Here is a 57,034-nt window from a genome sequence, read left to right on the forward strand (position 1 = left end):
TTCGGAGTCGAGAAGCGCGCCGTGCTTGGTGCGGTGCGAGTTGTCGATGCCGTAGCGGCGGCAGAGCGCGTCGAGCGAGTTCGGCCCCATCGGATGCTTTCGCCGTGCAAGCGACAATGTATCGACGACACGCTCCGGCAGGATCGGCGGCATGCTGAGGCGGGCGAGCTCGGCATTGATGAAGCCCATGTCGAAGGTCGCGTTATGGGCGATCCACTTGGCGTCACCGAAAAACTCGATGATCTCCTCCACAACGTCGGCGAAGGGTTTCTTGTCCTTCAGGAACTCGTCGGTGATGCCGTGCACGGCGAGTGCATCGGGATGAACCTTCTGGTCGCCGGGATTGATATAGATATGGAGCGTCCGGCCGGTCGGGAAATGATTGTTGAGCTCGATGCCACCGATTTCGATGATGCGGTCCAGACGGTTGTCGAGGCCGGTGGTTTCCGTATCGAAAATGATCTCACGCATTCCGCAAGTCTCCCTTGCCGATCCTGTCTTTGATTTCGGCAATGATCTCGTTCACTCTCGCCTTTGCCGCTTCGATGCCGTGACCGGTATCGATGATGTAATCGGCGCGCGCGCGCTTTTCGGCGTCGGGCATCTGTCGCGAGAGAATCATATTGAATTTTTCGTCCGTCATGCCGGGGCGCGCAAGCACCCTCGCCTTCTGAATCTGTGGATCGCAGCTGACGACGACGGTTAAATCGACGCGCGTGTTGCCACCGGTCTCGAAGAGTAGGGGGATATCGAGGAGCACCATGCTGACGCCGGCCGCCCGATGTTTTTCCAGGAACATCGTTTCCCGCTGGCGCACGAGCGGATGGACGATGGCCTCGAGCGCCTTGAAGCCATCCGGCCGCACTGACAGAAGCCGAGCAAGTTCTGCCCGATCGACCGCGCCGTTCTTGGTGCTTCCCGGAAACTCCGCTTCGACAGCAGGCACGGCTTCGCCTGCATAGAGATCATGCACGACGGCATCCGCATCGTTGACCGGAATGCCGGCTTCAGCAAAGAGCTTTGCCGTCGTCGACTTTCCCATGCCGATGGAACCCGTCAGCCCGATCTTCAGCATCAATGCTTTTCCATGTCAGCGATAATCAGGGCGCGGAGCGCTTCATCGACAACCGGCGTCTTGCCGAACCACTTGGCAAAACCGGGCACAGCCTGATGCAAAAGCATGCCCAGACCATCCACCGTCGCAAAGCCCTGCTCTTCTGCCTGGATCAGCATCGGGGTGCGCAGCGGCACATAGACGATGTCGGTGACGACGGCGCTTGATGCCAGCGGCGAGAAATCCATCTGCGGTGCCGCCTCGCCGTCCATGCCAAGCGACGTCGTATTGATGAAGAGGCCGGCGCCCTTCATGACTTCGCCGAGTGCATCGGTCGGGTGCGCATGGACCGCCGGGCCGAAGCGGTCGGCCAGTTCCTGCGCCCGACTGACGGTGCGGTTGACGACATGGATGTTTTTCAGACCGCGGTCGCGGATCGCCTGGATGACCGCGCGGCTGGCGCCGCCGGCGCCGAAGATCACCGCCGTGTCCGTCTGATCCCAACCGGGATGACGCTCGTCGAGATTGGCTGTGAAGCCGCGGCCATCAGTATTGGAGGCGTGCAGCTTGCCCTCCTCCATCCAGAGCGTGTTCGAAGCGCCAAGTTCTTCCGACAGCGCATCCGGCCGGTCCGCCAGCTGAAAGGCAAGTTCCTTGTGCGGGATCGTGACATTGCCGCCGATGAAACCGGAGCTGCCATCCTTGATGCCGGCGATGAAGGCGCCGAACTGTTCCGGCGCGACCTCATGGGCGCGGTAGCTACCAGCCAACCCGAGGCTTTTCAGCCAGTGGCCATGGATCAGCGGCGAGCGCGAATGCTTGACCGGAAAGCCGGTGACGAACGCGTTTTGACCGAATGTTTCACGTGAATCATCCATTAATGGCACCCAATTCCCTCAATTTGGCGAGCAGCGGCAACAGCGGAAGGCCGATGATCGTGAAGTAATCGCCGTCGATCTTCTCGAAAAGCTGGATGCCCTCGCCTTCCAGCTGATAGGCGCCGACGCTTGACATCGCCTTGTTTCCGACCCGCTGAAGATGTTGATCAATAAATTCCGCGCTCAACGACCGCATCGTCAGCGACGCATGGGCGACATGATCCCACAGCAACTCGCCATCGCGGCATAGAGCTATCGCGCTATTCAGCCGATGCGTTTTGCCGTTGAGTTCCGTCAGGTGATTGGCGGCATCCACCATATCCTTCGGCTTGTGAAACACTTTCTCGCCCAGCGACATGGTCTGGTCAGACCCGATGACCAGGGCGCCGGGAAAGCGGCCACTGACCTCCTTCGCCTTGGCGCGGGCGAGAACGAGCGCCACTTCATCCGGCGAAGCACCGTCTTTCTCCAGCGGCGCTTCGATCGCCCGTTCGTCGATCTCGGCGGCATGAGCCTCGAATGTCAGGCCGGCATTCTGCATCAGCATGCGGCGAAAGGGGCTGGATGAAGCGAGGATCAGCATCGGTGTCATCGGGTTCCCTGAGAATTCACAGATCGGATGCGCTTAGCGCAGCTTCGGACGAAGGGCAACGATCGCCGCCGCTGTCTCTTCGATCGAACGGCGCGTTACATCGATGATCGGCCAGTTGTGCTTGGCGCAAAGCGAGCGGGCATATTTCAGCTCCTCGGAAATGGCGGCCCTGTCGATATACTCGCCCCGATCGAAACCGGGTGTGGCACCGAGCACTCTATTCTCGCGAACCTGGGAGATGCGATCGGTCGTCGCGATCAAACAGACGATCAGCGGCTTGGTCGCCGAGAAGACGGCTTCCGGCAATGGCACGCCATAGACGATCGGAATGTTTGCGGTCTTGATGCCACGATTGGCGAGATAGATGCTGGTCGGGGTTTTCGACGTGCGGCTGATGCCGACGATAACGACATCGGCGTCATTATAATCGTCCGGCATCTGCCCGTCATCATGATCCATGGTGAAATTCAGCGCTTCGATACGCGCGAAATATCCGGCATTCATCACATGCTGCGCGCCGACACGGCGGCGCGACGGCGCGCCAAGATAGATCTGGAACGCGGCCATCACGGGCTCGAGAACATTGACCGATGCAACACCCATTTCGGCACAACGCTCGTCGATCAGCGTCGCGAGCTCGCGATCAACAATCGTGTAGAGGACGATGCCCGGTTCATGGTCGATGGCATCGAGAACTGGCAGCAGCTGCTTGCGATTTCGGATGAGCGGATAGACGTGCTCGATCGGTTGGGCTGATTTGAACTGCGCAGAAGCCGCGCGCCCGGCCGAGATGAGAGTCTCTCCTGTTGAGTCAGATATGAGATGCAGATGGAAGAAGTTCGTCCGGTTCTCCACGTTATTTTCCGCCACCTGTTGATAAGACTGGATGACCAAGAGCTAAGGGAGCCGCGGGGTTCGAGGCAAGGGAAAACGTGCCTGCTTATCCACATTCGGAATTTTCCGGACAGCGAAAAGGCCGGCTTGTGGAGGATGTGGATGATGAAGAGAAGCCAGACACTCGTCCACTGGTTGTCCACAGAAGGGCGATAAAGCGGAAGCATTAAAGCGATTGGATTCGTTTCGAGATTCCGTTTGGTCCACAGGTTATAGCCCAAATGGCTGATTTCTTTCCGCGCCGTCCGAGCAAACGCGACAAATCGCATCGTTCGTGGATGGATTTTAATCCTTGATAGACACCGACTCTAAGAAATAGAAACCTTTTAAAATATCTTTGATTTTAGATAGGGAAGAAGCGCTTGAGCGAAACGCGCCGGAAAATCATGAGAGTTCTCGACGGTGAAACTCTCTCCCCTCCTCCGATCTGGCTTATGAGACAGGCAGGACGATATCTGCCGGAGTACAGGCAAACGCGCCAGAAGGCCGGAAGTTTCCTCGACCTCTGTTATTCTCCTGACCATGCCGTGGAAGTGACGCTGCAGCCGATCCGCCGGTATGGCTTCGACGCAGCAATCCTGTTCTCCGATATCCTGGTCATTCCCGACGCGATGAAGCGCAATGTGCGTTTCACAGAAGGCCATGGTCCTGAGATGGATCCCATCGATGAAGCCGGGATTGCCAATCTCAATGACGAGGAGATTGTGTCCTATCTCAAGCCGGTGCTGGAGACGGTTTCGAGGCTGCGGGCTGAGCTACCCTCGGAAACGACGCTGCTCGGCTTCTGTGGCGCTCCCTGGACCGTTGCGACCTATATGATCGCTGGGAAGGGTACGCCCGATCAGGCACCCGCCCGCCTGTTCGCCTACAAGCATCCGAAAGCCTTCGAGCGGCTGTTGATGCTGCTTGCTGATGTTTCGGCTGATTACCTCGTGGCGCAGATCGATGCCGGCGCCGATGCAGTGCAGATTTTTGATTCCTGGGCGGGTGTTCTCGGCGAGAGGGAATTTGCTGCTTATGCCGTGAAGCCCGTCGCGCGCATGATCGCTTCGATCCGTGCACAGCGTCCGCGGGCCAAGATCATCGCTTTCGCCAAGGGCGCCGGCTATCTCCTCAAGGATTATCGTCGGAAGACCGGGGCGGACGCGATCGGTCTCGATTGGTCGGTGCCGCTGGAATTTGCGCGTGATCTGCAGAAGGATGGCGCGGTTCAGGGCAATCTCGATCCGATGCGGGTCGTTGCCGGTGGCCGGGCGCTGGAGGAAGGCATCGACGAAATCCTGGAAAAGCTCGGCAATGGGCCGCTGATCTTCAATCTCGGTCACGGCATCACACCGCAGGCGGATCCCGAGAATGTGCGGCTGCTGGTCGAGCGGGTGCGCGGATCGCGAGGTTGAGCATGGAAAAGCAGACTGGAGCCCGGCCCGGAGCCTATGCACGTCGGCGCGCGCATTTCGCCCTCGCCTTCTTTGCCGTTCTGGCTGTCGGGCTCTTTGCCTGGAACCCGGAGAACCTCTATCTCTGGATCAAGGCGCTGCACATCATTGCGGTTATCTCCTGGATGGCCGGCCTGTTCTACATGCCGCGGCTTTTCATCTATCACACGGATGCAGAGCCGGGTTCCGAGCAGTCGGAAACCTTCAAGGTTATGGAGAGCAGGCTTCTGAAGATCATCATGAACCCGGCGATGATGCTGACCTGGATCTTCGGGCTTTATCTCGCCTGGTCGGTCTATGGCTTCCAGGGCGGCTGGCTGCATGCCAAGATAGGGCTTGTGGTGCTGCTGACGGCTGTTCACATGTTCTTCAGCCGGGCCGTTAGCGACTTTGCGGCGGATCGCAACCGGCGCTCGGCGCGCTACTGGCGGTTCATGAATGAAGCCCCGACGCTGCTGATGATCCTGATCGTCATTCTGGTTGTCGTGAAGCCTTTTTGAGGTCTGGCGGAAGCCGAGGTTAAATTTGCTTCATTTTAAGCAGCCCCCTTGCGGCGCCTTATCTTAGTCGCTATTTTCCGCGCATCTCATCTTCGTGGCATGTGTTTTGAGTTCAGTCGTCTGCGAGCCCTTTCGCAACACCGAATACGACCCGACATAGCCTTCCCCCTTTTGAAATACAGAGTAATGGTCACTTCATGGCTGAAATGAAGCTTCAGGAACTTAAGAGTAAATCCCCGACCGATCTTCTGGCGTTTGCCGAATCGCTCGAGGTCGAAAATGCAAGCACAATGCGCAAACAGGAATTGATGTTTGCGATCCTGAAGGTCCTCGCCAGCCAGGACGTCGAGATCATCGGCGAAGGCGTCGTCGAAGTGCTGCAGGACGGTTTTGGCTTCCTGCGCTCCGCCAACGCAAACTACCTGCCGGGTCCTGACGATATCTATATCTCCCCGTCGCAGATTCGTCGCTTCTCGCTGAAGACGGGCGATACCGTCGAAGGTCCGATCCGCGGACCGAAGGAAGGCGAGCGCTACTTCGCGCTGCTCAAAGTCAACACGATCAATTTCGACGATCCGGAGAAGATCCGTCACAAGGTTCACTTCGATAACCTGACGCCGCTTTATCCGAACGAGCGCTTCCGTATGGAGCTCGATATCCCGACCTCGAAGGATCTGTCTTCGCGCGTCATCGATCTCGTCGCCCCGCTCGGCAAGGGCCAGCGCGGTCTGATCGTTGCTCCGCCGCGTACCGGTAAAACGGTTCTCTTGCAGAACATCGCGCATTCGATCACTGCAAACCATCCGGAATGCTACCTGATTGTTCTCCTGATCGATGAGCGTCCGGAAGAAGTGACGGACATGCAGCGCTCGGTGCGCGGCGAAGTCATCTCGTCCACCTTCGATGAGCCGGCCGTTCGTCACGTCCAGGTCGCTGAAATGGTCATCGAGAAGGCCAAGCGCCTCGTTGAACATGGCCGCGACGTCGTCATTCTGCTCGACTCCATCACCCGCCTCGGCCGCGCGTACAACACGGTTGTTCCGTCTTCCGGTAAGGTTCTGACCGGTGGTGTAGACGCTAACGCGCTGCAGCGCCCGAAGCGCTTCTTCGGTGCCGCCCGTAACATCGAAGAAGGCGGCTCGCTGACGATTATCGCAACGGCGCTGATCGATACCGGCAGCCGTATGGACGAAGTCATTTTCGAAGAGTTCAAGGGTACCGGCAACTCGGAAATCGTCCTCGACCGCAAGGTTGCTGACAAGCGTATCTTCCCGGCGATGGATATCCTCAAGTCCGGTACGCGTAAGGAAGACCTGCTGGTGCCGCGCCAGGATCTCCAGAAGATCTTCGTGCTCCGCCGTATCCTGGCGCCGATGGGCACGACCGATGCAATCGAATTCCTCATCGACAAGCTGAAGCAGACGAAGAACAACCCTGACTTCTTCGACTCGATGAACACCTGATCCGTTAGCCGGATTCATCCATACAGGCCGGTCGCATCTAGCGGCCGGCTTTGTTATTTTGGGAGCCGGAGAGAGCAAGCGATGACGCGACAAACGATCTATGCCCTGTCGAGCGGCGGCCTTCCCTCGGGCGTCGCTGTCGTTCGCATCAGCGGTCCGGCGACGGCGGCAGCGCTTCAGCATCTGATCGGCACCCTCCCATCTCCGAGGCAGGCAAGTCTGCGAACGATTCGAAACCGGAACGGTGACCCGATCGATTCGGGTCTGATCCTATTCTTCCCGAGCCCCGCATCGTTCACCGGTGAAGACTGCGCCGAACTGCAGATTCATGGCGGCCGCGCCGTTGTTCAAAGCCTGCTTCAGTGCCTGAGCGAAATTCCCGGGCTGCGTCTCGCTGTTGAAGGTGAGTTCTCGCGCCGGGCATTCGAGAACGGCAAGCTTGATCTCGTTGAGATCGAAGGCTTGGCGGATCTGATTGCTGCCGAGACCGAGATGCAGCGGCGCCTGGCCGTGGAGCACAGCTCAGGACACCTTTCCAAGCTATACGATTCGTGGGCGGAACGATTGACGCGTTGCCGCGCGCTGATTGAGGCGGAACTGGACTTTGCTGACGAGGACGATGTTCCCGGCTCGGTTTCGGATCAGGTATGGGTAGAGGTCAACCGCCTGCACTCCGAGATATCTGCGCATCTTGCAAATGCAGATGCCGGCGAGATCATCCGGGATGGCTTCAAGGTCGTCATCGCCGGCGCGCCGAATGCCGGCAAGTCCTCGCTGATGAATGCCCTCGCCCAGCGCGACGTGGCGATCGTTACCGACATAGCCGGCACCACCCGTGATGTGCTCCAGGTCGATCTCGATATCGGCGGCTTTCTGGTGAAGCTTTACGATACGGCTGGACTTCGCGAGACAGCGGAACGCGTCGAGCGTGAGGGTATCCGCCGCGCCGAAAACCTTGTTGCCCAGGCGGACTTGGTGCTGTATTTGCATGACCAATCGTCTGGCCTGGGTGCGGAGCATGCTGTTAGCGGCGATGCGCGTGTCAATATCGGGACAAAGGCGGATCTTGCTGTTGCGTCGGATGCGTTTGATCTGTCCATATCGGTGCAGACGGGCGAAGGTCTGGACGAGCTCAGGGTGCTGATCGGCGATCGCATCGCCCGCACGGTGCGGCCCGAGAGCTTGGCTTTGCCGAGCCGGCTGAGACATAAAGATTCGCTTGCGGAATGTTTGCGAGCCGTCGGGATTGCGTTGTCCGCTGGCGAGCTTGACCTCAGAGCCGAAGAGCTGCGGGTCGCGGCGAATGCACTTGGCAGGATTACCGGCCGGGTCGATGTAGAAAATCTCCTTGACGTGATCTTCTCCGAGTTCTGCATCGGCAAATGATTCACGTGAAACACTGGATGGCCGCAAGTGCGTGAGTTTCACGTGAAACGCGGCGAGTATCGGATGCTGAGAGCATGAAGTACGATGTCATCATCATTGGCGGTGGCCATGCAGGCACGGAAGCGGCAAGTGCTGCTGCCCGTCTCGGCGCCAAGACCGCGCTCATAACCCATCGCCGGGATACGATCGGCGTGATGTCTTGCAATCCCGCGATCGGCGGGCTTGGGAAGGGACATCTGGTTCGCGAGGTTGATGCGCTCGATGGCCTTATGGGCCGCGTTGCAGACGCGGGCGGCATTCAGTTCCGCATGCTCAATCGCAAGAAAGGGCCGGCCGTCCGCGGCCCGCGGACGCAGGCGGACCGCAAACTCTATCGCGAGGCTATGCTGCGCGAGATCGAAGCGATCGAGAACCTCGATATCATTGAAGGCGATGCCTTTGATCTCAGGGTTGAGGATGGCGTCGTTACCGGCGTCATCATGAAAGATAGCCGGATTCTGGAATGCCGCGCTGTTGTCCTGACCACGGGCACATTTCTTCGCGGCCTTATCCATATCGGCGATAAGAAGATCCCAGCCGGACGCGTCGGCGAGGAACCTTCTGTCGGCCTGTCTGGTACGCTGCTGCGGCTCGGCATTAAGCTTGGCCGTCTGAAGACCGGTACGCCGGCACGGCTTGATGGCCGCACGATTGACTGGGCTTCCGTCGGCCGCCAGGCCGCCGATGATGAGCTGATCCCCTTCTCTTTCATGACAGATTGCATTACCAATGCGCAGGTCGAATGCGGCGTGACGCGGACCACCTCTGCGACGCACAAGATCATCGCCGATAATCTTAACCGCTCCGCAATATATTCCGGCCAGATCGAAGGCGTGGGGCCGCGCTATTGCCCGTCGATCGAGGATAAGATCGTCAAGTTCGGTGAGCGCGACGGCCACCAGATCTTCCTCGAGCCTGAAGGCCTGGATGATCATACGATCTATCCGAACGGCATTTCCACCTCCCTCCCCGCCGAGGTGCAGGAAGAGTTCATCCGGACAATCCCCGGTCTTGAAGCGGTGTCGATCCTGCAGCCGGGCTATGCGATTGAATACGATCACGTCGATCCGCGCGAACTCACACCATCGTTGGAGCTCAAGCGTCTATCGGGGCTGTTTCTTGCCGGTCAGATCAATGGCACGACCGGTTATGAGGAAGCGGCGGCACAGGGTCTGGTCGCCGGCCTCAATGCGGCGCGTCTTGCAGGAGGTTCGGATCCCTTTGTCCTGAGCCGGACGAATTCCTACATCGGCGTGATGATCGATGATCTTACATCGCGTGGCGTCGCCGAGCCCTATCGGATGTTCACCTCCCGAGCGGAGTACCGGCTGTCGCTTCGTGCCGACAATGCCGATGTTCGACTTACGCCGATCGGGTTGGAGATTGGCTGCGTGAGCAGCGGACGCGCACAGCGGTTCGCGGCTTATAATGAGCAACTCCATGCGGCTCGCGCGATGCTGCAATCTCTGGAGACCACGCCGAACGAAGCGCGACGTGCCGGCCTCATGATCAATCTCGATGGGCAGCGCCGAACGGCCTATGAGCTTCTTTCGTACCCAGACTTCAGTCTGGCGGATATCGCGAAGATTTGGCCAGACATCGCCGCGCTTGATGCAAAGATCGGTGAGGCGATGGATATCGAGGCATCATATGCAGTGTATATGAAGCGGCAAGCTGTTGATATTGCTGATATAAAACGCGATGAAGACCGTCTGATTCCCGCGGATTTTGACTATTCGCAGCTCTCGGGTCTTTCGAATGAGTTGAAACAGAAGCTGCAACGTGCGGAGCCATACAGCATTGCGCAAGCCGCGAAGATTGACGGTATGACACCGGCGGCTATATCGCTATTGCTCGTCCATCTGCGGCGCGCTGATATGGCACGCGCCATCTAGTACACGCGAAAAGAGTCCTTGAATGAAGCTGAACGGTCAAAGTGTTTCACGTGAAACACAGGCGCGACTCGAGCATTTTCTGCAACTTTTCCAGAAGTGGGCCAAGACCATCAATCTGGTGGCGCCCTCCACACTCAGCGATGCATGGGACCGCCACATCGTCGATAGCGCTCAAATCTATCAGCTGAGCCCCGGTGCGAAGACCTGGGTGGATTTGGGTAGCGGCGGTGGCTTTCCGGGCGTGATTACCGCTATCCTGATGGCTGAGCAGACCAATGGGTGGGTGCATCTTGTCGAGAGCAACAACAAGAAGGCCTCGTTTCTACGGCTTGCGCTGCGCGAGACCAATGCGCGCGGCTCTGTCCATGCAGTCAGAATCGAGGATGTCTACAAGGAAGTGCCTGACAGTGACGCCATTTCGGGCCGTGCGCTAGCCGATCTGGATAAACTGTTAGAATTCTCAAAGCCATGGATGGATCGGAATGAAAAATGCCAGGCTTTCTTCCATAAAGGCCGGGATTACCGATCCGAGATTAAGAAAGCGCATGGCCGCTGGCAATTCGATCTGGTAGAACATACCAGTGTCGTCGAGCGAGATTCCGTTATTCTCGAAATCTCCAAACTCCGGCACTTGGTTTAACGATTTTGGATCATCGATGATGGCTGGCGAGCGAAACCGGATTATCACCATAGCAAATCAGAAGGGCGGCGTCGGCAAAACGACGACGGCCATCAATCTGGCGACTGCGCTTGCCGCGATCGGTGAGCGTGTTCTGATCGTCGATCTTGATCCGCAGGGTAACGCCAGCACAGGACTTGGTATCGATCGCAAGGATCGCCGGGTCTCGTCCTACGACCTGCTGGTCGGCGAAGCGGGCGTTCGGGAAACCGCACAGCAGACTGCCGTCCCCAATCTTTTAATCGTGCCGTCGACCATGGATCTGCTCGGGATCGAGATGGAGATCGCGCAACAGTCCGACCGCGTCTTCAAGCTGAAGAAGGCTCTCGCGAGCGAGGAAGCCTTTGAGTTCTCATACATCATCCTGGACTGCCCGCCGTCGTTCAACCTGCTGACGATGAACGCGATGGCCGCTGCTCACTCGGTTCTTGTGCCGCTGCAGTGCGAATTCTTCGCGCTTGAAGGTCTCAGCCAGTTGCTCGAAACCGTCGATCAGGTTCGCCGGACGGTCAATCCGAGGTTGGATATCCAGGGTATCGTGCTGACAATGTTTGATGCCCGAAACAATCTGGCGCAGCAGGTGGTCAACGACGTCAGGACGCATCTCGGCGAGAAGGTCTACCATACGTTGATTCCGAGGAATGTTCGCGTTTCTGAAGCGCCCTCCTACGGCAAGCCGGCCATTCTCTACGATCTGAAGTGCGCCGGCAGTCAAGCCTATCTGCAGCTGGCGTCGGAAGTGATCCAGCGCGAACGCCAGCGCCTCGCAGCTTGAATTGTAAAGTGAGTTGAGACCATGAACGACGATGTTTCGAAGAGGCGCCTTGGGCGCGGACTTGCTGCGCTGATCGGCGAGATGGATCAGCCGGTTCCAGTCGAGGGCGAGAAGCCCAGCGTGAGCGCCGATCGCCAGGTACCGATCGAGTTCGTGAGCCGCAACCCGCGCAACCCGCGCCGCTTCTTCGATGACACCGAGCTGCATGACCTCGCGAGTTCGATCCGCCAGCATGGCATCGTTCAGCCGATCGTCGTTCGCACGATCGGCGAAGGCCGCTTTGAGATCATCGCCGGTGAAAGGCGCTGGCGTGCCGCTCAGCTTGCTGGCCTGATCGAGATCCCGGTTCTGGTTCGCGATGTCGACGATAAGACGGCGCTGGAGATCGCTATTGTCGAGAACGTCCAGCGTTCCGATCTCAATCCGCTTGAAGAGGCGCTGGGCTACGAGCAGCTGATCGCCGAGTATGGCTATACGCAGAACGATCTCGGCGAAATCATTGGTAAGAGCCGCAGCCATGTTGCGAATTCGCTTCGCCTGTTGAAGCTTCCCGATCAGGTTCGCGATCTCCTTGCTGCTGGCAGCCTTTCGGCAGGCCATGCGCGCGCCCTGGTGTCGACTTCGGATCCGGCGATGCTGGCGAAGACGATTGTCGCGAAGGGTATGTCGGTGCGCGATGCAGAGCGCCTGGCGCAGAACGATATCAAGGCGCAGTCGGAGCCCAAAAGTTCCGGCCCACGACTGGATCAGAAAGATTCGGATACGTTGGCGCTGGAACGCACGCTGTCCGACACGCTTGGCCTCGACGTGACGATCAATCACAAAGCCAATGGCGGGCAGATCAAGATCGCCTATAAGTCATTGGAACAATTGGAAGAAATCTGCCGGCTTCTGGAGCGTCGCTGATCAGCCCTTCCGGCCGGATTGCAGCGTCGTCGATAGCAGAGTCTGGAGGGCTATGCTGTCTTCCAGGCTCTGACGTTTGCGCGTCTGCAGGATCGCTGCGTGCAGGCGGTTCGTTTCGCGGGCGATCGCTTCCGCCGACCACGTTCTCAATGCCTGCTCGATGATCGGCTTGCGCCTGAAATGCAGGTGGCGGCCGAGGGTCTGCATCACTTGCCCGGCCTGCAGCCGCTTCTCATCCATTTCCGCCCGCATCGTATCCAGAAGCTGGAACTGTTTCAGACATGCCTGAATGACGAGGAAGATTGCCGTCTTCGATGCGGTGATCTTCTGCATGGCATGCAGAAATGTCGTCGTGTTGCCGCTCAGGATCGCGTCAACGGCATCATCGACCGAGATGGCGCTCGCGTCGCCGATGATCTCATCGACGTGGTGCTCTTCGATCGTATCCATTCCGCGGCAATAAAGGGCGAGCTTGCGCACCTCGTTGCGTGAGGCGATACGGTCGCCGCCGATCAGTTCGACCAGTGCCTGGCGTGCCGCGGGGGTGATGCGCAATCCTTCCGCAGCCAGTTCGTTGTCAATCAGCGCGTTCAGGGCGCGCGCGTCGTCAGCATAGCATGGGATAACCGCGACTGTACGGGCGCCTTCCACCACCTTGCGCAGAAGCGAACCCTTCTTGAGGTCGCCGGCTTCGACGATAACCGATGTTCCCTCTGGGGGCTTGGCTGCGAGCAATTGCAAGGCATCGACCAGATACTTCTCGTTGGCGGCGCCTCTGATCCAGATCAGTTTCTCGCCGCCGAACAGGCCGATCGAGCCTGCCTCGTCCATCAACCGTCCGGGATCTTTCTGGAGGTCGCCGATATCGAGCTTGATCAGCGAAAAGGGATCGTCGAGCGCTACGCCGCTTTTGGCGGCGATCTGCGAGGCGCGCTCGGAAACCAGGCCCCGGTCGGGACCATAGATCACAAAGAGGCTGTAAGCCGCGGCGGAGCGCTGAAGGAAGCCTTCGAACTCATGCGACTTGATCTCCGCCACAGCCCTGCCCTCAGCGGCCGAGGGCGGCGGCGATATCGAGGCCTACGAATTCTGCAGCTTCGCGTGCGGCGCGGTTTTCCGCGTCGCGAACGGCACGCTGCTTGGCGAATTCCTGGCCGGGATAATCTAGCAGGGCCGTTGCATAGCGATTGCCCGCCTTGATGACCTGGCTGTCCTTGGTCGAGCGTAGCGTATAGTCGACGCTGACCGTGACGCGGCCTGCGCGGGCGGTGTCCGACGACTGCACGAGCAGTGTGTCGGTAACGCTCGAGCGGACGTGGATTTCGGCTTCATATTCCGGGTTCTCAGCCTCGCCAGCGCCGCGGCCAGCGATGAAGATCAGCCGGTTGCGGACTTCCTGCTCGACGCGTGAGGTCGCCTCGGAGAAGCCGACCGACGAGAGCTTCGCGGTGACCCCGGAGGATTCCGAATAGAGCGGACGGACCTGGCAGGAGCTCAGTAGTGCCGCGGAAGCGATGATGATGCCGAGAGCGGCGCGGCGGCCGAGCTTCGAAGCGAAATCAGACGACAATGTTCACAATCCTTTGCGGAACCACGATAATCTTCTTCGGCGCCTGGCCGTTCAGGGCGGCGGTGACCGCCTCCAGAGCAAGCACTGCTTCGGTCACGGCATTCTGATCCGCGTTGCGAGAAATTGTCAATTCAGCGCGCTTCTTGCCGTTGATCTGGACCGGCATAACGACATCATTCTCGGTTGTCAGCGCCTCGTCATAGGCCGGCCATGCAGCTTGCGCCAGCAGGCCCGTATTGCCGAGTGCAGCCCAGCATTCTTCAGCCAAGTGCGGGGTCATCGGGGCCACCAGCTGGACGAGGATCTGCGATGCTTCGCGAACGGCAGAACGGTAGGCCGCGTCGCCCTCGCCGGCCGCAACCTTTGTCAGCGGCGACGCGAGCGCATTGACGAGCTCATAGATACGCGCCACGGCCTTGTTGAACCAAAGCTTGTCATAATCGTTCTGGACGGCCTTCAGCGTCTTGTGAGCGGCCTGGGAGATTGCCAGCGCCTCGCCATCCTTAGCCGGATTCGCAGGCACCGTTGCCAGCGCTTCCGATGCTTCGGAAATCAGGCGATACAGACGCTGCGTGAAGCGGTGAGCGCCTTCGACGCCTGCTTCGGACCAGATGACGTCTCGCTCCGGCGGCGAATCCGACAGCACGAAGAAGCGGGCGGTGTCGGCGCCGTAGGATGCGATGATATCGTCGGGATCGACGACGTTCTTCTTCGACTTCGACATCTTTTCGATTGAGCCGATCGATACTTCATCGCCACCGTCCAGCAGGAAGGCACGGCGCTTGCCGTCGACTTCCTCGATCCGGATATCGGCAGGTGCGACCCAATCGCCGTGCGAACCTGTGCCGCGGCGGTAGGTTTCGTGCACCACCATGCCTTGGGTGAAGAGGCCCTTGAAGGGTTCCTTCACGTCGACATGCCCGGTCTCGCGCATGGCGCGGGTGAAGAAGCGCGAGTAGAGCAGGTGCAGGATCGCGTGCTCGATGCCGCCGATATACTGATCGACGGGGAGCCAGCGATTGGCGGCCTTCGGATCGGTCGGCTGCTTTTCCCACGGCGCGGTGAAGCGGGTGAAATACCAGCTCGAATCGACGAAGGTGTCCATCGTGTCCGTCTCGCGGCGCGCGTCCTTGCCGCAGTGCGGGCAGGCAACGTGGCGCCAGGTCGGATGACGGTCGAGCGGATTGCCCGGCTGGTCGAAGGTGACGTCGGATGGCAGCTGAACCGGCAGGTCCTTCTTCGGAACCGGTACGACGCCGCAATCATCGCAATGGATGACCGGGATGGGGCAGCCCCAGTAACGCTGGCGCGAAATGCCCCAGTCGCGCAGGCGGAAGTTCACCTTGCGCTCGCCCTGGGCCGCGCCGCCGATCTCGGTCGAAGACAGCTTGTCGGCAACGATCTCGAATGCCTCGGTCGTCGTCTTGCCGTCGAGGAAACGCGAGTTGATCATGACGCCATCGCCGTCATAGGCGGTATCGCCGACAGCGAACCTTGCTGCGTCGCCATCCTTCGGCATGACGACGGGCACGACAGGAAGATCGTACTTGCGGGCGAAATCGAGGTCGCGCTGGTCGCCGGATGGGCAGCCGAAGATGGCGCCCGTGCCGTAGTCCATCAGCACAAAATTCGCGACGTAGACAGGCAGCTCCCAGGACGGATCGAGCGGATGCTTGACCCGGATGCCGGTATCGATGCCCTTTTTCTCGGCCGTTTCGAGGGCTGCCAGCGAGGTGCCGGCGCGGCGGCATTCTTCACAGAAGGCGTCGATCGCGGCGTTCTTGGCGGCGGCTTCCTTGGCCAGCGGATGGTCGGCGGCGATCGCCAGGAAGGATGCGCCGAACAGCGTGTCGGGACGCGTCGTGTAGACGGTCACCTCGGTCTCGCCGGCAGGCGCAGTCTCAGCGACGATTTCCCAACGGATCGTCAGGCCTTCCGACCGGCCGATCCAGTTCTTCTGCATCAGGCGGACCTTTTCCGGCCACTGATCGAGCGTATCCAGTGCATCCAGCAGATCCTGGCTGAAATCGGTGATCTTGAAGAACCACTGCGTCAGTTCGCGCTGCTCGACCAGAGCGCCCGAACGCCAGCCGCGGCCGTCGATGACCTGTTCATTGGCCAGAACGGTATTGTCGACCGGGTCCCAGTTGACCTTCGACTGCTTGCGGTAGACCAGGCCCTTCTCCAGGAAATCCAGGAACAGGTGCTGCTGGTGCTGGTAATATTCGACGTCACAGGTCGCGAACTCGCGGCTCCAGTCGAGCGACAGGCCCATGGCCTTCAGCTGCGACTTCATCGAGCCGATATTCTGATAGGTCCAGGACGCCGGGTGAACGCCACGTTCCATCGCCGCGTTTTCCGCCGGCATGCCGAATGCGTCCCAGCCCATCGGGTGGAGAACGTTGTAGCCGCGGGCGCGCTTGTAGCGGGCGACGACGTCGCCCATCGCATAGTTGCGGACATGGCCCATGTGAATGCGGCCCGACGGATACGGGAACATTTCAAGGACGTAGTATTTCTCGCGCGGATCGGCATTGTCGGTCTCGAAGACCTTTGCCTCGTTCCATTTCTGCTGCCAGCGGGGCTCGGCGTCGCGCGGATTATAACGTTCGGTAGCCATGGTATTCGAATTTCCGGAAAATCAGGGGAAGTTGGTGGTGACCTTCACCACGAAACCACCGTAGCGTCAAGTTTTGCGGGTGCTGCAAATGCCCGATCGGGCGCAGGAAAGGCCGTTTTCGGGCCGGTGGGTCTTGGCAAGCACGCATGCCGCGTTTAGTGCTCTGCCGTCATCACCTAGCATCATGTCGGGGGTAAGCGATGGAACTTCAAGAGCGGCTGAACGAGGTGCGTTCACGCATTGCCGAGGCAGAGGCCGGGATCAAGCGTCCGGCGGGCTCGGTGCAGCTTGTCGCGGTGTCCAAGACCTTCGATGCCGATGCCATCCGCCCGGCAATTGCGGCCGGTCAGCGGGTCTTCGGCGAAAACCGTGTGCAGGAAAGCCAGGGCAAATGGCCCGAGCTGAAAAGCGAGACGGCGGGCATTGAGCTGCATCTCATTGGCCCCCTGCAGTCGAACAAGGCGGAAGATGCCGTTGCCCTCTTTGATGTCATCGAGACTGTCGACCGGGAGAAGATTGCCCGGGCGCTCGCCGATGAGATTAAGCGCCAGGGCAAAACGGTTCGTCTCTATGTTCAGGTCAATACCGGACTGGAGCCGCAGAAGGCGGGTATCGCGCCAGGCGATACCGCGGCTTTCGTCGATCTCTGCCGCAACGAGCTTGGGCTGGCGATCGAAGGGCTGATGTGCATTCCGCCGGCGGAGGAAAATCCGGGGCCGCATTTCGCCCTGCTTGCCAAGCTTGCAAAGGCTTGCGGGCTGACAAAGCTGTCGATGGGCATGTCGGGAGATTATGAAACGGCGATTGCTTTCGGCGCCACAAGCGTGCGCGTCGGCTCGGCAATTTTCGGCGCTCGCTAAGCTCGTCTTTCGTCGGGCTTCCTGTCCGCACCTCCCTCCCCTAGATTGGCTCTATAGCTTGCATGTCCTGGGGAGGAGCAGATGCAGAGCCACTATCACAGCGTCTATGACGGCTGGAAAGCTGACCCCGAGGGTTTCTGGAAGAAAGCCGCAGAGGCGATCGACTGGTTCAGGGAGCCGGAGCAGATATTTTCTGCCGGTTACGGCGTCTATGGCCGCTGGTTCAAGGGCGGCGAGACCAATACCTGCTTCAATTGCCTCGATCGCCATGTTGCCGCCGGACGGGGTGGCGAGAGCGCCATCATCTTCGACAGCGCCATGAATGGCGCCAAGCGGCGCTTCACCTATGGAGAGGTGCTCGATGAGGTGAAGGCGATTGCGGCGGCGCTGGGCGCACTCGGCATCGGCAAAGGCGACCGGGTGATCCTCTATATGCCGATGGTGCCGGAGGCGATCTTCTCGATGCTGGCCTGCGCCCGGCTTGGGGCCGTGCATTCCGTCGTCTTCGGCGGCTTTGCCGCCAGCGAGCTCGCATCGCGTATCGATGATTCGGGTGCCAAGCTGGTCATCACGGCGAGCTGCGGTCTGGAGCCCGGCCTTGTCGTTGCCTATAAGCCGCTTGTCGATCAGGCCATTGCGACTGCAAAGATCAAACCTGCCCATTGCCTCGTGCTGCAGCGGCAGGAGCTTGCAGCCGATCTGACAGAGGGGCGCGACCTTGATTTCGCCGGGACGGTGGATCGCTATCGCGGTGCGGATATCGGCTGTACGCCGGTGCTTGCGACCGATCCGCTCTACATCCTCTACACATCGGGAACGACCGGCCAGCCGAAAGGCGTGGTGCGCGACAATGGCGGCCATATGGTCGCGTTGCACTGGTCGATGGCGAATATCTATGGGCTGAAGCCCGGCGAGGTCTTCTGGACGGCATCCGATATCGGCTGGGTGGTCGGCCATTCCTATATCGTCTATGCGCCGCTGCTGGCTGGGGTAACGACGTTGATCTATGAGGGCAAGCCGGTGGGCACACCGGATGCCGGGGCATTCTGGCGGGTTGTGTCGGACCATGATGTGCGGGTGCTTTTCACGGCGCCGACGGCATTCCGGGCCATCCGCCGAGAGGACCCCAATGGCGAGCTTGCGGCGCGCTACAAGAAAGCAAAGTTTCGGGCCTTGTTTCTTGCTGGTGAACGCGCCGATCCGGAAACCCTGAAATGGGCGGAGCAGACGCTTGGCGTGCCCGTCATCGATCACTGGTGGCAGACAGAGACCGGCTGGCCGATTGCGGCCAATCCGATCGGGCTCGGCGAGTTGCCGGTCAAGCACGGATCGCCCTCCGTGCCGATGCCCGGCTACGATATCCAGGTGCTCGACGATGCCGGTCATCCGGTTGCCGCGGGCACGCTCGGCAATATCGTTGCTAAGCTGCCGCTGCCGCCCGGATGCCTGCCGACGCTGTGGAATGCCGATGCCCGGTTTCGTTCGGCCTATCTCGAGGAGTTTCCCGGTTACTATAAGACGGCCGACGCCGGCTATATCGATGAGGATGGCTATCTCTTCATCATGTCGCGCACCGACGACATCATCAATTGTGCCGGGCATCGTCTTTCGACGGGTGCGATGGAAGAAATCTGCGCCAGGCACCCCGACGTTGCCGAATGCGCCGTGGTCGGAATTGCCGATTCGCTGAAGGGTCAGGTTCCCTGCGGATTGCTCGTGCTGAAGAAGGGCGTGAGGCGCGAATCACCGGAGATCGAATCAGAAGTCGTTAAAATGATTCGTGAAGAAATTGGTCCGGTTGCCGCCTTCAAAACTGCCATCACCGTCGAAAGGTTACCAAAAACGCGCTCCGGCAAGATCCTGAGGGGCACGATTCAGAAGATTGCGGATGGTCTTCCCTGGAAAATGCCTGCGACAATTGATGACCCGGCAACACTTGAAGAAGTCGCAGAAGCCTTGCGCCACAGGGGTTTTGGCTCTCGACCCATATAGGATATTTGCTATTTGGTAAGAATCGTTGACGAGATGTGACCATCGTTGACGACTTGTTAACCATGTTCTCATTAGCTTTCCCTCAACGGACACCTGAGCTCAGGTGAAGCATGAAGCACCGCCACCGCCGGCCTCTGCCGGTATGCTCCTTCATCCTCACGAGAAGTGGAAAAAGCGATGTCAAGCATCCTGACTAACACGGCTGCGATGTCAGCTCTTCAGACCCTGCGCAGCGTCAACCAGAGCCTGCAGACGACGCAGGCACACGTTTCTTCCGGCCTCCGCGTTGCCAAGGCCGCCGACAATGCCGCCTACTGGTCGATCGCGACGACGATGAAATCCGACAACAAGGCGCTGTCGGCCGTCTCCGACGCGCTGGGTCTTGGCGCCGCTAAGGTCGATACCGCCTATTCGGCCATGGACAACGCCATCGACGTCGTTACCGAAATCAAGGCGAAGATCGTTGCCGCAACTGAAAAGGGCGTCGACAAGTCGAAGATCCAGGAAGAAATCACCCAGCTCCAGGCGCAGCTGAAGAGCATTTCGGAGTCGGCCTCCTTCTCCGGTGAAAACTGGGTTGCGGGCAACGGCACGAAGAGCGTCGTCTCGACCTTCGTTCGCGATGGCTCGAATGGCATCTCGGTCAAGATGACCGACTACATTCTCGACAGCGGCTCGACGGGCAACGTCCTGTTCGGCACGACGACCGGCGGCGTTATCGACACCTCGACGGGCATTCTCGGCACGTCCAACGGCTCGGTCGGTTCGGTCTACTCGATGAACATCAGCAACCTGTCGTCCGACGATATCGCCTCGGCGCTGAACAATGTCGAGAACGCACTGAAGGCGATGACGAGCGCCGGTTCGCAGCTCGGTTCGATCTCGACGCGCATTCAGCTGCAGGAGAATTTCGTCTCTACACTCAGCGACTCGATCGACTCCGGTGTCGGGCGATTGGTGGACGCGGATATGGAAGAGGAATCGTCGAAACTGACGGCACTGCAGACGCAGCAGCAGCTTGCGATCCAGTCGCTGTCGATCGCCAACTCCGCTTCGCAGAACATCCTGTCGCTGTTCCGCAGCTAAGCGCGAGCAAGCGGCCAATAAAAAACCCGCCGGAGCGATCCGGCGGGTTTTTCGTTTGGAGAGAAAGACGATCAGAACTGATCGTCTTCGTCCTCATCCTTGGAAGACGACTTCAGCGACTTCAGCTTTGCGAAGACCGCATCGGCGTCGATTTCGCGCTCTTCTTCACGCTCGTAGCTCGGCGTCAGGCGCTCGGTCTCCTGAGCGGATTCGAGCGTCGCGCCCAGTTCGGCTGCGGTCGGCAGCGGACGGCCCTTGGCTGCCTTTTCGACTTCCATGTCGAGGTCGATCTGGCTGCAGAGGCCGAGCGTTACCGGGTCCATCGGCGTCAGGTTTGCGGAGTTCCAGTGGGTGCGCTCGCGGATCTGCTCGATCGTCGACTTGGTGGTGCCGACGAGACGCGAGATCTGGGCGTCCTTCAGTTCCGGATGGTTGCGAACCAGCCAGAGAATGGCGTTCGGACGATCCTGGCGCTTGGAAACCGGCGTGTAGCGCGGGCCGCGGCGCTTCGATTCCGGAACGCGAACCTTCGGCTCGGAAAGCTTCAGCTTGTGGTTCGGGTTGCCTTCGGCGCGCGCTATTTCGTCGCGGGACAGCTGGCCGGTTGCGATCGGATCCAGGCCCTTGATGCCCTGCGCAGCTTCACCATCGGCGATCGCTTTGACTTCCAGAGGATGCAGCTTGCAGAACTGTGCGATCTGGTCGAAAGACAGCGCCGTGTTGTCGACGAGCCAGATGGCAGTCGCTTTCGGCATGAGCAGTTGTTGAGCCATGGATATAGTCCTTCTGTCGTCCGCGCCGGTGTCGCGGTCCGTGGATTGTCACCACAATGTCCGGGAAATATTGGCGCTATATAACCGGAGTGACGCAGAATTGCAATTGATCCGGAATGAAATGACCTTTGTCTAATTGCCGGGCCGTTTTGACCTGCTATGAATGCCCTGAATTGAGTCCCGGGCGCTGCTTCGTGCGGCGAAACCGGTGCCCGCGTGAGGAGGAGTTTCCATGTCGGAGAAGATCTATCCGGTTACCAAACCGGTGAAGAGCCATGCCCTGATCGACAAGGCGAAATACGAGAAGTGGTACGAGGAGAGCGTCGAGAATCCGGACAAGTTCTGGGGTAAGCACGGCAAGCGCATCGACTGGTTCAAACCCTATACCAAGGTCAAGAACACTTCCTTCACCGGCAAGGTTTCGATCAAGTGGTTCGAAGACGGCCAGACCAACGTCTCCTATAACTGCATCGACCGTCACCTGAAGACGCATGGCAACCAGACGGCCATCATCTTCGAAGGCGACAATCCCTATGTCGACAAGAAGATCACCTATAACGAGCTCTACGAGCATGTCTGCCGGATGGCGAATGTGCTGAAGAAGCACGGCGTCAAGAAGGGCGACCGCGTCACCATCTACATGCCGATGATCCCCGAAGCGGCTTATGCGATGCTCGCCTGTTCGCGCATCGGCGCCGTGCATTCGGTGGTCTTCGGCGGCTTCTCGCCGGAAGCGCTGGCCGGCCGTATCGTCGACTGTGAATCGACCTTCGTCATCACCTGCGACGAGGGCGTGCGCGGCGGCAAGCCGGTACCGCTCAAGGAAAATACCGACACCGCGATCCATATCGCCGCCAAGCAGCATGTTATCGTCGACAAGGTACTGGTCGTGCGCCGCACCGGCGGCAAGACCGGCTGGGCGCCGGGCCGCGATCTCTGGTACCACCAGGAAGTCGCCACCGTGAAGGCCGAATGCCCGCCGGTGAAGATGAAGGCGGAAGATCCGCTGTTCATCCTCTACACCTCCGGCTCGACCGGCAAGCCGAAGGGCGTGCTGCACACCACGGGTGGCTATCTCGTCTACGCGTCGATGACGCATGAATATGTCTTCGATTATCACCCCGGCGATATCTACTGGTGCACGGCCGATGTCGGCTGGGTCACCGGTCACTCCTATATCGTCTACGGACCGCTTTCGAACTGCGCGACGACGCTGATGTTCGAGGGCGTGCCGAACTTTCCGGATCAGGGCCGCTTCTGGGAGATCATCGACAAGCACAAGGTCAACATCTTCTACACCGCGCCGACGGCGATCCGCTCGCTGATGGGCGCCGGCGATCATTTCGTCACCCGCTCGTCGCGCTCTTCGCTGCGGCTGCTCGGAACCGTCGGCGAGCCGATCAATCCGGAAGCCTGGGAATGGTATTACAATGTCGTCGGCGACAAGCGCTGCCCGGTCATCGATACCTGGTGGCAGACGGAAACCGGCGGTCACATGATCACGCCGCTGCCGGGTGCGACCGATCTGAAGCCCGGTTCGGCCACCGTGCCGTTCTTCGGCGTCAAGCCGCAGCTGGTCGACAATGAGGGCAAGGTGCTCGAAGGTGCGGCCGACGGCAATCTCTGCATCACCGACAGCTGGCCGGGCCAGATGCGCACCGTCTATGGCGACCACGAGCGCTTCATCCAGACCTACTTCTCGACCTACAAGGGCAAGTATTTCACCGGCGACGGCTGCCGCCGCGACGAGGATGGCTATTACTGGATCACCGGCCGCGTCGACGACGTGCTGAACGTTTCCGGCCACCGCCTCGGCACGGCCGAAGTGGAATCGGCTCTCGTCTCTCACAATCTCGTCTCGGAGGCCGCCGTCGTCGGCTATCCGCATGCGATCAAGGGTCAGGGCATCTATTGCTACGTGACGCTGATGGCCGGTAACGAGGGTTCGGACGAGCTGCGCCAGCAGCTGATCAAGCATGTCCGTACCGAAATCGGTCCGATCGCGTCGCCCGACAAGATCCAGTTCGCGCCGGGTCTGCCGAAGACCCGTTCCGGCAAGATCATGCGCCGCATCCTGCGCAAGATTGCCGAGGACGATTTCGGATCGCTCGGCGATACCTCGACGCTCGCCGATCCCGCCGTCGTCGACGATCTCATCGCCAATCGCCAGAACAAGGCGAGCGCCTGATCTCAAAAGCCGCTCCCATCCGGAGCGGCTTTTTCAATTGGTGCTGGCGCAGGCTATACGGGGCTTGCGCCCGCCATCATATCCGGCGGCAAGGCCAGCACTCAGCATCTCCTGAGCCGGATTCCTGCCGTCTTGCATGGCGACATCGGCGACGATGCGGCCGAAATATTTGTCGCCGCTGATATTGGTCAGCCTGATGTGCGGCGAACTGGCCGCCATTTCATCCAGCACGGAACGTGCCTGTTCGGCTGCTTGCCTGATAGCGGGGCATTTCGATTTCATTTCCGGTGCGTCGATACCGCGGATGCGGACATAGACTTCAATGCGCTGCTGCGGCCAGGGGGCCGCTTCCACCAGAAGCGTGTCGCCGTCGATGACGCGAATGATCTCCGCAGCGACCGGACCGGCAATCTGCTCGGCGCTCTCCGCCGTAAGCGGAAAGACAGACATGGCGACAAGAATCGAAATCATCGTCCTCATGTAAAGGAATAAATTCCGATAATTTGCTACTGTCAATAGGAATATTTACTTAGAAATCGATGGCGCGGCCGTTGATCTCGTAGTCGCCGAAGCGGGCGGGTTCGGCGCCGCCGCGGCCGCCGATTTCTGCGGGCAGGTTCATCGGTGTCGCGTTGCGCCGGCGCTCTTCAGCTTCGGCAAGCGCACGTTTGGCGGCAGGCGAAAGGGGTTTGCGCGCTGCGGCGCCTTCCACGGCTGGGCCTTCGGTGTTGTCGTTGTCAGCTGATTGCATGGCGCTATCCTGCCGGAAATATTGAAAGTGGCGGGCGAATAACCAAATCATAGTGCCTGGAAGGGCCGATTGAAACCCTTGAGCCGCCACATAGGAGATGGAGACCATCGATGAACCTCGTTCGTACTGCCATGTTGCTTGCCTTCATGACGGCCCTGTTCATGTTCGTCGGATTCCTGATCGGTGGCCGCAGCGGCATGATGATCGCCTTTCTTGTCGCCGCCGGCATGAACTTCTTCTCCTACTGGAATTCGGGAAACATGGTGCTGTCGGCCTATCGCGCCCAGGAGGTCGATGAGCGCAATGCGCCTGAATTCTACGGCATTGTTCGAGATCTGGCGCGAAATGCCGGCCTGCCGATGCCCAGGGTCTATCTCTACGACAATCCGCAGCCGAATGCCTTTGCGACCGGCCGCAATCCCGAGAACGCCGCCGTTGCCGCCTCGACTGGCCTTCTTCAGGTTCTGTCGCCGCAGGAAGTGGCTGGCGTCATGGCGCATGAGCTCGCTCACGTTCAAAACCGCGACACGCTGACAATGACGATCACCGCGACACTCGCCGGTGCGATCTCGATGCTTGGCAATTTCGCCTTCTTCTTTGGCGGTAATCGCGGCAACAACAATAATCCGCTCGGCTTCATCGGCGTTCTCGTCGCGATGATCGTGGCGCCTTTGGCTGCCATGCTGGTGCAGATGGCGATCAGCCGCACACGCGAATATTCGGCCGACCGGCGCGGTGCCGAGATTTGCGGCAATCCGCTGTGGCTTGCCTCGGCGCTTGGCAAGATCGCCCGCGGCACGGCGCAGGTGCCGAATTATGACGCGGAGCGCAATCCGGCGACGGCGCATATGTTCATCATCAATCCGCTCTCCGGCGAGCGCATGGACAACCTGTTTTCGACCCATCCGAACACCGAAAACCGCATCGCCGCGCTGCAGGAAATGGCCCGCGGCGGCATGAATGTCTCGACTGCACCGGTTCGGACTGCTAATCCGTCGCGGAAATCGCGCTCTGTTCCGGATACCGGCCTTGGCCGCGGTGATCCCCAACCGCCTAAAGGTCCGTGGTCTTGAATTCGAACGGCAAGAAGCCAGCCAACAAGAACAGCAACAAGCCGGGTGAACGTCCGCCGGCAAAGCCCGGTCTGCAGGCGCGCTCCGCTGCTGCCAAGATTCTTGCTGCGGTCGTCGACAAGAAGCTGCCGCTCGATGGCGCTCTCGATCACGAGCACGGCAATCCGGCCTATAAGGCGCTCGGCGAAAGCGACCGCGCGCTTGTCCGCGCGATTCTGAACTCTGCGCTCCGGCATCTGCCGCGCATTGATGCAGCGATTGCCTCGCTTCTCGATTCCCCGCTGCCGGATGGCGCACGCGCTCTGCATCACGTTCTCGTCGTCGGTGCGGCGCAGATCCTTTATCTCGACGTGCCCGATCATTCGGCCGTCGACCTTGCCGTCGAGCAGGCGAACAACGATCCCCGCAACCGCCGCTTTGCCAAGCTCGTCAACGCCATCCTGCGCCGTCTCGGCCGCGAGAAGGAAGCGATCCTGGCCTCCGTTGCCGATGTTCCGGCCATGCCGGACTGGTTCCTGGCGCGTCTGACCAAAGCTTACGGCAGGCAAGCGGCGCTCGCCATTTCGGATTCCCAGCTGGAACCCGCGGCAATCGACCTGACCGTGAAAGCCGATGCCGTCGGCTGGGCAGAGCGTCTGAACGGCGCCGTGCTGCCGACGGGCGGTGTGCGGCTGGCCGCCTTCGATGGCAGCATTCCCTCGCTTGAAGGCTTTGAGGACGGCGCCTGGTGGGTACAGGATGCTGCAGCCAGCATCCCCGCGAAACTGCTCGGCGATCTCACCGGCAAGCGCGTTGCCGATCTCTGCGCTGCGCCGGGCGGCAAGACGGCCCAGCTGATCCTCGCCGGCGGCAAGGTCACGGCGATCGATCAGTCTGAAAACCGCCTGAAGCGGTTGCGTTCCAATCTGGCAAGGCTCGGGCTGGAAGCGGAAACGCTGGTCACGGATCTCACCAAGTTCCAGCCTGAAGAGGGTTTCGATGCGATCCTGCTCGACGCTCCCTGCTCCTCGACCGGCACGACCCGGCGCCATCCGGATGTTCTCTGGACCAAGGGGCCGGAGGAGATCGAGAAGCTGGCCGGTGTCCAGGAGCGGCTGCTGCGTCACGCGCTGGCGTTTCTGAAGCCCGATGGCGTCATCGTCTTCTCGAACTGCTCGCTCGATCCCGCCGAAGGCGAGGATGTGATCGCGCGTGTTCTGGCCGATGTGCCCGGCATTGCCCGGGTACCGATCGAGACGGCATCCTGGCCGGGCCTTGAGCAGGCCATCAGCCCGCTTGGCGATTTCCGCACGACCCCCGTCATGCTGCCGATGGCTGATGGGATCGCTTCGGGGCTGGATGGTTTCTATGCCGCGGTGTTGCGACGTGTTGCCTGATTGCAAGGCAGCTTCTTATATTTCATCTTTGTCACGAATTAATGCAGCCCACCCGGTGAAAGCGGCTCTCGTTCACCTATTCTTAATCACGAGGGTCAATAGAAAATAAATTATGCAATCCGGCGGGCGTTTTTGGACTTTGTATGTTCGGGAGGCTTGGCGGCGCGTGTCGCGCCGTGCTGCTCTGCTGCGCCTGCGCGCCTTCCGTCATACCATTCAGGCGCCGGAGCGCCTGATCGTTGCGCCGACCGATCTGCGCGCCATCGATTCTCACGTCGCCGACGAGATCATGAACGGGCGCTTTCCGCTGGCGGGGCGGATGCTCGAGACCAACGGCAAGTCGCCCTTCGCTTTCACTTTGCCCTCGCGCGCCTTCGCCAATCGCCTGCATGGCTTCGGCTGGCTGCGGCATATGCGGGCCTACAAGAGCGATCGTGCGTCGCTGATCGCCCGCTCGATCGTCGATAGCTGGCTGTCCCTGCATTCCGGCCGCATCGAAGGCGTGGCCTGGGAAATCGATGTCACGGCGCAGCGGGTCATCGCCTGGCTGTCACATTCGCCTGTCGTGCTGCACAATGCCGACCGCGGTTTCTATCGCCGCTTCATGCGCTCGCTTGCCTTTCAGGTGCGGTATCTGCGGCGGATGGCGCCTTATGCGCCTGCGGGCGAAGTGCTCTTCCGCCTGCGGATTGCGCTCGCCATGGCGTCGATCTCCATGCCGATGCGCGCTGGTGCGCTGCGCAAGGCCGCCTTGGCGCTCGACAATGAATTCGATCTGCAGATCCTTCCCGATGGGGGACACATCTCGCGCAATCCCCGCGCCGGGCTTGAACTCCTGCTCGATCTGCTGCCGCTTCGCCAAACCTATGTGAATCTCGGCCATGATCTGCCGCAGAAGCTGATCTCCGGCATCGACCGCATGTATCCGGCGCTGCGCTTCTTCCGGCATCAGGATGGTGATCTTGCGCTCTTCAACGGCGCCACCTCGACGCTTGCCAATGAGTTGATGTCGGTGCTGCGCTATGACGAGACCGCGGGCCAGCCATTCAAGGCGATGCCGCATTCGCGCTATCAGCGGCTGGCGGCAGGAAAGACCGTCGTTATTGCCGATACCGGCACGCCCCCGGTGGGTCCGTTGTCCCGCACCGCGCATGCCGGTTGCCTGTCTTTCGAGATGTCGTCCGGGCGCCATCGCTTCATCGTCAACTCCGGTTCACCGAAATTTGCCGGCAAGCGCTATGTACAGATGGCACGCACCACGGCGACGCATTCGACGGTAACGCTGAACGATACGTCCTCCAGCCACTTCTCGCCTTCGGAATTCCTTGGTCACGTGATGACCGATATGGTGGATAGCGTGACGGTAGAGCGTGCCGAGACGGAAGACGGACGTGATGGGCTGAAGATGGTTCACGATGGCTATCTGCGCGATTTCGGCGTGCTGCACGAGCGCGAGTTGTCGATGAACTCGGCGGGCGCTATCATCGCCGGCCGCGACCGGCTGATCCTGCCGGGCGAGAAAGTCAGCGACGAGCCGCTGAAGGCGGCGGTGCGCTTTCACATCCACCCGTCGATCAATCTGAAACAGAACGACCGGGAATCCATCCTGCTGACCGCGCCTGATGGCGAGAGCTGGCTGTTTTCCTCTCCCGGCAACGAAGTGCTGATTTCGGAAGACATCTTCTTTGCCGATGCCTCCGGCATCTGCGGTTCCGATCAGATCGAAATCGACTTCGATTTCGCTGAAAAGCCGGAAATTCGCTGGTTTCTGTCCCGCAAGAGCTAGTCGGCATTTACGCGGCGGCAGCGCTCGTGCTAACGCGGCGCCATAATCCTATACGTCCCTCGCCGGATGTCTCCCGAAGCCCGAACGGAGAAGGTTCATGGCCGTCATTTCCAAGAAGATCCCCGCCCCCGACAAGGTCAAAGCAAAGACCGCGCTGCTGTCCGTCTCCGACAAGACCAGTATCGTCGAGCTTGCCAAGGCGCTGTCGGAAAAGGGCGTTCGCCTGCTCTCGACCGGCGGCACGCACAAGGCGATTGCCGCTGCCGGTCTCGATGTCACCGACGTTTCCGAAGTCACCGGCTTTCCTGAGATCATGGATGGCCGCGTCAAGACGCTGCATCCGACGGTTCATGGCGGCCTGCTCGCTATCCGCGACGATGCCGAGCATCAGGACGCGATGAAGAAGCACGGCATCGAAGGCATCGATATCGCCGTCATCAACCTCTATCCGTTCGAGGAGGTTCGCGCTGCCGGCGGCGATTATCCGACGACCGTCGAGAATATCGACATCGGTGGCCCGGCGATGATCCGCGCTTCGGCGAAGAACCATGCTTACGTCACCATCCTCACGGATCCGGCCGATTATGCCGAGCTGCTGCAGCAGCTTTCCGATGATGCCGGCCAGACGAGCTACAGCTTCCGCCAGCGCATGGCCGCCAAGGCCTATGCCCGCACGGCGGCTTACGACGCGATGATCTCGAACTGGTTTGCCGAAGCGCTGGCAATCGATACGCCGCGCCACCGGGTGATCGGCGGCGTTCTCAAGGAAGAGATGCGCTACGGCGAAAACCCGCACCAGAAGGCTGCCTTCTACGTGACCGGCGAGCAGCGCCCGGGCGTTTCGACTGCCGCTCTCCTGCAGGGCAAGCAGCTCTCCTACAACAATATCAACGATACCGATGCGGCCTACGAGCTCGTTTCCGAGTTCCTGCCGGAGAAGTCTCCTGCCTGCGCCATCATCAAGCATGCCAATCCCTGCGGCGTGGCAACAGGCCCGACGCTGCTCGAAGCCTACAAGCGGGCGCTCGCCTGCGATTCCGTTTCGGCTTTCGGCGGCATTATCGCGCTGAACCAGACGCTGGATGCGCAAACGGCCGAAGAGATCATCAAGCTCTTCACCGAAGTGATCATCGCACCTGATGTGACCGAGGAAGCCAAGGCGATCGTCGCCAAGAAGCCGAACCTGCGCCTGCTGTCGGCCGGTGGTCTTCCCGATCCGCGCGTTGCCGGCATCACTGCCAAGACGGTTTCCGGCGGTCTGCTGGTTCAGACCCGCGATAACGGCATGGTCGAGGATCTCGAGCTGAAGGTCGTCACCAAGCGTGCGCCGACGGCCCAGGAACTCGAAGACATGAAGTTCGCCTTCAAGGTCGGCAAGCATGTGAAGTCGAATGCCGTCGTTTACGCCAAGGACGGCCAGACCGCCGGTATCGGCGCCGGCCAGATGAGTCGCGTCGACTCTGCCCGTATCGCCGCCCTGAAGGCCGAGGAAGCAGCAAAGGCGCTTGGCCTGCCGGTTCCGATGACAAAGGGTGCGGCAGTTGCCTCCGAGGCCTTCCTGCCCTTCGCCGATGGTCTGCTGTCGATGATTGCAGCGGGCGCTACCGCGGTGATCCAGCCGGGCGGCTCGATGCGTGACCAGGAGGTCATTGACGCGGCCAACGAGCACAATATCTCGATGGTCTTTACCGGAATGCGGCACTTCCGCCATTGATCAAGAAAGCCCCGGCCTCGAGCCGGGGTTTTTCGTTCAGGCCTTCTTCCTGTCAGCCGGATAAGGCGTGAAGAACAGCAGCGCCAGGCCGCCGATCAGGAAGATCACCAGCGTTGCCATGCCGAGCCGGGCGGAGCCGCTGGAATAGGTAACGATCGAGAACATCAGCGTCGCCATGAAGCTGGTGGCGCGGCCGGAGAGCGCATAGATGCCGAAATAGCGTCCGGCCTCCTCCAGGCTGACGCTGCGTGCCAGATACGAGCGCGATGAGGCCTGGACAGGCCCGAACGCAAGGCCGATCAGCAATCCGTAGAGAATGTAAGCCTTTTCGGCGGCGGTGCCGAAGAAGCCCCCGGAATCGGCAACGGGCAGTTCGATCAGGCCGAAGAGCGTATAGCCCGGTCCCGTCGAGATGATCCCGACAGTGGCGATGAGCAGCATGATCAGGCTGATGACGATCGTCACCTTCGAGCCGATGCGGTGATCGATGCGGCCGGCAATGATGCAGCCGAAGATCGCGACGACATTGAGGATGATGCCGTAAAGGCCGATCTCGATGGTCGCCCAGCCGAACATGCCGGCGGCGAAGGTGCCGCCGAGGATCAGCAGGCCGTTGACGCCGTCCTGATAGATCATGCGGGCGAGCAGGAACTTCAGGATGCCCTTGCGGTGTTTCAGTTCGCCGATCGTGTTGCGAACCTCTGCGAGCCCCACCTTTACGGCGCGGCCGAACGGTATGCCTTTCGGCGCATCAGGCGTGAAGAGGAACATCGGGATGATAAAGATCAGGTACCAGACCGCGGAAATCGGTCCGGTGACGCGGGCGTCCTCGCCGGTGTGGGGATCGAGCCCGAAGAGCGGATCGAAGCCGAGCAGCGTCTTGCCGGTTTCGAGGCTGCCGGCGAGCAGGGTGACGACGGCGATCAGCACGATCATGCCGCCGAGATAACCGAGGCCCCAAGCGGTGTTGGAGAGTCGTCCGACTTCGTCCTTGCCGACCAGCCGCGGCATCATCGAATCGTTGAAGACGATCGAAAATTCGGCGGCGATCGACGCCAGGATCATGAAGATCATTGGATAGATGACCGGAGAGCCCGGTGCCGCAAACCAGAGGCCGAACAGGCTGGCGATCTTGATGACCGCGAAGAAGCCGATCCAGGGCTTTCTGGCGCCAGATTGGTCGGCGATCGAACCCAGGATCGGTGAAAGCACAGCGATGATCACCGAGGAGATCGTCGCCATGTTGCTCCACATGGCCTGGGCATGGACGGGATCGGTGGTGAGCCGAGAGACGAAATAGGGACCGAAGATGAAGGTGGTGACGACGGTGAAGAACGGCTGCGCCGCCCAATCGAAAAACATCCAGCCCCAGATACCCGCCTCCGGCGCTTTCTGCGGCGCCGGAGTTCCCTCTCCCGTCCAGTCGATTCTGCTCACACGTCCGCTCCCATTGTCGCGGCGGACTGTGTCACCTCGTCCGGTCGCGCGCAAGATCGGTCAGGAGACCTGCGGCGACGGTGATCCGGGCGAGATTCGGCTCGCCGCTGTCGCCGAGGCTGGATAGCTCCTCGGTGATGCGGTTGATGCGGATACGATCGACCGCATGCCAGGCCTGAACCGGCAGCTTTTCCTTGCCGTGCTCCGAGAGCGCCGAGATGACGATGTCGCGGCGCGCACTGGCGATCTGGTCGATACTGCGGGCCAGAGCCAGGTTCTCGTAGTGATCGGAAGTGACGATCCGGTTGCCGGCGGCAAGCAGGCGGCCGATGCGGAAGGTCTGCGATACTGCGAAATAGCTCTCGGCTGCGCGTGCGAGCGCTTCGCCCGTCCGCTCGGCGATCTGCATGATCTCCGGCACCAGTGCAAAGCCCGGAAGGCCGGCGATGTCGGCTGCCAGCTTCTCGGGCAGACCGGCTTCCTGAAACTCCGTCTGTCGCGCTTCGAACTCGGCGGGCGCCTGTGCCGCGAAAGACGGCTTCAGCTTCTTCAGAGCTGCCTGCAGCCGGCTAACGGTTTCGGCGATATCGCCCTTGGCCATACCGGTTTTCAGCATCAGACGGGTCAAGACCGTGAAGCTATGGCCGATCTCTTCGTAGATGCGGTTCTGCATCTGGCCGGAAATCTTGCCATCCAGCGCATCTGTTTCGCTCCAGAGGCGCGTCAGATCGAAGCCATCGCGGGCGATGATTGCGGCACGGACGACTTCGGCTGCGGAGGCTGCCGTCGCATCGACCATGCTGACGGCAAAGGCCGGGCCGCCGCGATTGATCGCTTCGTTGGCCAGAACCGTTGCGACGATTTCGCGCTTCAGGCGGTGGCTGTCGATATCGGCGGCGTTGGTCTTCTGCATCTTCGCCGGGAAATACCCCGACAGCGTCGAGGCGAAATAGGGATCGTCAGGCAGGTCGCTGGCGATCAGCGCGTCGAAGAGCACGATCTTGGCGTAGGAAAGCAGGACGCCGATTTCCGGGCGGGTCAGCGGCTTGCCAGCTGCGTACCGCTCGGCGAGCGTTGCATCGTCAGGGAGCGTCTCGACCTTGCGGTTCAGCTGCTTTGCGCCTTCGAGAACGGTCATGAAGCGGGCAAGTTCCAGGCCGTTGGCGGTGCCCTTGCGCTCGGTCAGCGAGATCGCGAGCGACTGCAGATAGTTGTTGCGCAGCACGAGGCTCGCGACTTCGTTGGTCATGGAGGACAGCAGCTGGTCGCGCTTGGAACGCGTCAGGCGGCTGTCATGCATGGCGTTGGCGAGTGCGATCTTGATGTTGACCTCGACGTCCGAGGTGTTGACGCCGGCGGAGTTGTCGATGGCGTCGGAATTGCTGCGGCCGCCCTTCAGACCGTAGGCGATACGGCCCTTCTGGGTGACGCCGAGATTGGCGCCCTCGCCGATCACCTTGGCGCGGACATCGTCGGCGCTGATGCGGATCGGGTCGTTGGCGCGGTCACCGACTTCGGTGTCGGTTTCGGCCGCGGCCTTTACATAGGTACCGATGCCACCGAACCAGAGCAGGTCGACCGGGCTCTTGAGGATCGCGGTCATGATCTCGAACGGTGTCGCCACGGACTTGTCGATGCCGATCGCAGCGACAGCTTCAGGCGTCAGCGTTACCGACTTTGCGGCACGGGAGATGATCATCGCGCCCTTCGACAGAACCGACTTGTCGAAATCCTGCCAGCTGGAGCGGGCGAGATTGAACAGGCGCTGACGCTCGCCGAGCGTCTTCTCCATATCCGGATCGGGATCGATGAAGATGTCGCGGTGGTCGAAGGCGGCGAGCAGCCGGATCTTCGGGGAGAGCAGCATGCCGTTGCCGAAGACGTCGCCCGACATGTCGCCGACGCCGGCGACGGTGAAGGGCGCCGTCTGGATGTCGATATCCATTTCGCGGAAGTGGCGCTTCACGGTCTCCCAGGCGCCACGCGCGGTGATGCCCATCTTCTTGTGGTCGTAACCGGCCGATCCACCCGATGCGAAGGCGTCGTCCAGCCAGAAGCCGGCTTCCTGCGCCAGCGCGTTGGCCGTGTCGGAGAAAGTCGCGGTGCCCTTGTCGGCGGCGACGACGAAATAGGGGTCGTCGCCATCGATGCGAACCGTGTTGGCGGGCGGCACGATATCGGCGCCGGAGATGTTGTCGGTGATCGACAGCAGCGTGCGGATATAGGTCTTGTAGGCTTCGCGGCCGGCGTTGAAGATCTCGTCGCGGCTGCCGCCGACCGGGAGCTTCTTCGGATAGAAGCCGCCCTTGGCGCCAACGGGAACGATGACGGCGTTCTTGACCTGCTGTGCCTTCACGAGACCCAGCACTTCCGTGCGATAATCCTCGGCGCGGTCGGACCAGCGCAGGCCGCCACGGGCGACCTTGCCGAAGCGCAGGTGAACACCCTCGACCTCAACGCCATAGACGAAGATTTCGCGGAAGGGCAGCGGCTGCGGCAGGCCATCGACCAGATGCGGGTCGAGCTTGAAGGCGAGCATCGCCTTGGTCGAGCCATCCTCGTTGCGCTGGAAATAGTTGGTGCGCAGCGTGGCGTCGACGACGTTGATATAGCGGCGCAGGATGCGGTCGTCGTCGAGGCTCGGAACGTTGGCGAGCGCCGTTTCGATCGACTGGTGCAGATCGGCAAGCTTCTTCAGCCGCGGCTTCTCGGCGACCGCCGGATCCATGGTTTCATGGAAGAGGCGGAAGATCGCTGCTGCGATATCAGGGTATTTGTCGAGCGTAGCGGCGATATAATCCTGCGAATAGGCAATACCTGCCTGGCGCAGATAGCGCGCATAGGCACGCAGCACGTTGGTTTCGCGGGCGGAGAGGGCCGCCGAGAGAATCAGCCGGTTGAAGCTGTCATTGTCGATCGTGCCGTTGAAGGCGGCAACGAAAGCTTCCTCCAGCGGCGCGCCGAAGCGGCCGAGATCGATGTCGGTGCCGCTGCGGGCTTCGAGCTCCATATCGTGGAGCACCACGATGCTGGTGGCGCCATCGGCAGCGGGGACTTCGATATCGAAGGTCCGTTCGCTGAGCACATTGAAGCCGAGATTTTCGAGCAGCGGAACACGGCGCGAGAGCGGCAGCTGTTCGCCGCTGTGGAAGATCTTCAGGGACAGGATGCGCCCGCGCTCGTTGTCGTCGCGGTAATAGAACTCGATGCGGATCGGTTCGCCGGCTGCGCATGCGCTGATATCGGGAAGATCGCCGACGGCTTCATCCGGCGAGAAGGCTTCCTGGAAAGCGTTGCTGACGCTGATCCGGGGCGCCTTCGGGCCTGCCAGCATTTCGAAGCGGCTGTCCCAGCGGGCGGTGATCGCCCGGATCGCTTCCTCGAGCTTGGCCTGGGGAATGCGCGGCGTCTTGCCGCCGGAGCGGCCGATGATGAAGTGGACACGGGCGACGCCGCCTTCCGGGAAGGCCGGGTAATAGGCGGAAACGCGGCCGTCATAGACGGTCTTCAAGTAGGTGCCGATCTTCTCGCGGACGATCGAGTCATATTCTTCGCGCGGCACATAGATGATGACGGAAACGAAGCGGTCGAAATGGTCGATGCGCGGCAGGACGCGCACGCGCGGCCGGTCGGCGAGGTCGTTGATCTGCTCGGCAAAGCTCGACAGCAGCGTCGTGTCGATCTGGAAGAGATCGTCGCGCGGATAGGATTCCAGCGTGTTGTCGAGCATGCGGCCGGAGTGGCTCATCGGGTCGAAGCCGAAATGCTCCTTCACCTTGGCGATCTTCGAGCGGATCAGCGGGATCTCGGACGCCCAGGACGTATAGGCCGTCGATGTGAAGAGGCCGACGATGCGGAGTTCGCCGGTGACGTTGCCATCCTTGTCGAAACGCTTGACGCCGACATAGTCCATATAGGCGCGGCGGTGGACCACCGATTTGACGTTGGCCTTGGTGACGATCAGGAAATCCGGGCCGTCGAGGAAGGCGAGGATCTCGGGCGTCGTCGTCACCGCATCCTTGCCGGTGCGCAGGACGAGAACGTCGGGATTGGAGAGAATACCGAGGCCGGTGCCCTTGTCGCGCTCCACCTTGGCGCCGGCGCCCTTGCCGGAATAGACGTATTCGCGCATGCCGAGGAAGGTGAAGTTCTCATCGCGCAGCCAGGTGAGGAAGGCGAGTGCTTCGTCGCGGTCTGCCTTCTTGCGGCTGGAGCCATATTCACGCAGCTCGTCGATCGCCGTATCGAGCTTGGAGAGCATCGGCTTCCAGTCGGAAACCGCCTGATCGACCTGCTCCAGCACCGTTTTGATGCGCTTCTGCAGGTCGGCGGCCTGGGCCGATGTCAGCGGCGAAATATGGATCTGGATATGGCTGACGCGCTTTGCCGGATCGCTCGGCTCGTCGGCAGAGTAGAGCTCGGGAGCCTTGCCGTCTTCGAGGACCAGAATGGGGTGAACCGCCATGAAGAGATCGCGGTAGGTGCTGGTCACCTCGCCCATCACCGACTCGTAGAGGAAGGGCATGTTGTGGTCGGTGATCGTCAGAACCGATACGGCAATGCCCGCGGGCTCGACATCCGCGATGGTGTCGATGCTGACGCGCGGCGTCTTGCCGTTCCAGGCCTGCAATTCGCGGGCGGAATGGACCGCCGACAGCGCGAGCATCTCCGGGGTGTAGCGGTCGAGATCGTCGCCGCTGGCGCGGCCGAAGAGAATTTCGGGCTCAAGAAATTTGTCGCCGGTCGCGGCCGCGATCTTCTTGGCGCTCTCGATCTGCTTTTCACGTTTCGGATTTTGTCTTACGGCCATTTCAGATGCTCCCCCCGAGTCGGTCGGTTTTGGGCAAAATATCAGAAGAGTTATCGAAAAAATCTCTAAAAGAGGCGGTTTGACGGCAGCTTTCGTTCATTTTCGCCCCTGTTTGGATCACTTTCCGGAAGAATTGACGCTTATCTCGAATGGCTAAAATAAGTCGTCTCCGGTTTTCTCCGTCCGCTTCGCGACCTTTCCACGCAGAGATGAAGAACGGTTGACAGCTGTGGCGCAAAAAGGGGATCAACGGCGCATCGGGTTCAGGACCATCATCATGCCAGAAAATACCGCTGCCGGAACGGTTATCGTCATCTCCAGTCACGTCGTTCGTGGTTCGGTCGGCAATCGCGCCGCCGTCTTCGCGCTTGAAACGCTCGGACATCAGGTCTGGGCTCTTCCGACGGTGGTTTTGCCCTGGCATCCCGGGCATGGCCGCTCGACACGGCTGACCTTTGCCGAAGCCGACTTCGATGCGGCGATCGATGATCTGATCCGCGCGCCCTGGGTAGGCGAGGTGAAGGCGGTGCTGTCAGGCTATTTCGGCAATGCGGCGCAGGCCAAGTCGGTGGCCCGGCTGGTGAGCTCGCTGCGGCAGGGCAATCCGGATCTTCTCTATGTCTGCGACCCCGTCATGGGCGATCTCGGCGGGCTCTATGTGCCGCAGGCGACGGCCGAGGCGATCCGCGATCACCTGATCCCGCTTGCCTCGCTCGCGACACCCAACCGCTACGAGCTCGCCTGGATGGCCGGCGCGCCGCTCGATGACAACAATGCCGTCATGGAGGCGGCCCTGTCGCTTGGCCCGTCGCGCATGCTGGTCACCTCGGCTGTTCCGATGATGAGCGGCGGGATCGGTAATCTCTATCTTTCCGGACGCCACGCGCTGCTTGCCGAGCATAGGGCGATCGACAATCCGCCGAATGGGCTCGGAGATCTCCTGGCTGCGCTCTTCATGTCACGGTTGCTCTCGGGCATGGATGACGAGAAGGCGCTGCAGCTGGCGACGGCCAGCGTCTATGAAGTGCTTGCCCGTGCCGTCAAACGCGGAAGCGACGAATTGACGCTTGCGAGCGATGCTTCCAGTCTCGCCACGCCGATGGCCATGGTGCAGATGCGCCGCCTCATGCATCCGGCGCAGCGGCGCAAGCAATAGCAACGACTCATTTTGCACTGCAGCAGTTGATCTTGCCCGCGCCAAGCGTTAATCGAAATGTCATGCAGCGTTTTCCTGGATCACTTCTCGACGGTTATCGCAACTTCATGAGCGGGCGCTATGCCGATGCGCGCGACCGCTACAAGACGCTTGCGGAAAACGGGCAGAGCCCGACCACGCTCGTCATCGCCTGCTGCGACTCCCGCGCGGCTCCGGAGTTGATCTTCGATGCCGGCCCGGGCGAGCTCTTCGTCATCCGGAACGTCGCCAATCTCGTGCCGCCCTATGAGCCGGACGGGCATTTCCATGCGACTTCGGCTGCTCTCGAATTTGCCGTACAGGCCCTCAAGGTGACCGACATCGTCGTCATGGGCCATGGCCGTTGTGGCGGTATCCGCGCTGCACTCGATCCGAGCTCAGAACCGCTTTCGCCGGGCGATTTCATCGGCCGCTGGATGTCGCTCGTCAAGGATGCCGCCGAGCAGATCGGCAGCAACGACGTCATGACCCAGACCGAGCGCCAGACGGCGCTCGAGCGTGTCTCGATCCGCAACTCGATCAACAATCTCAGGACCTTCCCCGAGGTCAAGGCGCTGGAAAAAGAGGGCAAGATCGCCCTTCACGGCGCCTGGTTCGACATCTCGACCGGCGAATTGTGGGTCATGGATGCCGAAACGCGCGATTTCATCCGCCCCGACGTATAGGCCTTCGCATATAGGTTTATGGGTTCTTTAGGGAATCCCGCTAGAATTTCATCGAAACACGTCTTCAACCTGCGGATTGCGGCGGCTTTCGATGAAGTTCGAAACGACCAACAAGATCATTCTCGCGGCCATCCTGCTGCCTTTCATCTTCATGATCGCCGAAGGCGTTCTGGTCGTACGCACGTCGTTCCGCCAGTATGTTTCGCTGGAAAAAGACTATCGTTTCGCTGATGTTCTGGCGCGCGGTGGCTCGATCGCGGCGAACGAGATCCTCGGCGAGACCGTTGCGACCAGGCAGTATCTCACCCATCCCGGTACCGACAATGCGGTCAGCATGCAGCAGAGCCGCGCGCGGCTCGATGAGGAGCGCCGGAAATTCCAGATGAGCCTGCCCTCGGCTGGCATGCTCGATGGCAATCTCCAGAACGAACTCTCCGATCTCGCACTTGCCTATAGCCGTATCATTTCGATCCGCGCCGCTGTCGACCGCGGATATTATGCCGGGGGCGATCCGGGCTATGTCTATTGGCAGGCGGCGCTGAAGCAGCTTGATGTTGTCGATGCGCTCTCGCCGCTGATCCAGGATCCCGTCCTGCTGGCAAAATCGAACGAGCTGATGGGTATCCTGCTGACCTATTACGGTGAGCGGCTGCTAACATTCATCGGCACGCGTCACCTGAGCGAGCACGGCTATTCGCTGCGCTCCAGCGACCTCTATGTGCAGGGCAAGATGATGCAGGCCGAGGGTATGGACCATATGGTCTTCCACTCGACGTCCCCGCTCGTCACGTCGATTAGCGATTACATGAAACTGCCGCAGCAGGTTCGTGCCGACGCGGTGACCGATGCGATCCTGACCCGCGAAGCGCGGCCTCCGCTGGAGGTCCGCAACGATTGGGCGGCGGCGCAGGCTGATCGCATCGCTTTCCTCAAGGAGAAGATCACCGAGGCGACTGCGGACATCCATCGCACCGGCGAAACGCTGGCGCAGCGCTCGCATCTGCATGTGATGCTGGTTTTCGTGCTCTGCGGCGGCTTGCTGCTGCTTGCTGGCGTTGTCGCGACATTGGCGACCAAGGGTCTCGGGATGATCTCGCGGCTGACACGGGAGCGTGAGGTTTTGGTCGGAGAGCTTCGCAGTGCGGCGCAGACGGATCTTCTGACCGGGCTTTATAACCGCCGTGGCTTCGAGGCGGCTGCAGCCGCCCTCTTCGAGCAGGCCAAAAGTGGGTCACGATGGATCTCGGTGGTGCTCTTCGATCTCGATCATTTCAAGAAGATCAACGATATCCATGGTCATGACGTCGGCGATATCGTGCTGCGCCACGTTGCGGCTGTCGCCAAGCATAATTTCCGCCAGTTCGATCTGCTGGTGCGCCATGGCGGGGAAGAGTTTCTTGCGCTGCTGCCCGATGTGACGCCGGATGAGGCGGCGGCCGTTGCCGAAGCCGTGCGTGAGGCGATAGAGCGTGCAGTCATCATATTGCCGGGCGGAGAAAGCCTGGTGGTCACCGCGAGCTTCGGCTGCGCCGGCCGCACGCAAGCCGGCGGCGGTCATCATTTTGAAGATCTGGTCAAGCGGGCGGATATGGCGCTCTATGCCGCCAAGGCCTCCGGACGCAATTGCGTCGTGGCGGGCTCACTGGTGCCGCAACCGATGGCACGAGCCGAAGCCAAATGAGAAAGGCGCCCATGAGGCGCCTTTCGATTTCGTCTGCAATCAATCTGTCGCCGAGGCTTACTGGCCGTCGATCTGCTGACCGATATAGGCGATTGCCTGCTGGTAGACTGTCGCGGCGTTCCAGCCCTGGATGGCGACGAAGTTCGGCTCGCCCGGCTGGTAGCCTGCGCCGGCGCGCCAGCCGTGACCCTTCAGGAAGTTTGCGGTCGATGCGAGAGCGTCGGCGCGCGAGCCGACCATGTCGACGCGGCCATCGCCATCGCCATCGGCGCCGAAGCGGACGACGTTGCGCGGCAGGAACTGCGTCTGGCCGATTTCGCCGTGCGCGGCGCCACGCGCCTGCGGGCTCAGATAGCCTTCGGAGACGAGCTGAAGGGCAGCGTAGAGCTGGTCGGTGAAATAGTCGGAGCGGCGGCAGTCGTAGGCCAGCGTCGAGACCGCAGACATGGTGTGCTGCGTGCCCATATAGCTGCCGAAGCCGGTTTCCATGCCCCAGATTGCGATCAGTGGGCCAGCGGGGACGCCGTAACGGCGCTCGATCGAGGTGAAGAGCGCCTGGTTGGAGCGCTTCATGCCCTTGCCGCGGGAGATGATCGCGGCGCCGCCGCGCTTCTGCATGAAGGCGTCGAAGGAGAGCTTGAAGCTCTTCTGGCCGCGGTCGGCGGCAATTGTCGGGCGATTGTAGGCGACGTTTGCGAAGGCGCGGTTGAGAACCGACTGGCTGACGCCCTGCGCTGCAGCTTCCTGCTTGAACTGCTGCACCCAGGCATCGAAGCCGGCGCCGTTATTGCCGCATTGCGCAGCATTGGCCGCTGCCGGAACTACATGGAAAGCGCCCACCGCCGCGATGGCCGCCACCAAGAACTTTGTCATGCGCATGAGAAACCCCGATCTCGATCTGCAGTCGCTGGAATGCCGGGCAGAATGCCAGCCGGGGGTGATTTTGTCACGATCACCTTTTAGCGAGATTGGCGGTCTGCCGCGCGATTGCCGTCTGCCTGTTTAAGGAAAAGCCCCGCAAGTCTGACGACATGCGGGGCTGATAGCAAGCTATGGTTAATATTCGGTATCAGGCGGCCTGCTTGCGCGGCTTGACGAGGCCGCGGTTGACCAGGAGTTCGGCGATCTGAATGGCGTTCAGAGCGGCGCCCTTGCGCAGGTTGTCGGAAACGACCCACATGTTGAGACCGTTCTCGACAGTCGCATCTTCGCGGATGCGCGAGATATAGGTCGCGTCTTCGCCGGCGGATTCGTAAGGCGTGATGTAGCCGCCGTTCTCATGCTTGTCGATGACCTGGCAGCCCGGGGCGTCGCGCAGGATATCGCGGGCCTGGTCGGCAGTAATCTCGTTTTCGAACTCGATGTTGACCGATTCCGAATGACCGATGAAGACGGGGACGCGAACCGCGGTGCAAGTCACCTTGATCTTCGGGTCGAGCATCTTCTTGGTCTCGGCCAGAACCTTCCACTCTTCCTTCGTGTAGCCGTCTTCCATGAACACGTCGATGTGCGGGATGACGTTGAAGGCGATCCGCTTGGTGAACTTCTTGTTCTCGATCGGATCGGCAACGAAGACGGCGCGCGTCTGGTTGAAGAGCTCGTCCATGCCGTCCTTGCCGGCGCCGGAAACCGACTGGTAGGTCGAGACGACCACGCGCTTGATCTTGGCAGCGTCATGCAGCGGCTTCAGGGCCACGACGAGCTGGGCGGTCGAGCAATTCGGGTTGGCAATGATGTTCTTCTTGGTGAAGAGCGAGATGGCGTCGGGGTTCACTTCCGGCACGATCAGCGGCACTTCGGCGTCGTAGCGCCAGGCCGAGGAGTTGTCGATGACGACGCAGCCCTGCTGGCCGATCTTCGGCGACCACTTCTTCGAGACGTCGCCACCGGCGGACATCAGGCAGATATCGGTGTCGGAGAAATCGTAGTTTTCGAGGTTGGAAACCTTGAGCGTGCGGTCGCCGTAGGAAACTTCCGTGCCCTGGGAGCGGGCGGAAGCGAGCGCCACGACTTCATCGGCTGGGAAGCCGCGTTCGGAAAGAATGTTGAGCATTTCCCGGCCGACGTTTCCGGTTGCTCCCGCGATTGCTACTTTGAAACCCATTTTAAGCTCTCTTTCTCTTCTCTCCTCTTGTCCGGTGAGGGGGGAAGGCGCGAAATCCTCGCGGCTTCCTGTCCCCAGCCGGGCCGGGGAGAGAGCGGCAGGCCAGAGACGTCAGACGGTTTTCGTCGTCGTTTTGGCCTTGGTTTTGGAAGAAACCGGAACGGCAATATCCATCCCGGCACTCAGTGCCCGGTCATTGCATGCAGCAATGGCGTGTTCGCGGCGAACCATGGATAATTCCTTTTCCGCCGTTGCTCTTAAAAGGTTTTCCACAGGAGTCAAGGTTTTTGCGCTGGCCCAACGGCCTCCCGGCGGCTGCGGCAGATTGTCATAGCGATGTCATCGACATGTCATCCCCGGCGGCTATCCCCGGCCCGTTGTTTATTGACTGCAACGAAAACGGGGGTTTTCCATGCGTATGATTTTTGCCGCTCTGGCGGCCACGACGATTCTTGCCGGTGCCGCACAGGCGGCCACCGTCTATCCGCTTGACCGTGCGACGATTCTCGCCGGCTCGCCGTTCGATTTCAAGGTCGAGCTCGGCAAGCAGGTCAAGGCTGAAGACATCAAGATCACGGTCAATGGTCAGGACTACAAGACGGTTCTCGGGGGCGAGGCCAAGTTTGTAGAACTGGAAAAGGGTAAGGAAGACAAGGCGCTCGGTTCCGCCATCATCCTGCGCGGCCTGACGATCGCCGCGCCCGGCGAGTACAAGGTCGAGGTTTCGGCCGGTGACGAGAAGAAGTCGGTCACCTGGAACGTCTACGGCACCGGCACCGCGCCGAAGGCCAAGAACGTTATCTTCCTGATCGGCGACGGTCTTTCCGTTGCGCATCGCACTGCTGCCCGCATCATGTCCAAGGGCATGACCGAAGGTAAGGCCAATGGCCGCCTGAACATGGACGATCTCGACCGTATGGCCTTCATTGGCACCTCGGCGACGGATTCGATCACGACGGACAGCGCCAACACGATGTCGGCCTACATGAGCGGCCATAAGGGCGCCATCAACTCGCTCGGCGTTTATGCCGACCGTACGCCCGATACGCTCGACGATCCGCGCGTCGAAACGCTCGGCGAAGCCCTGCGCCGCCAGACCGCCAAGTCGATCGGCATCATCACCACTTCGGAGCTCCAGGACGCCACGCCGGCTGCCGTCGTCTCCCATACCCGCCGCCGCGACGACAAGGCCGAAATCACCGGCATGCTGTTCGACGTGAAGCCGGATGTCGTTCTCGGTGGTGGCTCGGCCTACTTCCTGCCGCAGGCAACCGCGGGCTCGAAGCGCAAGGACGACAAGGACTATGTCAAGATGTTCCAGGACGCCGGCTACAAGCTTGCGACCGACAAGACGGAACTGTCGGCAGCTGCCGGCGCCAACGACGGCAAGATCCTCGGCCTGTTCCACACCGGCAACATGGATACGACGCTGGACCGTGAATTCCTGAAGAAGGGCACTGTCGGCAAGTTCCCGGCACAGCCGGGTCTCGTCGAGATGACCAAGGTCGCTCTCGATACGCTGTCGAAGAACCAGGAAGGTTTCTTTCTGGTCGTCGAAGCCGCGAATATCGACAAGATGACCCATCCGCTCGACAACGAGCGCGCTGTCGTCGACACGATCGAGTTCGACAAGGCAATCGGCGTTGCCAAGGAGTTTGCTGCCAGCAACCCGGATACGATGATCGTCGTCACCGGCGACCATACGCACGGCATTACCATCGTCGGCACGGTCGACGACACCGTTGAAGGCACCGACATGCGCGAGAAGGTCGCTGGTCGCGGCTTTACCAACTATGTCGACGCAAACAATGACGGCTATCCTGACAATATCGACGTTTCCAAACGTCTCGCGATGTTCGTATCGAACTATCCGGATCACTACGAAACTTTCCGTCCGAAGCTCGACAATCCGTTCACTCCGGCGGTTCAGAACGAGAAGAAGGATTTCGTCGCGAACGAAGCCTACAAGGATGTCCCCGGTGCCGTCTTCGTTCAGGGCAACCTGCCGAAGAGCCAGGCTTCCGGCGCTCACACCGTCGACGACTTGGTGCTGCAGGCAACCGGCCCCGGCGCCGAAGGCTTCAAGGGCTATATGGAACAGAGCGACGTCTATCGCGTGCTGGCCGATGCCTTCGCGCTCGGCGCGAAGCAAACCAACTGATCCATCGGGGGACACCGTCCCCTCTCTTTGCCAATCACATTCCCGGCTGTCACGGCCGGGAACCCATTTGATGGAGATCGGCATGAAAAAGCCTTTGGCCCCGCTTCTCAACCGGCGCGCATTCATGGTCGCTGCCGGCCTACTGCCCTTTGCGGCGTCGATGTCGCGCGCGGCGGATACAGCGCTCAGCTTCGACGAGCTTTATGGCAAATTCGGTGTGCTCGGCCTGGAATTCTCGAACAAGGTCAAGACGCTGGCAGGCCAGGAGATTTCGATGCGCGGCTTCATGGCGCCGCCGCTGAAGGCCGAGGCTGCGTTCTTCGTGCTGACCGAAATTCCGATGTCGCTCTGCCCGTTCTGCTCATCCGACGCGGACTGGCCCGACAATATCGTCGTCGTCTATCTCGACGAGAAGCAGACATTTGTGCAGCCGAGCCAGACGATCGAAGTGCAGGGTGTGCTGGAATACGGTTCCTGGAAAGATCCGGAAACCGGGTTTGTGAGCCTGTTGCGCCTGCGGCAGGCCGAGTATTCGATCGCCTGATGCTGGCTCTCGAGATCAACGATCTGTCCGTGGTTTTTCCGGGCTTGAGCGCGCCTGCGCTTGAGATCGGACGGTTGTCTCTTGCGGCCGGAAGCCGGGTAGCGATTACCGGTGCCTCGGGCTCCGGCAAGAGCACCTTCGTCAATATCGTCACCGGGCTCGAGCGCGCCGGAAGCGGATCCGTCCGCTGGAATGGCGAGGATATCTGCCGCCTCTCCGAGAGCCGCCGCGACCGTTTCAGGGCCGCGAATATCGGTTTGATCATGCAGGACTTTCATCTCTTTCCTGGGATTTCAGCAGTCGAGAATGTTCTCCTGCCGGCGCGGTTGTCGGGCGTCGCCGATGGAGCGTTCATCGCCCGGGCTCACGAATTGCTGGCGCGCACCGGCCTGTCGCGACCCGATCAGAAAATCGAGACGATGTCGCGCGGCGAGATGCAGCGTGTGGCGATCGCGCGCGCCCTGCTGCGCAAGCCCGGTGTCATCGTGGCCGACGAGCCGACGGCGAGCCTCGATTCCGAAACCGGGCACATTATCGGCGATCTGCTGCTCGATCTTACGATCGCCGCAGGCAGCACGTTGGTGGTCATCTCGCATGACACGCGCCTTTCGGACAGGATGGATCGCCGTATCCTGCTGCGCTCGGGACAGATCGCCGACGATTCCGTGATGAACGAGGCTGCGGCATGATCCGTTTCATTCTGGCCGACCTCCGGCGCCTCTGGGCCGGTTCGCTCGTCGTCGTGCTGCTCGTCGCGTTGGCAACGGGGCTTGGTGTCAGCGTCATCCTGCAGGAGCGCGCGCTTCGCCTCGGCAGTGCGCGCGCGGCTGACAAGTTCGACCTCGTCATCGGCGCAGGCGGCAGTGAGACTCAGCTGGTGCTGTCCTCCATTTTCCTGCAGCCTTCGCCGTTGCCGTTGATGTCCGGCGAGGTGCTTGCCAAGCTTGCGGCGGACCCGCGAGTCGCCTGGCTGTCGCCCGTTGGTTTCGGCGATTCCTTTTCCGGCTATCCGGTCGTCGGCACGAGCACTGCGCTGCCTGCGGATCTGTCGGGCGGGTTCAGCGAAGGTCAGGGTTTTGCTGCCGAAACCGAGGCGGTGGTCGGCGCGGCTGTCGCGCTGCCGCTTGGGTCCGAGATCAAGCCGATGCATGGCACCTCCCAAACCGGCGGCCACACGCATACCGAAATCGTCTATCGCGTGACCGGTCGAATGAAAGCAACGGGAACGGCCTGGGATCGCGCCATCCTCGTTCCGATCCAGGCTGTATGGCATATCCATGGGCTGGAGGCGCATGGCGAAACGGAGCATGACGAGGCTGGTCATGATGGACACGATCACGATCATGAGCCGGAGTCAGATCATGACCTTGATGCTGATTGGTCTGCGGAAACACCCGCCGTTCCCGCGATCATGGTGAAGCCGAAGACGATCGCGGACGCCTACAAGCTGCGGCAGGATTACCGTAATGGCAGCACCGTCGCCGTCTTCCCGGGCGAAGTCCTGACGAACCTTTATGCGACGCTCGGCGATGCGAAGCGTATTCTCGTTGCCGTCGCTTCCGGCGCCCAGGGACTGGTTGCGGCGTCGCTTATTCTGGTGACGGTCATCCATATCGGCCAGCGGCGGCGCCAGATCGGGGCTCTCCGGGCTTTCGGCGCGCCGCGGCATGCCATCTTCGGGATCGTCTGGGGCGAGTTCTTCGCGCTGATCGCTATCGGCATCGCTGGCGGGTTTGGCTTGGGTTATGGCGCCGCGCTGATGCTGTCCGGCCTTTTCAGTACAAGCAGCGGTATCACGGTGCCGGTCGGCTTTGCGCGTCAGGATATGATTCTTGCGCTTCTGTTGCTCGGCTTCGGAGCATTGCTTGCGGCCTTGCCCGCCGTTCTTGCCTACCGGCAGTCTCCGGCGCAGGCCTTGCGCGCCTGAGACGTTCGCGGGCTGCGACAATCTGTGCAAACGCATTAGACTAAAGTCATAATCCCAAAGCCGCTCTCTTTATCCGAATCCTTTTCTGCCACACTCTTCACAGGCGAGCCGCGTCCAGGGGCATACTTTGAGGAGAGTTTGGGACGCGCCTTGCTGCTCATCACTCTGTGGAGGACAGACAATGGCAAATGTCGCAAGCGCCGAAGGCGCGAAGGCCGGTCCGATGACCGGCGAGGAGAAGAAGGTCATCTTCGCCTCGTCGCTCGGCACCGTTTTCGAATGGTACGATTTCTATCTTTACGGTTCGCTCGCCACCTATATCGGCGCGACCTATTTCACCCAGTATCCGGAAGCGACGCGTAACATCTTTACGCTTCTTGCCTTTGCGGCAGGCTTCCTTGTACGCCCGTTCGGCGCCCTGGTGTTCGGTCGTCTCGGCGATCTCGTCGGCCGCAAGTACACATTCCTGGTCACGATCCTGATCATGGGCTTCTCGACCTTCCTCGTCGGCGTCCTTCCGGGTGCGGCGACCATCGGCATTGCGGCTCCGATCATCCTGATCGTGCTGCGCCTGCTGCAGGGCTTGGCGCTCGGCGGCGAGTATGGCGGTGCGGCGACCTATGTTGCCGAGCATGCGCCGAATGGCCGGCGCGGCTATTTCACCTCATGGATCCAGACGACGGCAACGCTTGGCCTCTTCCTGTCGCTGATCGTCATCATCTCCGTCCAGCAGATGCTCGGCTCGACCGCATTCGCTGCCTGGGGCTGGCGCATTCCGTTCCTGGTTTCCGTCCTGCTTCTCGGCGTTTCGGTCTGGATTCGCCTCAAGATGAACGAATCTCCGGCCTTCCAGAAGATGAAGGCAGAGGGCAAGGGCTCGAAGGCGCCGCTGACGGAAGCCTTCGGTACCTGGAAGAATGCCAAGATCGCCATCATCGCGCTGCTCGGTGCGACGATGGGTCAGGCAGTCGTCTGGTACGGCGGCCAGTTCTATGCGCTGTTCTTCCTGCAGAACGTTCTCAAGGTGGATCTGCAGTCGGCCAATATCATGGTCGCGATCGCGCTTATTCTCGCAACGCCGTTCTTCGTGATCTTCGGTTCGCTCTCCGACAAGATCGGCCGCAAGCCGATCATCATGGCGGGCCTGCTGATTGCCGCCATCACCTACCAGCCGCTGTTCAAGGCAATGACCTATATGGCCAATCCGGCCCTCTATGAGGCACAGGCTGCGATCCGCGCAACGGTGACCGCCGACCCGGCAGACTGCAAGTTCCAGTTCAACCCGACCGGTACATCGAAGTTCACCAGCTCTTGCGACGTGGCGACGGCGTTCCTGACGAAGAACTCGGTACCTTATGACGTCGTGCCCGGCCCGGCAGGACAACCGGCAACCGTCAAGATCGGCGAAGCGACCATTCCGAGCTTCGACGTCATCGCTGCCGGCGACAAGGCCAAGGGCATGACGGCCGCCTTCGAGAAGAGCACCAACATTGCGCTTCACGATGCCGGCTATCCGCTGAACCGCGGCGCTGCCAAGGTTCCGGATTCCAAGCTCGATGCCTTCATCGCTGCCAATCCGGAACTCAATCTCAATGCCGAGACGATCCGCGGTGGCGAGAAGGAAACGATGCCGGCCGACAAGCTGATTGCCGGCAAGCTGCTGACGGCGGAAGAAGCCAACGGCGTGACCGACATGGCGGTCTATACGGTCGCCGGTGGCGGCAGCTTCGCCATGGTTGCCGATCCGGCGCGCGTGAACTGGGTCGGCACGATCGCCGTCCTCTTCGTTCTCGTGCTCTACGTGACGATGGTCTATGGCCCGATCGCAGCACTGCTAGTCGAGCTCTTCCCGACCCGTATCCGCTACACCGGCATGTCGCTGCCTTACCATATCGGCAACGGCTGGTTCGGCGGCCTGCTTCCGGCAACGGCTTTCGCGATGAGTGCCGCCGCCGGCGATATCTACTACGGCCTCTGGTATCCGATCGTCTTCGCAGGCATCACGCTGGTCATCGGCCTGCTGTTCCTGCCGGAAACCAAGAACCGCGATATCCACGCTGATTAAAGATTTGGCGTAGTGACGAAAGCAGACCCGGCGCTCTCAAGGCGCCGGGTTTTTCTATGCCCGCAGCATGCGTTTTGGCACCGGCCAGCCATCCGTCACCCTGAAAAGGATGCCGTAGCGCGAAAAGACGATGGCGATCATCAGCGAGAACCAGCCGCCGAGCGCCAGGCCGGCAATCACATCGCTCGGGTAGTGCGCGCTGACCATGACGCGGGTCATGCCGAGCCAGAGGGCGCAGGCAAGGAAGACGACGCGGTAGCGCGGGAAGAGAAGCGACAGCGCCGCGAAGAAAGCGCCGATGGTCGTCGCATGTCCTGACGGGAAGCTTTCGAAAGCGGCGTGGCCCGAAAAGGGCGAGAATGAGAAGATCCCGTAGTCATCGAAATGCTGCGGCCTGGCGCGGCCGATGGCGCGCTTCAGAATATTGGCAAGGATGCCCGACAGGGCGATCGAGATCAGCAAATAGGCGCCGATCCAGCACATCTGCAGCGCCTGGATGCGGGTGCGCAGCGATTTGACGATGCGCAGTGCTGCAAGACCTTCGAAGAACAGAAAGGCGCTGACGATGATGATCCATCCGGACGTGCCGAAATCGGTGAGGATGCGGCCGAGGCGTCGGATGACCGGTGGCACCTGTCCGGCGCCGACAGGACCGTCGAGAAGCAGCATCGACAACAGAACTGCGTTACAGGTGATGAAAAGGCAGGTCTGCCACCGCAATTGCGGCATGCGACAGGTGCTCCGGCGCCAGCGCCTGTCGAGCGAGGAAAGTATCGCCTGCATCAAATCCGATCCGTTCGAAAATCAATCTCAAGAACGGATCGACGCTAGCATCCGGCGGCGACAGTTTTTTTACGGATGCCTTTAAAGAAGGCGGCTGAGCCGCGGTATCGGCCAGCCCTCGCGCCCGACCGAGAAGACAAAGCCGAAACGGGCGAAGGCGATGGAGAGCGCAAAGGCGAGCCAGGCTCCAAGCGCCAGTCCGGCGGCGACATCGCTCGGGTAGTGGACGCCGATGATGACACGGGTGGCGCCGAGCCAGAGACCGATGCCGATGAAGACAAGCCGGAAGCGCGGGAAGAGCAAGGCCAGCGACATGAAGAGTGCGCCGATATTGGCGGAATGTCCCGAAGGAAAGCTCTGGTGCAGGAAATCCCAGCTGAACGGCGTGAAGCTGAATATGCCCTCCTGCTCGTAGAGCAGCGGCCGGGCGCGGCCGATCAGGAACTTCAGCGGATTGGCGATGGCGCTCGCAAGGATAACGGAGAAGCCGACATAGGCGGCCATCTGGCCCAAATAGGTCATCCGGAATCTGCGCCTCACTTTCCAGAGGCGGCGGCGGACGACATAGCCGGTGAGCAGAATGGTCGCGAGGCCGGCAAGGATCCAGGCGAGCCTGCCGATATCGGTCACGTCACCGGCAATCGAGACCAGCGGCGGCGGCAGGCTTTTGACCGCCTGGCCGAGCGGCCGGTCGAAGACGAAGAGGGCGATGGCAACGGCATTGACGGCAAAAAGCGTGAAGCCCTTCCACGGAACCTTGCGATGGATCGTACGCCGCGCCTCGTAGCGCTTTCTGAGATAGGTCCGGCAGCTTGGTTTCGGCGCGGCAGGGTCGCTCATTCTGTCCCTTCATCGGTTGCACAGGGGACATAGGGGGCAAGGCCTGCCGCTTCAATGGAAAAGCCCTCCGCGCGGATGCGCGAAGGGCCTGAAAAGCGTTTCACGTGAAATATCAGGCAGAGAGCGCCTTGAATTCCGCGAGGATGGCATCGCCCATTTCGACGGTGCCGACCTGCTTGCAGCCTTCGCCCATGATGTCGCCGGTGCGGATGCCCTTGTCGAGAACGTTGGCAATTGCCTTCTCGAGGTTGTCGGCTTCGGTGACCATGTTGAAGGAATAACGCAGGCACATGGCGAAGGAGGCGATCATGGCGATCGGGTTGGCAATGCCCTTGCCGGCGATGTCAGGAGCCGAACCGTGAACGGGCTCGTAAAGCGCCTTGCGCTTGCCGGTCTTGCCATCGGGCGCGCCGAGCGAAGCAGACGGCAGCATGCCGAGCGAACCGGTCAGCATGGCTGCGACGTCGGAGAGCATGTCGCCGAACAGGTTGTCGGTGACGATAACGTCGAACTGCTTCGGTGCACGGACGAGCTGCATGCCGCCGGCGTCGGCCAGCATGTGCTCGAGTTGAACGTCGGCGTATTTTTCCTTGTGCGTCGCCGTCACCACCTGGTTCCAGAGCACGCCCGACTTCATGACGTTGCGCTTTTCCATGGAGCAGACGCGGTTCTGGCGGGTGCGGGCCATCTCGAAGGCAACGCCGGCGATGCGCTCGATTTCGTAGGTGTCGTAGACCTGCGTATCGATGCCGCGCTTCTGGCCGTTGCCGAGATCGATGATCTCCTTCGGCTCGCCGAAATAGACGCCGCCGGTGAGCTCGCGGATGATGAGGATGTCGAGGCCTTCGACCAGTTCCGGCTTCAGCGAGGAAGCGGAAGCGAGCGCCGGATAGCAGATTGCCGGGCGCAGGTTTGCGAAGAGCTGCAGGTCCTTGCGCAGGCGCAGGAGGCCAGCTTCCGGACGCACTTCATAGGGAACGCTATCCCACTTCGGGCCGCCGACGGCGCCGAACAGAACCGCATCGGCGGCAAGCGCCTTCTCCATGTCGGCTTCGGAAATCGCCTGGCCGTGGGCATCATAGGCCGAGCCGCCGACGAGACCTTTGTCGGTCACGAAACCGGCCTTCATTGCATCGTTCATGTAAGCGATGATCTTGCGGACCTCGCCCATGGCCTCGGGGCCGATGCCGTCGCCCGGCAGCAGGAAAAGATTGCGCGCTGTCATGAAACCCTCCGCGGAAAAACAAGCTGCGGCTTCTTAGACCCCGGAAAACGGCATTTCAAGCAAGAGAGAGGCCGAATCGGTACGGTTTGCCGCGCTATCGATCTGTTCTGGACTGTTGACCCCTGCCCGTCTCCGCGCCAAGAAGACGGTCACGTTTCAAGAAATGGAATTCAGAATGTCCCCGTCTCCATTGCATCTCAACACCCCTCTCCTGCGCAGCGCTGCCGATTATAGCGCCAGCGGCAAGCCGCTCTTATTGAAGCTCGACGCGCTGCAGCCTTCAGGCAGCTTCAAGATGCGCGGCGTCAGCCGGCTGTGCCAGCATGAGGTGGAGAATGGCGCGAAGGAAATCTTCTGCGCTTCCGGCGGCAATGCCGGGATTGCGGCGGCTTTTGCGGGCCGGGCGCTCGGCGTTCCCGTCACGATCGTCGTGCCGGAGACGACCTCTGCTGAAGTTCGCCAGTCGATCGAGGCAACCGGCGCCTCTGTTCTGGTGCACGGCTCGGTCTTCGATGAGGCCAATGCCTATGCGATCAAGCTCTCGGAAGCGCGCAAGGCCGCCTATGTGCATCCTTTTGATCATCCGCTGCTCTGGGAAGGGCATGGAACACTGATCGATGAGGTCGTAGCGAGCGGCACCCGTTTCGACTGCGTGATCGCCAGCGTCGGCGGCGGCGGTCTGTTGGCCGGTATCGTCGCCGGGCTGAAGCGCAATGGCCTTGGCGATGTGCCGGTGATTGCCGTCGAAACCGAAGGTGCGGCCTCCTTCCATGAGGCACTGAAGGCGAAGGAGCGTATCACGCTGCCCGGCATCACCTCGATCGCCAATTCGCTTGGTGCCCGGCAGGTTGCGCAGCATGTCTTCGACCTGCCCAATCACCATCCGATCGAAAGCGTGACGGTGACCGACGCGGAAGCGGTGGCTGCCTGCCTGAAATTTGCCGATGCCCACCGCATTCTCGTCGAGCCCGCCTGCGGCGCGGCGCTTGCCGTTTCCGATGTGCATGCCGACCTGCTGTCACGCTTCGAAAACCCGCTCATTGAAGTCTGCGGCGGCATCGGGGTGTCGCTCGGCAAGCTCAAGGCGTGGCAGGAACGGTTTTTCTGAGGGGGTAAATAAAAAAGCCGGGCATTGCCCGGCTTTTTCGTCAGATGTTCTGATAACTCAGGCAGCCCAGGGGCGCGAAGCGGAATTCTTCTTTTCGAAGCTGTCGATCGCCGTGCCCTTTTCCATCGTGAGACCGATGTCGTCCAGGCCGTTCAGCAGGCAGTGGCGCTTGAAGGCGTCGAGGTCGAACTTGATCGAGCCACCGTCCGGGCCGGTGATCTCAAGGTTTTCGAGGTCGACGGTGAGGATGGCGTTGGAGCCGCGCGAAGCGTCGTCCATCAGCTTGTCGAGATCTTCCTGGCTGACCTTGATCGGCAGGATGCCGTTCTTGAAGCAGTTGTTGTAGAAGATGTCGGCGAAGCTGGTGGAGATCACGCAGCGGATGCCGAAATCGAGCAGTGCCCACGGGGCATGCTCGCGCGAAGAGCCGCAGCCGAAATTGTCGCCGGCGACGAGGATCTTGGCGTCGCGGTAGGCCGGCTTGTTCAGCACGAAATCGGCGTTCTCGGAACCGTCTTCATTGTAGCGGGCTTCGGCGAAGAGACCCTTGCCAAGGCCGGTGCGCTTGATGGTCTTCAGATAGTCCTTCGGAATGATCATGTCCGTGTCGACGTTGACGACGGGCAGGGGCGCGGCAACGCCGGTGAGCTTCACGAATTTATCCATGACCTAGGCTCCAAATTCAGCGGATGTACTTTCGTTGATCAGCATCTAGTCCAGTTTCCCGCCGAAATGAAGGAGAATCTTTCCAGAATGGCAGCTGCGCGGCGTTTCGCGCAGCCTGACCACTTTGCATAGGCGGCTATTTGGATGCTTCGTTCAGGCCCCAGACGACGCCGAAGGGGTCTCGCAGCTGGCCGTAGCGATCGCCCCAGAACATCAGCTCGATCGGCATGACGACTTCGGCGCCGGCGGCCACTGCGCGGTTCCACCAGGCATCGATGTCGTCGATGACGAGCTGGATCGCAAAGCCTTCGTGACCCTTGAAGGGATGGCCGTATTCCGGATAGGCATCCGACAGCATCAGCGAGCTGCCGTTGATATAGAGATGCACATGCATCGTCCGGCCCTTTTCGTCGGCCGGCACGACATATGCCTCTTCGGCGGCGAATGCCTTCTTGTAGAATTCTGCGGCCTTAAGCGCACCGTCGACTGTCAGATAGGGCAGCAGGCCATTCTTGACCGGCGGCATCTTGGCGGGTGCGGTTTCCATCGTGCTCATGTTCTTCCTCCGTCTCCTGATTTTGAAGGTCCGGCATCGGGGCCGTCCGCCTCAAGGACGTGAAGGTAGAGCGGGAGCCGACAGCTCCATAAAGAATTTTTCGCGAAGGCTTGGAAGCCGGTGCGATCAGAGATCGATGATGGTGCCGCGGCCGTCGTTCCAGATGCGCATTTCGCGCTGCTGCGTCTGGGCCTTGGCGCGCACCGGAGCCGGTTTCATCTTCAGCGACAGGGCGCGGCCAACCATCAGCACGGTCAGGATGCCGCCGACGGCGAGCGTGACCGAGAAGGTAAACAGCGCAAGAGCCACAAACACGGTGACGCCTGCCAGCATGAGGAAGATGGAACGGATATTCTGCATAATTCTAGACCTCTCTTCGAAAGGAATGTGGTCCTTGATTTCCCTCTGTGCAAGGCAAGCATGGCTTTTTGTTGTCTTGTCAGCCTTCACAAAGCTTGGCACACATTCGTGATGAGCCGAAATTCCCCTGCCCGTTCCCTGAGCCTGCACCGTTCGGTGCTCAGCGTTCCCGCCATCAATGCCCGCGCACTGGAAAAGACCTATGTGCTTGATTGCGATGCCGTCATCTTCGATCTGGAGGATTCCGTCGCGCCGGAGAAGAAGGATGAGGCGCGGGCAAACCTGAAGGCGTTCTTCGCCGGCCCGGCGCTTGCGGGCAAGGAGAGGATCATCCGCATCAATGCCCTATCCTCCGGTTTCGGCCTTGCCGATATGGAACTGGTGCGGGCTCTCGAGCCGGATGCGGTGCTGCTGCCAAAGGTGGACGAGCCGCAGGATGTGATGGCGATCAGCGACATGCTTGGCGATGCCGATGCCGCGGAAACGCTGCGGATCTGGGCGATGATCGAGACGCCGCGCGGCATCCTGAATTCGGCGGCGATCGCCGAGTTCGGGCGGACAGCCGGGTCGAGGCTCGATTGCTTCGTCGTGGGCTTGAACGACCTGCGCAAGGAAACCGGCGTTCTGCCGCAGCCGGGGCGCACTTATCTGGTGCCGTGGCTAATGCAGGTGATCCTGGCCGTCAGGGCCTATGGGCTCGATGCGATCGACAGCGTCTTCAACGATTTCAGGGATGTGGATGGCTTCGAGGCGGAATGCACCCATGCCCGCGCCATGGGTTTCGATGGCAAGATGCTGATCCATCCGGCGCAGATCGAAAGTGCAAACCGGCATTTCGGGCCTGACGACGCTGCCATTCGCGAGGCCGAAGAGATTATCGCTGCCTTTGCCGATCCTGCGACTGAAGGTCTCAACGTCATCAATTCAAACGGCCGGATGATCGAGCGCCTGCATCTTGTCCAGGCGGAAAGTCTGGTTCATAAATCCCGCCTCATTGCTGAACGGAAATCATGACATGAAGCTCTACCGCCTTCTGACCGGCCAGGACGATGCCGCATTCTGCCACCGCGTAACCGATGCCCTCAACAAGGGCTGGTCGCTGCAGGGCTCTCCCTCGGTCACCTTCAATGCCGAGACCAAGCAGGTCATTGCCGCCCAGGCGATCGTCAAGGACGTCGAAGGCAAGGACTACCACCCGGATATGAAGCTCTCCGAGCAGTAAGATTTACCGATCGGCCGCCTCTTCGGCGCTCGCCTCGATACGCTCCATGTCGTCATCGCTGAGGCCGAAATGATGGCCGATTTCGTGGATGAGGACATGGGTGATGATATCGCCGAGCGTTTCGTCGTTCTCGGCCCAGTAATCCAGGATCGGGCGGCGATAGAGGCGAATGCGGTTCGGCAGTTCGCCGGTTTCCATCGTGAACCGTTCCGAAATGCCCCTGCCCTCGAAAAGGCCGAGCAGGTCGAAGGGCGTTTCCAGCGCCATGTCCTCGAAAACGTCGTCATCCGGGAAATCTTCGATCTCGATCGTCAGATTGGCGGTAAGCGAACGGAATTCATCCGGCAGGTGGCTGTAGGCCTCCATCGCCAGGGATTCAAATGTGCTGAGCGTCGGAGCATGGCGATCGCGCCAATCCTCGCTCTGGTCTATGCGGGCCATCAAAAACCCCTTTCTCTGCCGCCCATATAGAACCTTTGTGAAGGATTTTCGAGTGTGGAATCAATGGCAGGAATAAATTCACAACAAACGGCTGTTGACTCTTCCGGCAAGCTCTGGAATCCATAAGAACATAACAGGAACAATTCTGATCTGGAGTGAACGTCATGGCACAGACGGCCGTGACGCGCGAGCGGCTTTTTGGGCTCCGCGAAACCATTGCAAAGCTTGAAGGAAAACCGGTGCCGGCGCTTGCGGCAGCCGAACAGGAGGCGCTGGGTAAGGGAAATGCACCGCGAAAGAGGGACGAGACACCACGGTTTTCCTTTGGCATTCCGGAGCTGGACGAGGCGCTCGAAGGTGGATTGCCGCTCGATGCACTGACAGAAATCCGCACGAAGATGTTTCTCGATGCTGGCAGCAGCAGCGGATTTGCGCTGGCGATCGCTGCAGCTTTGCAGCATCGGGCCGAGGAAAAAAATCCCGTCCTCTGGATCGCTGACAAGGTCGGCACGATCGAGGCAGGGGTGCCCTATGCCGTCGGGCTGAAGGATTTCGGATTGCGGCCGGAGCTTTTCCTGCATGCGAGCCCCAGAAAACTGGAGGATGCGCTCTGGCTTGCGGAAGCGGCGCTGGAAAGCGGCGCCTTCGTGACGACGATCCTGGAAATCCGCGGCAATCCGAAATCCTTCGGCCTTGCCGAGAGCCGGCGCTTTCACCTGCGGGCGAAATCGGCTGGTCGCTCCCTGCTGCTGCTGCGGCAATCAGGAGAGGAGGAGGCAAGTAGCGCACATTTCCGTTTTCTTGCCGGGCCCGCGCCTGCGCGGGAGCGGCCCCTGCCGGATGGTTCGATGCTGGGCGGTAGCATCGGCAATCCGGTCTTTCATCTCACCCTGGAGAAGAGCCGCAATCCGGCCCCCCTCTCCCTCTTCCTGGAGTGGAATCCCCATGACCGCCAGTT

Annotated in this window: 50 protein-coding genes and 1 pseudogene (2 of these 51 running past the window's edge); 28 read left to right on the top strand and 23 right to left on the bottom strand. The window is 60.7% G+C overall.

Annotated elements, in window-relative coordinates; all coding sequences use genetic code 11:
* The 5 genes in view from dnaQ to ACQZ5H_RS19935 are tightly spaced (at most 33 nt apart) and all read right to left on the bottom strand, a layout consistent with a single transcriptional unit that may run on beyond the window.
* Positions 1-471, bottom strand: the 5' portion of a protein-coding gene (dnaQ, locus tag ACQZ5H_RS19915) for a DNA polymerase III subunit epsilon (protein WP_112718041.1). It extends 243 nt beyond the left edge of the window; the window shows 471 of its 714 coding nt (coding positions 1-471); its start codon is at positions 469-471; its stop codon lies off the left edge, out of view.
* Complete coding sequence (gene coaE / locus ACQZ5H_RS19920; protein ID WP_449098834.1) at positions 464-1,075, bottom strand: dephospho-CoA kinase; 612 nt, start codon at positions 1,073-1,075, stop codon at positions 464-466. Before coaE ends, dnaQ begins: the two co-directional genes overlap by 8 nt.
* Positions 1,075-1,932 (bottom strand): shikimate dehydrogenase, encoded by an 858-nt coding sequence (locus tag ACQZ5H_RS19925; RefSeq protein WP_449098835.1) that lies wholly within the window; start codon positions 1,930-1,932, stop codon positions 1,075-1,077. The genes coaE and ACQZ5H_RS19925 overlap by 1 nt, the downstream gene beginning before the upstream one ends.
* Entirely contained in the window at positions 1,925-2,524 is a 600-nt protein-coding gene (locus ACQZ5H_RS19930) for a Maf-like protein (protein ID WP_449098836.1), read from the bottom strand. The genes ACQZ5H_RS19925 and ACQZ5H_RS19930 overlap by 8 nt, the downstream gene beginning before the upstream one ends.
* A gap of 33 nt (positions 2,525-2,557) precedes the next feature.
* Positions 2,558-3,379: a pyruvate, water dikinase regulatory protein gene (locus ACQZ5H_RS19935; RefSeq protein ID WP_112718049.1), complete on the bottom strand. Its 822-nt coding sequence runs from the start codon at positions 3,377-3,379 to the stop codon at positions 2,558-2,560.
* Between the two features lie 401 nt (positions 3,380-3,780).
* Here ACQZ5H_RS19935 and hemE point away from each other — a divergent pair, with 401 nt between their 5' ends.
* The 8 genes from hemE (at position 3,781) to ACQZ5H_RS19975 (ending at position 12,497) form a co-directional block, all read left to right on the top strand.
* Entirely contained in the window at positions 3,781-4,815 is a 1,035-nt protein-coding gene (gene hemE / locus ACQZ5H_RS19940; RefSeq protein WP_449098837.1) for a uroporphyrinogen decarboxylase, read from the top strand.
* 2 nt (positions 4,816-4,817) lie between these two features.
* On the top strand, positions 4,818-5,354 hold the full coding sequence (gene hemJ / locus ACQZ5H_RS19945; protein WP_449098838.1) for a protoporphyrinogen oxidase HemJ: 537 nt from the start codon (positions 4,818-4,820) through the stop codon (positions 5,352-5,354).
* Positions 5,355-5,551: 197 nt separating this feature from the next.
* Complete coding sequence (rho, locus tag ACQZ5H_RS19950) at positions 5,552-6,817, top strand: transcription termination factor Rho (protein WP_112718055.1); 1,266 nt, start codon at positions 5,552-5,554, stop codon at positions 6,815-6,817.
* An 81-nt stretch (positions 6,818-6,898) separates the two neighbouring features.
* A complete protein-coding gene (gene mnmE, locus ACQZ5H_RS19955) occupies positions 6,899-8,203 on the top strand; it encodes a tRNA uridine-5-carboxymethylaminomethyl(34) synthesis GTPase MnmE (RefSeq protein WP_449098839.1) in 1,305 nt (434 codons plus the stop codon).
* A 74-nt stretch (positions 8,204-8,277) separates the two neighbouring features.
* Positions 8,278-10,137 carry a tRNA uridine-5-carboxymethylaminomethyl(34) synthesis enzyme MnmG gene (mnmG, locus tag ACQZ5H_RS19960; RefSeq protein ID WP_449098840.1) on the top strand — a complete coding sequence of 620 codons (1,860 nt, stop codon included), beginning with the start codon at positions 8,278-8,280 and terminating at the stop codon, positions 10,135-10,137.
* Positions 10,138-10,159: 22 nt separating this feature from the next.
* Positions 10,160-10,777 carry a 16S rRNA (guanine(527)-N(7))-methyltransferase RsmG gene (gene rsmG, locus ACQZ5H_RS19965; protein ID WP_449098841.1) on the top strand — a complete coding sequence of 206 codons (618 nt, stop codon included), beginning with the start codon at positions 10,160-10,162 and terminating at the stop codon, positions 10,775-10,777.
* Between the two features lie 19 nt (positions 10,778-10,796).
* Complete coding sequence (locus ACQZ5H_RS19970) at positions 10,797-11,591, top strand: ParA family protein (RefSeq protein ID WP_449098842.1); 795 nt, start codon at positions 10,797-10,799, stop codon at positions 11,589-11,591.
* A gap of 21 nt (positions 11,592-11,612) precedes the next feature.
* Positions 11,613-12,497, top strand: a complete 885-nt coding sequence (locus tag ACQZ5H_RS19975; protein ID WP_199628023.1) for a ParB/RepB/Spo0J family partition protein — start codon at positions 11,613-11,615, stop codon at positions 12,495-12,497.
* On the opposite strand, the gene holA is transcribed toward ACQZ5H_RS19975, so the two are convergent.
* The 3 genes from holA to leuS are packed head-to-tail and all read right to left on the bottom strand — an operon-like array spanning position 12,498 to position 16,687.
* On the bottom strand, positions 12,498-13,535 hold the full coding sequence (gene holA / locus ACQZ5H_RS19980; protein ID WP_413710577.1) for a DNA polymerase III subunit delta: 1,038 nt from the start codon (positions 13,533-13,535) through the stop codon (positions 12,498-12,500).
* 10 nt (positions 13,536-13,545) lie between these two features.
* Positions 13,546-14,067, bottom strand: coding sequence for an LPS assembly lipoprotein LptE (gene lptE, locus ACQZ5H_RS19985; RefSeq protein WP_130282982.1), 522 nt, complete (start codon positions 14,065-14,067; stop codon positions 13,546-13,548).
* Entirely contained in the window at positions 14,057-16,687 is a 2,631-nt protein-coding gene (gene leuS, locus ACQZ5H_RS19990) for a leucine--tRNA ligase (protein ID WP_449098843.1), read from the bottom strand. Before leuS ends, lptE begins: the two co-directional genes overlap by 11 nt.
* 200 nt (positions 16,688-16,887) lie before the next feature.
* On the opposite strand from leuS, the gene ACQZ5H_RS19995 reads away from it, so the two are divergent.
* The 3 genes from ACQZ5H_RS19995 to ACQZ5H_RS20005 all read left to right on the top strand — a co-directional run bounded on the left by ACQZ5H_RS19995 (position 16,888) and on the right by ACQZ5H_RS20005 (position 20,625).
* Entirely contained in the window at positions 16,888-17,547 is a 660-nt protein-coding gene (locus ACQZ5H_RS19995) for a YggS family pyridoxal phosphate-dependent enzyme (protein WP_449098844.1), read from the top strand.
* Between the two features lie 81 nt (positions 17,548-17,628).
* Positions 17,629-19,539 carry an AMP-binding protein gene (locus tag ACQZ5H_RS20000; RefSeq protein WP_449098845.1) on the top strand — a complete coding sequence of 637 codons (1,911 nt, stop codon included), beginning with the start codon at positions 17,629-17,631 and terminating at the stop codon, positions 19,537-19,539.
* 177 nt (positions 19,540-19,716) lie between these two features.
* Complete coding sequence (locus ACQZ5H_RS20005) at positions 19,717-20,625, top strand: flagellin N-terminal helical domain-containing protein (protein WP_112718075.1); 909 nt, start codon at positions 19,717-19,719, stop codon at positions 20,623-20,625.
* 71 nt (positions 20,626-20,696) lie between these two features.
* On the opposite strand, the gene ACQZ5H_RS20010 is transcribed toward ACQZ5H_RS20005, so the two are convergent.
* Positions 20,697-21,398 (bottom strand): DUF1013 domain-containing protein, encoded by a 702-nt coding sequence (locus ACQZ5H_RS20010; protein WP_112718077.1) that lies wholly within the window; start codon positions 21,396-21,398, stop codon positions 20,697-20,699.
* 232 nt (positions 21,399-21,630) lie between these two features.
* On the opposite strand from ACQZ5H_RS20010, the gene acs reads away from it, so the two are divergent.
* Positions 21,631-23,586, top strand: a complete 1,956-nt coding sequence (acs, locus tag ACQZ5H_RS20015; protein ID WP_112718079.1) for an acetate--CoA ligase — start codon at positions 21,631-21,633, stop codon at positions 23,584-23,586.
* Between the two features lie 33 nt (positions 23,587-23,619).
* Here the strand turns inward: acs and ACQZ5H_RS20020 are convergent, their stop codons facing one another.
* Positions 23,620-24,057, bottom strand: coding sequence for a thermonuclease family protein (locus ACQZ5H_RS20020; RefSeq protein WP_449098846.1), 438 nt, complete (start codon positions 24,055-24,057; stop codon positions 23,620-23,622).
* 58 nt (positions 24,058-24,115) lie between these two features.
* Positions 24,116-24,337: a DUF1674 domain-containing protein gene (locus ACQZ5H_RS20025; protein WP_449098847.1), complete on the bottom strand. Its 222-nt coding sequence runs from the start codon at positions 24,335-24,337 to the stop codon at positions 24,116-24,118.
* Positions 24,338-24,447: 110 nt separating this feature from the next.
* Here ACQZ5H_RS20025 and htpX point away from each other — a divergent pair, with 110 nt between their 5' ends.
* From htpX to purH, 4 genes are all read left to right on the top strand, one after another.
* Positions 24,448-25,410, top strand: coding sequence for a zinc metalloprotease HtpX (htpX, locus tag ACQZ5H_RS20030; protein WP_449098848.1), 963 nt, complete (start codon positions 24,448-24,450; stop codon positions 25,408-25,410).
* Positions 25,401-26,786 carry an RsmB/NOP family class I SAM-dependent RNA methyltransferase gene (locus ACQZ5H_RS20035; RefSeq protein ID WP_449098849.1) on the top strand — a complete coding sequence of 462 codons (1,386 nt, stop codon included), beginning with the start codon at positions 25,401-25,403 and terminating at the stop codon, positions 26,784-26,786. The genes htpX and ACQZ5H_RS20035 overlap by 10 nt, the downstream gene beginning before the upstream one ends.
* A 112-nt stretch (positions 26,787-26,898) precedes the next feature.
* Positions 26,899-28,572 (top strand): heparinase II/III domain-containing protein, encoded by a 1,674-nt coding sequence (locus ACQZ5H_RS20040; RefSeq protein WP_148194754.1) that lies wholly within the window; start codon positions 26,899-26,901, stop codon positions 28,570-28,572.
* A gap of 97 nt (positions 28,573-28,669) precedes the next feature.
* Entirely contained in the window at positions 28,670-30,286 is a 1,617-nt protein-coding gene (gene purH / locus ACQZ5H_RS20045; protein WP_449098850.1) for a bifunctional phosphoribosylaminoimidazolecarboxamide formyltransferase/IMP cyclohydrolase, read from the top strand.
* Positions 30,287-30,322: 36 nt separating this feature from the next.
* Here the strand turns inward: purH and ACQZ5H_RS20050 are convergent, their stop codons facing one another.
* Both ACQZ5H_RS20050 and ACQZ5H_RS20055 read right to left on the bottom strand, forming a co-directional pair.
* Complete coding sequence (locus ACQZ5H_RS20050; RefSeq protein ID WP_112718093.1) at positions 30,323-31,723, bottom strand: MFS transporter; 1,401 nt, start codon at positions 31,721-31,723, stop codon at positions 30,323-30,325.
* Positions 31,724-31,754: 31 nt separating this feature from the next.
* A complete protein-coding gene (locus ACQZ5H_RS20055) occupies positions 31,755-36,533 on the bottom strand; it encodes an NAD-glutamate dehydrogenase (protein WP_449098851.1) in 4,779 nt (1,592 codons plus the stop codon).
* Between the two features lie 277 nt (positions 36,534-36,810).
* Here ACQZ5H_RS20055 and pdxY point away from each other — a divergent pair, with 277 nt between their 5' ends.
* The 3 genes from pdxY (at position 36,811) to ACQZ5H_RS20070 (ending at position 40,074) form a co-directional block, all read left to right on the top strand.
* Positions 36,811-37,689: a pyridoxal kinase PdxY gene (gene pdxY, locus ACQZ5H_RS20060; RefSeq protein WP_130283005.1), complete on the top strand. Its 879-nt coding sequence runs from the start codon at positions 36,811-36,813 to the stop codon at positions 37,687-37,689.
* Positions 37,690-37,751: 62 nt separating this feature from the next.
* Positions 37,752-38,393 carry a carbonic anhydrase gene (locus ACQZ5H_RS20065; protein WP_112718099.1) on the top strand — a complete coding sequence of 214 codons (642 nt, stop codon included), beginning with the start codon at positions 37,752-37,754 and terminating at the stop codon, positions 38,391-38,393.
* 91 nt (positions 38,394-38,484) lie between these two features.
* Complete coding sequence (locus tag ACQZ5H_RS20070) at positions 38,485-40,074, top strand: GGDEF domain-containing protein (RefSeq protein ID WP_449098852.1); 1,590 nt, start codon at positions 38,485-38,487, stop codon at positions 40,072-40,074.
* 57 nt (positions 40,075-40,131) lie between these two features.
* On the opposite strand, the gene ACQZ5H_RS20075 is transcribed toward ACQZ5H_RS20070, so the two are convergent.
* The 3 genes and pseudogenes from ACQZ5H_RS20075 to ACQZ5H_RS20085 all read right to left on the bottom strand — a co-directional run bounded on the left by ACQZ5H_RS20075 (position 40,132) and on the right by ACQZ5H_RS20085 (position 42,479).
* Positions 40,132-40,953, bottom strand: coding sequence for a lytic murein transglycosylase (locus ACQZ5H_RS20075; protein WP_112718103.1), 822 nt, complete (start codon positions 40,951-40,953; stop codon positions 40,132-40,134).
* 190 nt (positions 40,954-41,143) lie between these two features.
* The gene (locus tag ACQZ5H_RS20080; RefSeq protein WP_112718105.1) at positions 41,144-42,178 is read right to left on the bottom strand and encodes an aspartate-semialdehyde dehydrogenase; all 1,035 of its coding nucleotides are present in this window, start codon (positions 42,176-42,178) and stop codon (positions 41,144-41,146) included.
* Positions 42,179-42,289: 111 nt separating this feature from the next.
* A pseudogene (locus ACQZ5H_RS20085) lies at positions 42,290-42,479 on the bottom strand (hypothetical protein).
* A 111-nt stretch (positions 42,480-42,590) separates the two neighbouring features.
* On the opposite strand from ACQZ5H_RS20085, the gene ACQZ5H_RS20090 reads away from it, so the two are divergent.
* From ACQZ5H_RS20090 to ACQZ5H_RS20110, 5 genes are all read left to right on the top strand, one after another.
* Positions 42,591-44,339: an alkaline phosphatase gene (locus ACQZ5H_RS20090; RefSeq protein ID WP_449098853.1), complete on the top strand. Its 1,749-nt coding sequence runs from the start codon at positions 42,591-42,593 to the stop codon at positions 44,337-44,339.
* 82 nt (positions 44,340-44,421) lie between these two features.
* A complete protein-coding gene (locus ACQZ5H_RS20095) occupies positions 44,422-44,883 on the top strand; it encodes a hypothetical protein (protein WP_449098854.1) in 462 nt (153 codons plus the stop codon).
* Positions 44,883-45,572, top strand: a complete 690-nt coding sequence (locus ACQZ5H_RS20100) for an ABC transporter ATP-binding protein (protein WP_449098855.1) — start codon at positions 44,883-44,885, stop codon at positions 45,570-45,572. The genes ACQZ5H_RS20095 and ACQZ5H_RS20100 overlap by 1 nt, the downstream gene beginning before the upstream one ends.
* The gene (locus ACQZ5H_RS20105) at positions 45,569-46,810 is read left to right on the top strand and encodes an FtsX-like permease family protein (protein WP_449098856.1); all 1,242 of its coding nucleotides are present in this window, start codon (positions 45,569-45,571) and stop codon (positions 46,808-46,810) included. The genes ACQZ5H_RS20100 and ACQZ5H_RS20105 overlap by 4 nt, the downstream gene beginning before the upstream one ends.
* Before the next feature lie 181 nt (positions 46,811-46,991).
* Positions 46,992-48,875, top strand: coding sequence for an MFS transporter (locus tag ACQZ5H_RS20110; protein ID WP_449098857.1), 1,884 nt, complete (start codon positions 46,992-46,994; stop codon positions 48,873-48,875).
* 54 nt (positions 48,876-48,929) lie between these two features.
* On the opposite strand, the gene lpxE is transcribed toward ACQZ5H_RS20110, so the two are convergent.
* The 3 genes from lpxE to leuB all read right to left on the bottom strand — a co-directional run bounded on the left by lpxE (position 48,930) and on the right by leuB (position 51,723).
* The gene (lpxE, locus tag ACQZ5H_RS20115; protein ID WP_449098858.1) at positions 48,930-49,658 is read right to left on the bottom strand and encodes a lipid A 1-phosphatase LpxE; all 729 of its coding nucleotides are present in this window, start codon (positions 49,656-49,658) and stop codon (positions 48,930-48,932) included.
* A gap of 81 nt (positions 49,659-49,739) precedes the next feature.
* The gene (locus ACQZ5H_RS20120; RefSeq protein WP_449098859.1) at positions 49,740-50,498 is read right to left on the bottom strand and encodes a phosphatase PAP2 family protein; all 759 of its coding nucleotides are present in this window, start codon (positions 50,496-50,498) and stop codon (positions 49,740-49,742) included.
* Positions 50,499-50,610: 112 nt separating this feature from the next.
* The gene (gene leuB / locus ACQZ5H_RS20125) at positions 50,611-51,723 is read right to left on the bottom strand and encodes a 3-isopropylmalate dehydrogenase (RefSeq protein WP_449098860.1); all 1,113 of its coding nucleotides are present in this window, start codon (positions 51,721-51,723) and stop codon (positions 50,611-50,613) included.
* A 175-nt stretch (positions 51,724-51,898) separates the two neighbouring features.
* On the opposite strand from leuB, the gene ACQZ5H_RS20130 reads away from it, so the two are divergent.
* A complete protein-coding gene (locus ACQZ5H_RS20130) occupies positions 51,899-52,831 on the top strand; it encodes a pyridoxal-phosphate dependent enzyme (RefSeq protein ID WP_449098861.1) in 933 nt (310 codons plus the stop codon).
* A gap of 57 nt (positions 52,832-52,888) precedes the next feature.
* Here the strand turns inward: ACQZ5H_RS20130 and leuD are convergent, their stop codons facing one another.
* From leuD to ACQZ5H_RS20145, 3 genes are all read right to left on the bottom strand, one after another.
* Entirely contained in the window at positions 52,889-53,497 is a 609-nt protein-coding gene (gene leuD, locus ACQZ5H_RS20135) for a 3-isopropylmalate dehydratase small subunit (protein WP_449098862.1), read from the bottom strand.
* 136 nt (positions 53,498-53,633) lie between these two features.
* Entirely contained in the window at positions 53,634-54,053 is a 420-nt protein-coding gene (locus ACQZ5H_RS20140) for a VOC family protein (protein WP_449098863.1), read from the bottom strand.
* A 126-nt stretch (positions 54,054-54,179) separates the two neighbouring features.
* Positions 54,180-54,413 (bottom strand): hypothetical protein, encoded by a 234-nt coding sequence (locus ACQZ5H_RS20145; protein ID WP_112718125.1) that lies wholly within the window; start codon positions 54,411-54,413, stop codon positions 54,180-54,182.
* A 111-nt stretch (positions 54,414-54,524) separates the two neighbouring features.
* Here ACQZ5H_RS20145 and ACQZ5H_RS20150 point away from each other — a divergent pair, with 111 nt between their 5' ends.
* Positions 54,525-55,427, top strand: a complete 903-nt coding sequence (locus ACQZ5H_RS20150; RefSeq protein ID WP_449098864.1) for an HpcH/HpaI aldolase/citrate lyase family protein — start codon at positions 54,525-54,527, stop codon at positions 55,425-55,427.
* Between the two features lies 1 nt (position 55,428).
* Positions 55,429-55,635, top strand: coding sequence for a DUF1737 domain-containing protein (locus ACQZ5H_RS20155; RefSeq protein ID WP_112517868.1), 207 nt, complete (start codon positions 55,429-55,431; stop codon positions 55,633-55,635).
* Between the two features lie 3 nt (positions 55,636-55,638).
* Here ACQZ5H_RS20155 and ACQZ5H_RS20160 read toward each other — a convergent pair whose 3' ends face one another.
* On the bottom strand, positions 55,639-56,076 hold the full coding sequence (locus ACQZ5H_RS20160; protein WP_112718129.1) for a metallopeptidase family protein: 438 nt from the start codon (positions 56,074-56,076) through the stop codon (positions 55,639-55,641).
* Positions 56,077-56,240: 164 nt separating this feature from the next.
* Between ACQZ5H_RS20160 and ACQZ5H_RS20165 the strand changes: the two genes are divergently transcribed.
* Positions 56,241-57,034, top strand: the 5' portion of a protein-coding gene (locus tag ACQZ5H_RS20165) for an ImuA family protein (RefSeq protein WP_449098865.1). Its footprint extends 142 nt past the window's final position; the window shows 794 of its 936 coding nt (coding positions 1-794); its start codon is at positions 56,241-56,243; the stop codon falls past the right edge of the window.

The sequence above is a fragment of the Rhizobium sp. 21-4511-3d genome (assembly GCF_053522545.1).

Excerpts from the sequence above, each read along its gene's own strand:
- coaE (WP_449098834.1), bottom strand. The coding sequence starts at position 1,075 with ATGCTGAAGATCGGGCTGACGGGTTCCATCGGCATGGGAAAGTCGACG.
- ACQZ5H_RS19925 (WP_449098835.1), bottom strand. The coding sequence starts at position 1,932 with ATGGATGATTCACGTGAAACATTCGGTCAAAACGCGTTCGTCACCGGC.
- ACQZ5H_RS19930 (WP_449098836.1), bottom strand. The coding sequence starts at position 2,524 with ATGACACCGATGCTGATCCTCGCTTCATCCAGCCCCTTTCGCCGCATG.
- hemJ (WP_449098838.1), top strand. The coding sequence starts at position 4,818 with ATGGAAAAGCAGACTGGAGCCCGGCCCGGAGCCTATGCACGTCGGCGC.
- rho (WP_112718055.1), top strand. The coding sequence starts at position 5,552 with ATGGCTGAAATGAAGCTTCAGGAACTTAAGAGTAAATCCCCGACCGAT.
- mnmE (WP_449098839.1), top strand. The coding sequence starts at position 6,899 with ATGACGCGACAAACGATCTATGCCCTGTCGAGCGGCGGCCTTCCCTCG.
- mnmG (WP_449098840.1), top strand. The coding sequence starts at position 8,278 with ATGAAGTACGATGTCATCATCATTGGCGGTGGCCATGCAGGCACGGAA.
- rsmG (WP_449098841.1), top strand. The coding sequence starts at position 10,160 with ATGAAGCTGAACGGTCAAAGTGTTTCACGTGAAACACAGGCGCGACTC.
- ACQZ5H_RS19970 (WP_449098842.1), top strand. The coding sequence starts at position 10,797 with ATGGCTGGCGAGCGAAACCGGATTATCACCATAGCAAATCAGAAGGGC.
- ACQZ5H_RS19975 (WP_199628023.1), top strand. The coding sequence starts at position 11,613 with ATGAACGACGATGTTTCGAAGAGGCGCCTTGGGCGCGGACTTGCTGCG.
- leuS (WP_449098843.1), bottom strand. The coding sequence starts at position 16,687 with ATGGCTACCGAACGTTATAATCCGCGCGACGCCGAGCCCCGCTGGCAG.
- ACQZ5H_RS19995 (WP_449098844.1), top strand. The coding sequence starts at position 16,888 with ATGGAACTTCAAGAGCGGCTGAACGAGGTGCGTTCACGCATTGCCGAG.
- ACQZ5H_RS20000 (WP_449098845.1), top strand. The coding sequence starts at position 17,629 with ATGCAGAGCCACTATCACAGCGTCTATGACGGCTGGAAAGCTGACCCC.
- ACQZ5H_RS20005 (WP_112718075.1), top strand. The coding sequence starts at position 19,717 with ATGTCAAGCATCCTGACTAACACGGCTGCGATGTCAGCTCTTCAGACC.
- ACQZ5H_RS20010 (WP_112718077.1), bottom strand. The coding sequence starts at position 21,398 with ATGGCTCAACAACTGCTCATGCCGAAAGCGACTGCCATCTGGCTCGTC.
- acs (WP_112718079.1), top strand. The coding sequence starts at position 21,631 with ATGTCGGAGAAGATCTATCCGGTTACCAAACCGGTGAAGAGCCATGCC.
- ACQZ5H_RS20020 (WP_449098846.1), bottom strand. The coding sequence starts at position 24,057 with ATGATTTCGATTCTTGTCGCCATGTCTGTCTTTCCGCTTACGGCGGAG.
- ACQZ5H_RS20025 (WP_449098847.1), bottom strand. The coding sequence starts at position 24,337 with ATGCAATCAGCTGACAACGACAACACCGAAGGCCCAGCCGTGGAAGGC.
- htpX (WP_449098848.1), top strand. The coding sequence starts at position 24,448 with ATGAACCTCGTTCGTACTGCCATGTTGCTTGCCTTCATGACGGCCCTG.
- ACQZ5H_RS20040 (WP_148194754.1), top strand. The coding sequence starts at position 26,899 with ATGCAATCCGGCGGGCGTTTTTGGACTTTGTATGTTCGGGAGGCTTGG.
- purH (WP_449098850.1), top strand. The coding sequence starts at position 28,670 with ATGGCCGTCATTTCCAAGAAGATCCCCGCCCCCGACAAGGTCAAAGCA.
- ACQZ5H_RS20055 (WP_449098851.1), bottom strand. The coding sequence starts at position 36,533 with ATGGCCGTAAGACAAAATCCGAAACGTGAAAAGCAGATCGAGAGCGCC.
- pdxY (WP_130283005.1), top strand. The coding sequence starts at position 36,811 with ATGCCAGAAAATACCGCTGCCGGAACGGTTATCGTCATCTCCAGTCAC.
- ACQZ5H_RS20065 (WP_112718099.1), top strand. The coding sequence starts at position 37,752 with ATGCAGCGTTTTCCTGGATCACTTCTCGACGGTTATCGCAACTTCATG.
- ACQZ5H_RS20070 (WP_449098852.1), top strand. The coding sequence starts at position 38,485 with ATGAAGTTCGAAACGACCAACAAGATCATTCTCGCGGCCATCCTGCTG.
- ACQZ5H_RS20075 (WP_112718103.1), bottom strand. The coding sequence starts at position 40,953 with ATGCGCATGACAAAGTTCTTGGTGGCGGCCATCGCGGCGGTGGGCGCT.
- ACQZ5H_RS20080 (WP_112718105.1), bottom strand. The coding sequence starts at position 42,178 with ATGGGTTTCAAAGTAGCAATCGCGGGAGCAACCGGAAACGTCGGCCGG.
- ACQZ5H_RS20090 (WP_449098853.1), top strand. The coding sequence starts at position 42,591 with ATGCGTATGATTTTTGCCGCTCTGGCGGCCACGACGATTCTTGCCGGT.
- ACQZ5H_RS20095 (WP_449098854.1), top strand. The coding sequence starts at position 44,422 with ATGAAAAAGCCTTTGGCCCCGCTTCTCAACCGGCGCGCATTCATGGTC.
- ACQZ5H_RS20100 (WP_449098855.1), top strand. The coding sequence starts at position 44,883 with ATGCTGGCTCTCGAGATCAACGATCTGTCCGTGGTTTTTCCGGGCTTG.
- ACQZ5H_RS20105 (WP_449098856.1), top strand. The coding sequence starts at position 45,569 with ATGATCCGTTTCATTCTGGCCGACCTCCGGCGCCTCTGGGCCGGTTCG.
- ACQZ5H_RS20110 (WP_449098857.1), top strand. The coding sequence starts at position 46,992 with ATGGCAAATGTCGCAAGCGCCGAAGGCGCGAAGGCCGGTCCGATGACC.
- lpxE (WP_449098858.1), bottom strand. The coding sequence starts at position 49,658 with ATGCAGGCGATACTTTCCTCGCTCGACAGGCGCTGGCGCCGGAGCACC.
- ACQZ5H_RS20120 (WP_449098859.1), bottom strand. The coding sequence starts at position 50,498 with ATGAGCGACCCTGCCGCGCCGAAACCAAGCTGCCGGACCTATCTCAGA.
- leuB (WP_449098860.1), bottom strand. The coding sequence starts at position 51,723 with ATGACAGCGCGCAATCTTTTCCTGCTGCCGGGCGACGGCATCGGCCCC.
- ACQZ5H_RS20130 (WP_449098861.1), top strand. The coding sequence starts at position 51,899 with ATGTCCCCGTCTCCATTGCATCTCAACACCCCTCTCCTGCGCAGCGCT.
- leuD (WP_449098862.1), bottom strand. The coding sequence starts at position 53,497 with ATGGATAAATTCGTGAAGCTCACCGGCGTTGCCGCGCCCCTGCCCGTC.
- ACQZ5H_RS20140 (WP_449098863.1), bottom strand. The coding sequence starts at position 54,053 with ATGAGCACGATGGAAACCGCACCCGCCAAGATGCCGCCGGTCAAGAAT.
- ACQZ5H_RS20145 (WP_112718125.1), bottom strand. The coding sequence starts at position 54,413 with ATGCAGAATATCCGTTCCATCTTCCTCATGCTGGCAGGCGTCACCGTG.
- ACQZ5H_RS20150 (WP_449098864.1), top strand. The coding sequence starts at position 54,525 with ATGAGCCGAAATTCCCCTGCCCGTTCCCTGAGCCTGCACCGTTCGGTG.
- ACQZ5H_RS20155 (WP_112517868.1), top strand. The coding sequence starts at position 55,429 with ATGAAGCTCTACCGCCTTCTGACCGGCCAGGACGATGCCGCATTCTGC.
- ACQZ5H_RS20160 (WP_112718129.1), bottom strand. The coding sequence starts at position 56,076 with ATGGCCCGCATAGACCAGAGCGAGGATTGGCGCGATCGCCATGCTCCG.